A 55,492-nucleotide genomic window follows, 5' to 3' on the forward strand; every position below is an offset into this window, starting at 1 on the left:
TTTCGGAAGATTCGAGCAATTGTCGCCACAGGCGGGCTACTTCGGCCCGCTCGGCGCAAAACGCCTCTTGACCCACCCACGCCGGCTGTTCCTCCAGCGCCAGGCGATGCAGGCAGGACCTAAACTGCAAATAAGTCGCCTGCAGGAAACGCGCCTCCTTTTGCGTCAGCCAGCCAACTTCCGCCAGCGCCTCCAACAAGCGCAGGTTGTCGGTGTAACCGAACGCCTCCGGGCGCCTGTGGGCATAGGCTAAGCAGCCGAATTGTACTATAAACTCGATGTCCACCACACCGCCTAAACCGTGCTTGAGGTCGAAGCGGGCCGCGTCGGAGCGGTCGAGGTGCCGGCGCATCTTCTCCCGCATCGCCACCACGTCCCGGCGCAGCTTGGCAAGATCTCGCTTAAGGCACAAAATCTCCAAACGCACCCGTTCGAAGGCGCTTTTAAGCTCCGCATCCCCGGCCACCGGTCGCGCCCGGACCAAAGCCTGGTGCTCCCAGGTCCAGGCCGACTCGCGCTGGTAGCGCGCGAACGCAGCGAGGCTGGTGACTAAAAGACCGGCGTTGCCGCTGGGACGCAAACGCATGTCGATCGCATACAGCACCCCCGACAACATCGGCGTGGTCAGGATAAAACATAGCCGCTGGCCGAGGCGGATGAAAAATTGCGAAAGCGGAACCGGGCGCGGGCCTTGGGTTTGGGCTTCGGCTTCGCCCCGATACAGGAAGACCAAATCCAAGTCCGAACCGTAACCCAACTCGATTCCCCCCAGCTTGCCGTAGCCGACGACGATAAAATCCCGCACCGCGTCCGCCCCCGCCCCCGGCGGCGGGCCGTGCTTTTCGGCCACTTGCCGCCACGCCAGAGCAACCGCCTTCTCCAATACGACCTCGGCGATGGCGGTCAGATAATCGCTGACCACGCGGGTAGGAATCGCCCCGGCGAGGTCCGCCGCCGCCACGCGCAGCACGTGGGTTTGCTTAAAATGGCGCAAGGCATTGAGCAGCGCCTCGTCGTCGCGCCGATCCAGCCCGCTCAAGCGCCGCTCCAAATCCGCTTCGAGCTGTTTGCGGGTCAGGGGCGCATAGAGGACGCGCGGATCGATCAATTCGTCCAGCAAGAGCGGGAATCGGGTCAATTGGCCAGCAATCCAAGGGCTAGCCGCGACCAATCGGATCAGCTGGCTCAAGGCGCTTGGATTTTCCGCCAGCAAGGTAAGGTAGGCGCTGCGGCCGGCGATGGCCTCGAGCAGATCGAGCAGACGCCCAAGCACCTGGTCCGGCGCCCGGCAGCGGCCGGCGGCCTCGAGCAAGGCCGGCATCAGCCGGTCCAACTCCGCGGCGGCTTTGGCGGTCAGGCAGCGGACCGGGCGGGCACTTTTAAACGCCTGCAAGCGCTCTAAACTGGCCTTGGGCTCGCGGTAGCCGAGCTCGGCCAGCTGCGACCGCAGCCGATCTTCCTCCTCGACCCCACGCCAAACCTGCGCTCCCAAGCCCTCTGCAGTCGCCTCCGGCAAGGCGAACACCCGCTCAAACAGAGTTTGGACTCGGCGGCGCACCGCATCCAGACGCTGCTTCAACGCCTCCCAATCGGCCACTCCCATCCCTAAAGCCAACCGTTGCCTGCCTGCCTCGTCTTGCGGCAGGCGCTGGGTCTGCTCGTCGGCGTATTCTTGCAAGCGGTTTTCGACTTGGCGTAAGAACCGGTACGCCGCAATCAGGGCGTCGGCTTCCTCCGGGGGTAAAAAACCCAATTCCTGCAGGCGGGCCAAAGTCACCAGCAAGCGCGGATCCCTTAAGCTGGGCTCGCGGCCCCCGCGGATCAGCTGAAACACTTGGGCGATGAATTCGATCTCGCGGATCCCCCCCGGTCCCAGTTTGATGTCGTCGAGGCGGTCGCGGCGTTTCAATTCCTCCATGATCTTGCGCTTGAGCTCGCGCAGCGCTCCCAACGCCCCGTAGTCGAGATAGCGGCGATAAACGAAAGGCTTGAGGCTCTCGACCAGGCGCGCTCCGGCCTCCAAGTCGCCGGCCACCGGCCGGGCTTTGATCATGGCGTAGCGCTCCCAGTCCCGGCCCTGGGATTGGTAGTAGATGTCCATCGCCTCGAAGCTGAGCACCAAGGGGCCGCTGTCGCCGAACGGGCGCAGCCGAGTATCGATGCGGAACACAAACCCGTCTTCGGTCGGGGCGTGCAGCGCTTTGATCAGGTCCCGGCACAGGCGCAGGTAAAACTCCTGGTAACTGAGCCCAGAACGCTCCGCCAAGCGGCCGTCGTGCTCGAAAGCAAAGATCAGATCGACGTCGGAGGAAAAATTGAGCTCCCAACCCCCGAGCTTGCCCATCCCCAACACCACCGGATACTGCGGCCGCCCGTCCGGGCCGCAGGGCGTGCCAAAGCGCGAACACGCCCGCCGGAACAGCCACTTGAGCGCCGCCTGCAGGCAAGCCTCAGCCAGCAAGGAAAGCTCGCACAAGGTATCCTCGATAGGCGCCCAGCCGGCGATGTCGCGCCAGGCGATACGCACCATCTCGCGGTTACGGTACTGGCGCAAGCGCCTTTGCAGCTCGGTAAATTCCGTAACCTCCTCGAGCGTCGCGGTAAGCTCCCCAAGGTATTTCCCCGCCCGCCCAGGCGCCTTAAGATCGCCGCCGGCGACCAGTTCCGCAAACACCTTGGGGCGCCTCGCGCACTGCTCGGCGACAAAGCGGCTGACCGCAAACACCAAGGGGGCGCTCGCCAGTACCGGCGCGTCTTCCGGGACGTTTATCCCGGCCTGGGAAGCCGCCTCCAAAAATTGCCCCCAAGAGATCTCAGCCGACTGGCGAAGCGCAGAAGGCAAAGCGGAAAAATCCGGCGGCATCGGCGCAAAAATATTTAAAGGCTAGGCGAGCCAGGGCCTAAGTGGGTTCTTTCGTAATTTTCCTGGCACGCACGACAACGCTTGGCGGTCGGATACGCTTTCAGCCGCTCGATTTCGATCGGCCGCTCGCAGTCGCTGCAGATCCCGTAACTGCCTTCGGCGATGCGGATCAAGGCCGCGTCGATGTCGCGGATTTCTTGGATGTGGCGGTCGATGCTCGCCAGATTGAGGTCCACCAAAAGATCGGCCATCGCCTGCTCTTCCACGTCGTGGACTCGTCCAGCCAGCTCCAGGTATTGCTCCTCGTCGCTGCGCAAAAGCTCAGCTCTTATCTCCTCCCGCAAGGCGCGGTAGCGCTCTTTGAGCAATCGTCTGAATTCGTTCAGCTGTTGGTCGGTCAATACTTGTTCCATGCGTTTTAACCCAAAGTTCGACGAAATGAGTCCTCTTGTTGCAATATAATTGCACGATTTTTTCAATTAAAGAGGTTGGCGAAAATGAAAGCGGGTTTTGTTCTCCTAGCCCTACTGGCCGTGCTTTTCGTGCTTCCCGTCACCTGCTCTGGAAGTCGCGAAATCCACGCCTCTTCCTTAAAAAGCGCCTATCAATCCGCGCGCATCGTGAAGAATTATATCCGCGACGATTCCCAGCGCCTGGCGTTTCAGATCGCTTTTGGCACCCTCCAGCAAATCAAGACTGAGGAAGGAGGAGAAGCGGCGTTCTTAAAAACCGTAGACGGCAAAACCGCCGAGGAAATCATCGCCCTCGCCCGCGAAGAAGTCAACGCCCGCATCGCCAAAGGCGACAAACGCTTTGCTAAGTACTCGTCCTGGGACGCCATGGTCCAGCAATTGACCCAAAATACGCCCAAAGTCCTAGGCAGCGAGCGCGAACAGCGCGCTTACGAATAAAAATTTTTGGCCACCGCGTTCGTAAGCGGCGCGGTGACCGGACGGCCGCCTGCCAAAGCGACGACCTCATCGGCCAGGGCGAAAGAGCGATCGTGGCTGCTGATCACCAGGCTGATTCCTTGTTCGCGGACCAAGCGCAACAGCAACCCTTCGAGCCGCCTGCGCGCTTCCACGTCCAGATGGTTGAAAGGCTCGTCCAGGAGCAGCACCTCAGGCTTAAGCGCCAGACAACGGGCCAAGGCCACCAGCTGGCGCTGACCGCCTGAAAGCTGCGCCGCCGGTTGTTCGGGGTCGGTGCCAAACCCCACTTCCTCCAGCGCTGCCAGAGCCAACCTCCGGCGCAAGCGGCGCTCTACCCCGTGCAGCTTCAACCCCAACAGGACGTTGTCCAAGGCCGAGCCTTGCAGCAGATAAGGCTGCTGCATCACCCAACCGATACGCCGGCGAAGCGCGCGACCGACTTCCCGCGCGCGGACTCCGGCAAAGCGGATTTCTCCCTCGCTGGGCTGCTCCACCAGCGCCAAAAGACGCAGCAGGGTGCTCTTGCCGGCCCCGTTGGCTCCCACCAGCGCCGTCCACCTGCCGCGAGGGATAACAAGTTCGGGGATGGTCAACACCGCCTGCCCGCGGTAGCGCTGAACCACCCCTTGCAACTCGTACAAAGCGCTCAACTTTGCCTCCGCAGCCAGGTCAACAAACCGTTGACTAGAAACGCCACCGCCAACAGGATCAAGCCCAGCGCCAGCCCCAATTCGAATTCTCCTTTGCTGGTCTCGAGCGCGATGGCGGTGGTTAAGGTACGGGTCAAACCCTGGATGTTGCCGCCCAGCATCATCGCTATCCCCACCTCGCCGATCGCCCGACCAAAACCGGTCACCAGGGCCACGGCGACGCCGACGCGGGTTTCCCATAAAGTCCACTTAAGCCGTTGGCAACGACCGGCACCCAGGCTGGTCAGCGTGAGCCCAAGGCGCGGGTCGGCGCTTTGGACAGCCGTGCTGACCAGATGCACGATCAGCGGCAGCACCAAAACGGCTTGGCCGATCGCCACCGCCGCCGGGGTATACAGCAGCCCCCACTCGCCCAAGGGACCGCGGCGACTGAACAAGCCGTACAAGAACAACCCCACCACCACCGTAGGCAGCGCCGTCAGGCTGCCCAAAAATTGCTCCAGAAAGCGCTTGCCGGCAAATTCCCCCATCCCAAGCGCCCCGCCTAAGGGGACTGCAAATAACCCCGCCAGCCCCACGGCACTCAAAGAGATCGCAAGCGAAGTCAAAACGATTTGCCAGACTTGGGCGTCTCCGGAAAAGATCAGACCGAGCGCGGCGCGCAAAGAGGCTGCAAAGTAATCCATTCAGGTTAAAATATTTTTATTTAGCAAGAGGCAAACGGCGTAATGCGCACCAGTCAATTTCCTTTGCACACGCTCAAAGAAACCCCCACCGAGGCCGAGATCGTCAGCCACCGCTTGATGCTGCGCGCAGGCCTCATCCGCAAACTGGCTTCTGGCCTGTACACCTGGCTGCCGCTGGGCTTGAGGGTGCTGCGAAAGGTCGAACGCATCGTGCGCGAGGAAATGGACCGCGCCGGCGCTTTGGAACTTTTGATGCCGGCGCTGCAGCCAGCCGAATTGTGGCGCGAGTCGGGGCGCCTCGAGCAATACGGGCCGGAGTTGATCCGCCTCAAAGACCGCCACGAGCGAGAGTTTTGCCTAGGCCCCACCCACGAAGAGATCATCACCGATCTGGTGCGCACAGAGATTAAAAGCTACAAACAGCTGCCGGTCAATTTCTACCAGATTCAGACCAAATTCCGCGACGAAATTCGCCCGCGTTTTGGCGTGATGCGCGCGCGCGAGTTTATCATGAAGGACGCCTATTCTTTCCATCGCGACTTCGAGTCGCTGGCGCAGACTTACCAGGCTATGCACGCCGCCTACAGTCGGATTTTCACCCGCTTAGGGCTGGAGTTTCGCGCCGTGCTCGCCGATACGGGCGCCATCGGCGGCAACCTTTCCCACGAATTCCACGTCCTGGCCGACACTGGCGAGGACGCCATCGCCTTCTCCACGGCGAGCGACTACGCCGCCAACGTGGAGCTGGCGGAAGCCTTGCCTCCCGTCGACCGGCGCCCGCCTCCATCGGCTCCTCTGGCGCTGGTGGATACCCCCGGCCAGCACACCGTCGAGGAGGTCAGCCGCTTCCTCAAAGTAGAACCTGAGCGCGTGCTCAAGACCTTGATCGTCAAGGGTAAAGAAGGCGAGTTGGTCGCTTTGGTGCTGCGCGGCGACCACCAACTCAACCCGATCAAGGCCGCCAAACATCCAAAGCTCAAAGCCCCGCTGGAATTTGCCTCTGAGGCCGAGATCCGCGCGGCGATCGGCTGCGGCCCGGGGTCTTTGGGGCCGCTGGGTCTGGACATCCCGATATTGTGCGACCGCAGCGCGGCGGTGGTGGCCGATTTTGTCTGCGGCGCCAACCAAGACGGCAAGCACTATCAGGGAGTCAACTGGGAGCGCGATCTGCCGGTGCCGGAGACGGCGGACCTGCGCTACGTGGTCGAAGGCGACAAAAGCCCCGACGGCCAAGGCACGCTGAAAATCCGCCGCGGCATCGAGGTCGGCCACATCTTCCAGCTCGGCACCAAATACTCCGAGGCCTTGGGCGCCACCATCCTGGATGAAAACGGGCGCGAGGAGTTCTTGGTCATGGGCTGCTACGGCATCGGCATCACGCGCGTGGTCGCCGCCGCCATCGAGCAAAACCACGACGAACGCGGCATTATCTGGCCAGAGGCGATCGCCCCGTTCCAGGTCGCGCTGGTGCCGATCCAGATGCACCAGTCAGCGCGCCTTAGGGAAGCCGCCGAAGCCCTTTATCAGGAGCTCACCCAGGCCGGTTTTGAGGTCCTGTTCGACGACCGCCCGGTCCGCGCGGGGGTGAGCTTTGCCGACATGGAGCTGATCGGCATTCCCCACCGGGTGGTTTTGTCCGAACGCCTGCTCGCCGCCGGCCGGGTCGAATACCGGCACCGCCGCGAGGCGCACGCCGTGGAAATTCCCCGCGGGGAAATCTTGAACGTACTCAAGCGATGATCCAGGCCGAAGGCTTGACCAAGCGCCTTGGCGCCACGCCGATCGTCGAGGGCGTCTCGTTGTGCGTGCGTCCGGGAGAAATCCTGGGCTTTTTAGGCCCCAACGGCGCCGGCAAGACCACTACCTTGCGCATGATCACCGGGTTTTTGCGCCCAGACGGTGGGCAGGCGCAGATCTGCGGCTACAGCGTGCAACGCGCGCCGCGCCTTGCCAAACGTCACTTCGGGTATCTGCCCGAAGGCGCGCCTTTGTACGGCGAGATGCGCTGCTGTGAGTTTCTCGACTTCATCGCTAAAGTGCGTGGTCTGCGTGGCGAAGCAAAGCGTTCGGCGCTCTGCGAGGTCGTGGAGCAGCTTGAGCTCGGCGCCGTCCTCGACCTTCCCATCGAGCGCCTGTCCAAAGGTTTTAAGCGGCGCGTCGCTCTCGCCCAGGCGCTCCTTCACCGTCCTCCCGCCCTGATTTTAGACGAGCCCACCGACGGCCTTGACCCCATCCAGCGCGCTCAGGTCCTCAATCTGCTCAAATCCCAAGGACACTGCGCGATCTTGCTCTCCACGCACTTGCTGGAGGAGGTGGAAGCGATCTGCGACCGGGTGGTGATTTTGGCGCAAGGCCGGATCCGCAAACAAGCCTTGCTTGCCGAGATTCCTGCTGGGGGGCTTAAGCCGTTGTTTTTTCAAGTCCAGGGCACGGCCTGATGCGGACGCTCTGGATTCTCTGCCGGCGCGAATTGGCGGCGTATTTCGCCACCCCTTTGGCGTACGTGTTTCTGTTTGTGTTTCAGGTCCTGTGCGGGATCCTGACCTTCTTCGTCGGCGGCTTCTACGAGCGCGGCCAGGCCGATCTGGCTCCGTTCTTCGACTACCACCCCTGGCTGTATTTGTTCTTCGCGCCGGCCGTCGCCATGCGCCTGTGGGCCGAGGAGCGCCGTTTGGGGACGCAGGAACTGCTTATCACTTTACCGGTGAGCTTGGGAGAAACCGTGATCGCCAAATTCCTGGCGGCGTGGGGGTTCGTGGGCTTGGCGCTGGCGCTCACTTTCCCTTTATGGGTTACCGTCAATTGGCTGGGCGATCCCGACAACGGCGCCATCGCCGCGGCTTATCTTGGCAGCTGGCTGATGGCAGGGGCTTATCTTGCCGTGGGCGAGGCGATTTCGGCGGCCACGACGAGCCAAACCATTGCCTTTGTGGTCACCGCCGCGGTCGGCTTCATTTTAACCGCCGCCGGCACGCCGGCCGTATTGGCGATGTTCCTGCCCTGGGCGCCTGCAGGCCTAATCGATCAGGTGGCGGCTTTGAGCTTCCCCGCGCATTTTTATTCTCTGGCGCGAGGGACGGTGGCGCTGCGCGATTTGGGATTCTTCGCCTTGACGATCGCCGCGTGGCTTTTGGCCTGCGCCTACCTCATCGACCGCGCCCGCAGCTTTAGGCGCCCGCGCCTGCTTTGGGCTGCCCTGGCCAGCCTGCTAGGCGCACAGGCCACCGCTGCCCTGCCGAACTTCCACCTGGATTGGACCGAAGGCCAACTCTATACCCTCTCGCCCGCCACGCGGCAGCTGCTCGCCAAGCTCAACCCGCCGGTCCGCTTGGAATTTTATTTCTCTGCGCGCGCGGCTAAAGATCTCCCGGCAGTCCGCGCTTACGCGCGCCGGGTCTTCGACCTGCTCAAAGAGTACGCCGCAAGCGGCCGGATCCGCCTGCAGCGCATCGAGGTCGAGCCCTTTTCTGAAGCCGAAGACCGGGCGGCCGAACGCGGCCTTAAAGGCGTGCGTTTGCACCCGGAAGTTCCCGAAATCTACTTCGGGCTGGTGGCGGAAAGCTCAGGCAGGCGCGCCGCGATTCCGTTCTTTAATCAGGAACGCGAGCGCTATCTAGAATACGACATAAGCGAACTCATCGCCCAGGTGAGCCGCGACCATCCGCCGCGCATCGCCTTGTACGCCGAACCCAACCTGCTGCTGCGCGGTGGGATCAATCCTTGGAACCAAGCGCCGCAGCCGCCCTGGGCGGCCGTGGAGGCGCTGGCCCGCGGGGCCTCCCTCACCTGGCTGGACAAGGATTTCCAGACCATCCCTGAGGACACCGAGCTCTTGGTGCTGATCCACCCCAAAGCGCTGGCCGAGGCGAGTCTGTATGCCATCGATCAGTTCGTGCTGCGCGGCCGCCCGGCGTTGATCTTCGTCGACCCGTACGCGGAGCTGGACGGCCCGCCGCGCTTCGTCGCGCCGAACGTGAGTAAATCTTCGGACCTAAATCGCCTGTTTCGCGCCTGGGGCTTTGAACACCGCACCGATCGCTTTGTCGCCGATGCGCGCTATGCGACCCCGGTCACCGTCGCCGCCGGGCGCCCGCCGTCCCGCCACTTGGGTTTATTGAGCCTAGACCGGGAAGCACTGAGCGACGAGGCGATCTTGGCGAGCCTGGATAAGCTGGTGTTTTCTTCCGCCGGCGCGCTTTGGCCGTTAAACCCGGGCATTGCTTTCGTGCCCTTGGCGCGCTCCTCAGATCAGGCCATGGAGATGCCGACCGTGGCTTTGGATTACTTGTTCGATCCGGCCATCCTGAACGAGGCGTTTCAAGCCCAAGGCCGGCCGCTTACTTTGGCCGCGCGGATCGAAGGGCGCTTTGCTTCGGCGTTTGCCGAAGGCCCCCCGCCCGGGGCCGCCTCCGGCTCCCACCTGCGCCAATCCCAAGCTTTGAGCCGGCTGATCGTGGTCGGCGACAGCGACTTTCTGACCGATCGCTTGTGGGTCAAAGCGCAGACCGGGCCGGACGGCGAGCGCGAGCTTCAGGCCTTGAGCGACAACGGCGCGTTTTTGCTGAGCGCTGTCGATTACCTCACCGGCCACCCGGAACTCATAGCGATCCGCGGCCGCGGCCAATATCTTCGCCCCCTCACCCGCGTCGAGGCGCTGCGCCGGCAGGCCGAAACTCGCTTTCAGGCCAAACTCGAGGCCTTGCGCGCTCAGCTTGCCGACGCCGAACACAAACTGCACGATCGTCAAGACCCGGCCGCGCTCCAGGAGCGCCTGCGCCTGCGTGCCGAGTTGCGGCAGCTAATGTACCAGTACAATCAGGAAGTCGAGGCCCTAGGCAACCGCCTAAAGTTAATTCACCTCGCGCTCGCCCCGCTCGCTTCGACGCTGTTGGTTTGGGCGGCCGCTTTTGGCCTGCGCGCCTTGGCAAGACGCCGGTTATAAGTTACGCCCAATCCACGGCTTGGCCCACGCTCAGCCCAAGCTGACGCGCGGCGCTGCCTTGGTTAACAGCGATCTCGACCAGCCCCATCGAGTTGCCGTACCAAAATGCCTCGCCCTTGGCCGCCTCGCCAAAGGTCCGCGCGTAAGGCAAAGCGATCCCCCCGCAGCGCAACCTTCGCCCCTTAAGGGAGGGCTGGAACTTCAGGCCGGTGATGGCGTTGCCGTAAACGTCGAAATAGATGATTTCGGCGCGTTCCGCAGGCCACGCGCGAAGGTCCGGACCCGGCCAGGCTTCAAGGATCCCTACGCGCCGACCGGTCGCCAGCCAAGCCGCCACCGGCGCGAACAGATCGCGGCCGTGGAAGCTGGCCGACAATTCCTTAGGTTGCCAGACGATGCGGTACCACTCCCAGCCGCGGCTTTGCACCGCCACCGAATTGAGCAAACCGTTGTCCGGGCCGACAAACCATTTGCCATCGGCCTGCAGCGCCACCGGCAGACGCGCCGTTCCCACCCCCGGATCGACCACGCATACAAAGACCGTGCCCGAAGGCCAGGCCCGCGCCAGCGCCGCGAGCAGATAGCCGCTACGGACCGGATCCTGGCTTGGGGCGTCGTTGATGAGATCGATAACCTCCACCCCCGGCGCAGTCCGCTTGAGCACCGCGATCATCTCGCCGAGGTACGGCCCAAAGGGGCCAAAATCGGTAAAAGTGACTAGCACGGCGTTACTCTTTGCGCTTCAAGCCCCGCAAAATCAAACAGTTTAAGGTCGGCCAGCTGCGAAGGCGAGACGTTCTGCAAGGCGCGGAAAATAGTTTGAGTGCGGCCGGGATGGCGCTTTTCCCACTCGCGCAGCATGAGCTTGACTGCCTGGCGCTTTAGGTTCTGCGAGCCGCACAGCGTGCAGGGAACGATAGGAAACGCCCTTTGCCTGGCGTATTCGGCGATGTCGGCCTCGCGGCAATAGGCCAAAGGGCGAATAAGGATGTGCTTTTGGTCGTCGCTCAGGAGCTTAGGCGGCATGGCTTTTAAGCGCCCGCCGTAGAACAGGTTCAAAAAAAACGTCTCGACGATGTCGTCCAAGTGATGGCCTAGGGCGATCTTGGTAAAGCCGTGCGCCTCGGCAAAACCGTACAGGATCCCACGCCGCAATCGGGAGCACAGGCCGCAGGTGGTCTTGCCCTCCGGGATGAGCTCCTTGACCACGCGGTAGGTGTCGCGCTCGAGAATATGGTAAGGCACTTTAAGCTGGTCAAAATAGCGCGGCAGAACTTCCTTAGGGAACCCAGGTTGTCCTTGATCGAGGTTGACCGCCACCACCTCAAAGCGCACCGGAGCGATGGCTTGAAGCTGCAACAGCAAATCGAGCAGAGTCAAAGAATCTTTGCCGCCGGAGACGCACACCATGACCCGGTCGCCGTCTTCGATCATGCGGTAGTCGGCAATCGCCTGCCCCACCTGGCGGCGCAAGCGCTTTTTGAGTTTGTTGAATTCGTAACGCTCGGTCTTGAGCTTAATCGCGTGGCTCATCAGTTGGGGTAGCGCCTCAGCACCAGGCTGGCGTTGGTGCCGCCAAAGCCAAAGCTGTTGGACATCACGGTGTTTAACTCCACGTGATCGATCCGCTCGCGCACGATGGGAAAACCCTCGGCTTGCGGATCGAGCCGCTCGATGTTGGCCGAAGCGGCGATGAAACGGTGCTCCATCATCAACAGGCAATAGATCGCCTCCATCACCCCGGCTCCGCCTAAGGCATGCCCGGTCAAAGACTTGGTCGAGCTGATCGGCGGAATGTCCTCGCCAAACACCTCGCGGATCGCTTCCAATTCTTTGATGTCGCCGACCGGCGTGGAGGTGCCGTGGGCGTTGATGTAGTCTACTTGGCCTTCCACCGTCGCTAAAGCCTGGCGCATGCAGCGCACCGCGCCCTCGCCCGAAGGCTGGACCATGTCGTAGCCGTCGGAAGTGGCCCCATACCCGACCACCTCGGCGTAGATCTTTGCCCCCCGCGCCAAGGCCAGCTCCAGCGCTTCCAATACCACTACCCCCGCCCCGCCTGAGATCACAAATCCATCGCGATCTTCATCGAAAGGACGCGAGGCGACTTCGGGCCGGTCGTTGTACTTGCTCGACAAGGCCCCCATGGCGTCGAAATGCATGGTCAAGGTCCAATCGACCATCTCGCCGCCGCCGGCGAACACTCGGTCTTGTTTTCCCATTTGGATCAACTCAACCCCATGGCCGATGCAGTGAGCGCTGGTGGAGCACGCCGAGCTGATCGAATAATTGACCCCTTTGATCTTAAACGGAATCGCAAGACAGGCCGAATGGGTGCTGGACATCACCCGCGGCACCCGGTACGGCCCCACCTTCTTGATACCTTTGGCGCGCAGCAGATCGGCCGCTTCCACGATGTCTTTGGTGGACGGCCCGCCCGAGCCCATCACGATTCCCACCCGTTCGTTGGAAACCTCGGCTTCGCTCAAGCCCGCATCGGCGATCGCTTGTTGCATGGCCAAGTAGTTGTACGCCGCCCCTTCCCCCATGAAACGATAAATCCTGCGGTCGATGAGCTCGGCCGGATCGAGCCGGATCGGCCCATAGACCTGGCTGCGCAGGCCCAAATCCCGGTACTCTTCCGAATACCGGATGCCGCTTCGGCCCGCGCGCAGGGAAGCGAGGACTTCTTCTTTGTCGTTGCCGATGCTGGAAACGATCCCGATTCCGGTAATTACTACCCGCCTCATAGCCTTGCTCCCCTAGAAGGCATCGACCGAGGTGAACAAGCCGACGCGCAGATCGCTGGCTTCGTAAATCGTCTTGCCATCGCACTCCAGCGTCGCATCGGCAATACCCATCACCAGCTGGCGCAGGATAACGCGCTTCAAATCGACTCGATAAACCACCTGCTTGTGGCTAGGCAGCACCTGACCGCGGAATTTGACCTCGCCGCATCCAAGCGCCCGCCCGCGTCCCGGCGCCTGCATCCAGCCCAAGAAAAACCCTACAAGCTGCCACATCGCGTCCAACCCAAGGCACCCAGGCATGACCGGATCGCCCTCAAAGTGGCATTGAAAAAACCACAGGTCCGGTTTGAGGTCGAGCTCAGCGACGATCTCCCCTTTTCCGTAGCGCCCGCCGCGGTCGCTGATGTAGGTGATCCGGTCAAACATCAACATCGGCGGCAGCGGCAGTCTCGCGTTCCCCGGTCCGAACAATTTGCCGTGCGCGCACGCCAGCAAATCTTCCCGCGTGTAACTGTTCTTTTTTTCATGCATGAATCAACGCCAGCCTCCAAACATAAATTAATTATTATCTTACAATCGCATGAATAATGCAGCCGAGCGCGTTTGCCCCAAAGCGGAAGATTCCTATAATGGAGTGCCATTTGTTTCAAACGGCAAGGATAAAGCATGCCCTACGCTTTATTGGGTTTGATTTGCTTAGGTTTACCCACCGTAGCCGCGGCCCAGACGCTTCCCGCCGATTTGACCGGCCATCCTGTGGCCCTCGTGTGCTTGGGTCTGTTTGCAGCCGCCTACCTCGCGGTCATGCTGGAGGAGGTCATCGACCTGCACAAGTCCAAACCGATGTTGCTCGCCGCCGCCCTTATCTGGATCGGGATTTCTCTATTGGATCGTCAGTTGGGAATTCCGCCTGAGCAGTCCCGCCGGATCTTGCGCTCGGAGTTGGTGGAATACGCGGAATTGTTCCTCTTCCTTTTGGTATCGACCACCTTCATCAATGCCCTAGACGAACGCCGCCTGTTTAAAGCCTTATGCGCCTGGCTCATCCGGCACCGCTTAGGCTATCGCCAGCTGTTTTGGGTGATGGGGGGCGTGACTTTTTGCCTTTCCACAGTGGTAAATAACCTCACCACCGCCCTGATCGTGGGTACGGTGGTTCTGACCGTCGGTCGCGATAATCCGCGCTTTGTCGCCGCTTCTTGTCTGCTCGCCGTAATCGCTGCGAATGCCGGGGGGGCGTGCAGCCCGTTCGGCGACATCACCAGCCTGATGGTCTGGCAGGATCACCGACTCAGCGCCTTGCAATTTTTCCCGCTGTTTTTGCCCGCCGTGGTCAATTTCCTGGTCCCTGCGCTCGGGCTGCAGTTTGCCATCCCCAAAGGAACCTCGCGTCTGGCCGAGCAGGAGGCGATCACGCTCAAACCGGGCGCCTGGACGATTTTAGGCCTGTTTTTCCTGACCATCGCGATCGCTATCTTGTACGAACAGCTGTTTGACCTGCCCGCTTATCTGGGGATGATGACCGGTCTTGCGTGCCTGATGTTCTACGCCTATCTGCTCGAACGCCGCACCCGCGCGTCGAGCATGGACATCTTCCACCAGATTCGGGAGGTGGAGTGGGACACCTTGCTGTTTTTCTTCGGCGTGGTGTTTGCCGTGGGGGGGCTGCGCTATCTGGGCTATTTGACTTTGGCCTCCCACTGGTTTTACCAGGGCATGGGACCCACTGTGGCCAATATTTTGGTCGGCTTTCTGTCCGCCGTGGTCGACAACGTCCCGGTGATGCTCGCGGTGCTGCACATGGAACCGAAGATGGACGTTTACCAATGGCAGCTGGTCACGCTCACCGCCGGGGTCGGCGGCTCGATGCTCGCGGTAGGATCGGCCGCCGGGGTGGCCCTGCTCGGCCAGGCGCGGGAGTTCTACACCTCGCTGTTTCATTTGCGCTGGGCGCCGCTCATCGTCGCCGGCTACCTCGCCAGCATCGCGGTGCATTTTGGGCTCAACGCGCCCTGACCAAACCGGCGATCCCGAAGGCCAGCAAGCTGATCCCCGCGGCGGCGCCAAAGACCCAGCGCGCGCCGGCGCTCTCCCAGCAAGCGCCGGCCAAGTAACTTCCCACCATGCCGCCGAGACCAAAGCTTAGGCTGCTGTAGAGGGCTTGTCCCTTGCCCTGATGGCGGGCACCAAAATAATCCCGTACCAACTGCATCGCCACCGCGTGGTTGACCGCGAACGTGGCCGCATGCAACCCCTGGGCGGCAACCAGAAGCTCGAGCCGCCGTGCGCCAAACGCGATGATCGACCACCGCACCGCTCCCAAGAGCATCGCCCCAAGCCACAGCGCGCGTAAGGAAACCGCGCGCAGCAGGAACGGGAAGCCCATAAACAAAACGATCTCGGCGACCACGCCCAGGCTCCACAGCATCCCGGTGATCGCGCCGGAATAACCGTTGGCTTCCAGATAGATGGAATAAAACGCATAGTACGGGCCGTGCGCGACCTGGACCAAAAACACCGCCAGCAGAAAAGCGACGACCTGGCGCCGCCAAAGCGCGTGACGCCAAGAGGTAAAGCGGGAACGATCGCCCCCACGCTCCGCCGGCTCCGGCACAAGCTGCACGCAAAGCCAGATCAGCCCCAAAAGGGCCGCGAGCACCTTAGGCAAAGGCTCGATGCCAAACCGATCGATCCCTATCCCGAGCCCGACGACCGCCGCGATGAAGCCGAGCGACCCCCACAGCCGGATCCAGGGATAGCGCTCGCTCGCGCCGCCAAGGTGGGCCAAAGTGATCGCCTCAAACTGCGACAGGGCCGCGCTCCAGGGCATCCCAAAAGCCAAAGTCACCGCGAGCCACCCCAAATACCCAGACACCCTAAAGACGAGCAAGAACAACACGGCGGCTAACAAACAGGCGAGACGCACCCACGCCACCCGCCGCCCCGAGCGGTCGGCCACAAACCCAAGCAGAAGCGGTGAGACCACCTTGGTCGCCGCAAGCAGTCCCAACACCGCGCCGATCTCTTGGGCACTCAGCCCCTGGGCCTTAAGATACAAGCCCAAGTAAGGCAAAATCGCCCCTAGGCTAGCAAAATAGCAAAAGTAAAACGCTCCCAAACGCCAGTAGGGCAAAGGTCAACGCTCAAACAGAGGCGGGGATAGGGGCAAGCGGTGGAACGACGTCCCCGTTCTGGGCGCGGTGGCGCAAATAGTGATCCATCAGCACCAACGCCACCATCGCTTCGGCGATAGGCACGGCACGGATCCCCACGCACGGATCGTGGCGCCCTTTGGTGATCACCTCCACCGGTTGGCCGTGGATATCGATGCTGCGGGCCGGCAGGCGTAGGCTGGAAGTGGGCTTTAAGGCGATGTGGGCGATAATATCTTGACCTGAGGAAATGCCGCCTAAGATGCCGCCGGCGTGATTGCTCAAGAACCCGGCGGGGGTCATTTCGTCGCGAAACTCGCTCCCCTTGGCGGTCACGCAGCCAAAACCGTCGCCGATCTCCACGCCCTTGACCGCGTTGATGCTCATCAGCGCGTGGGCAAGCGCCGCGTCGAGGCGGTCGAAGACCGGCTCACCCAAACCCGGCGGGACGTTGCGCGCCACCACGGTCACTTTGGCTCCCGCCGAATCGCCCGACTTGCGCAGCGCGTCCATAAACTGCTCCAGCTGCGGTACCTTCTCCGGATCCGGGCAGAAAAACGGGTTTTCTTCCACCGCCTCCCACGAGACCAACTCGAGCGGAATGGGGCCGAGCTGAGCCAGATACCCGCGAATTTCCACCCCCAACCGCACGCGCAGGTATTTTTTGGCGATCGCCCCCGCCGCCACCCGCATGGCGGTTTCACGGGCGCTGGAGCGGCCGCCGCCGCGAAAGTCGCGCAGGCCATACTTTTGGGTGTAAACGTAATCGGCGTGTCCGGGGCGGAAGCGGTCGGCGATCTCGGCATAATCCTTAGAGCGCGCATCCACGTTCTCGATCAGCAGCCCGATGGGGGTTCCGGTGGTCTTGCCTTCAAACACCCCGGACAAAATTCTCACCTGATCCGGCTCCCGCCGCTGGGTGGTGTGGCGAGACTTCCCCGGGCGGCGCCGATCGAGTTCTTTCTGGATGTCCGCCTCGCTCAACTCCAAACCCGGCGGGCAGCCGTCCACGATCGCCCCCAAAGCCGGCCCGTGACTCTCGCCAAAGGTGGTGACGACGAACAGCTTGCCGAACGAGTTGCCTGCCATAAGCTTTCTTAAGTGGTAAAACCAAAATGGCGCTGAAGTTCTTCCGCGGTCAACAGGAACACCCCTTCGCCGCCGCGGGCGAACTCCAACCACACGAAGGGCACTTCAGGATAGCGCCGGCCTAAGGCTTCCGCGCTGGCGCCGACTTCCACGACCAGAACGCCGTCTGGGGTCAAATGTTTAGAAGCGCCGCGCAGAATGCGCTCCACGCAGTCTAAGCCTTCCGCACCGCCTGCCAGCCCGATGCGCGGTTCGGCCTTATACTCAGGCGGCAGGCGTTCCCACTCTTCCTCGCTCACGTAAGGAGGGTTGCTGACGATGAGCTGGTAGTCGTGGGTAACGTGCTGGTATAGGTCCGACTGAACGAGCCGTACCCGATCCTGGAGCCCATGGCGCAAAACGTTTTCCTCAGCCACCTCCAGCGCATCCGGGGAGATATCGACCGCGTCCACCTCCGCTTCGGGGAAAGCGTACGCGCAGGCGATCGCGATGCAGCCGGAGCCGGTGCAAAGATCTAAGATCCGCCGGACTTCTACGCCGTCCAGCCACGGGGAAAACCGCCTCTCGATCAGCTCGGCGATAGGCGAGCGCGGCACCAGCACCCGCTCGTCGACGTAAAACTCCAAACCGCAAAAGAACGCCTTGTGGGTCAAATAGGCGGCGGGTTGGCGGGTAGCAATGCGGCGCTCGAGGATTTCCCATACCTTTTGCTTTTCTTCTTCCAAAAGGCGCGCCTCCAGATAAAAATCCGGCAGATCGTTAGGCAAATCCAGCGCGTGCAGGACCAAAGCGGCGGCCTCGTCCAGGGCGTTGTCGGTGCCGTGGCCAAAGACCAGGCCGGCGGCGTTGAAGCGGCTGGCCCCGTAGCGGATAAAATCGCGCAAGGTCTGCAGTTGCTCCAAAACGGCCTTAGAATCAGACATCGCTCGGCTCCGCAAGCAAAATTGCATTATAGCCGAACCGCGGGCAAATCTCGTCGCCCGGTAAAAACCGATCTATGCTTTAGGTGAACCTTGGATTTAGGCAAGCTCATGAAACGCCTGCTGCTGCTTTGCCTCGTCGCTGCGACCGCGCAAGCCGACCCGGCCGCCGAGGAATTGTTCGCCGAAGAAAGCCCCCTCTTTCAGCCGGAGGAGGAAACCCCAACGCCCCCAGCGGAAGAGGCCCCGCTGTTTACGCCGGAGGAAACGCCCCGCGCGCCTAAAACCTCCTGGCTGGATCGGATCGGCGGCCAAAGCGGCCTCGAGTACCGTTTCTTCCACGATCGCGGCGAAGACCGCGGCATGGACTACCACCACAACTTCTCTTTCTATCTGCAACCGGAATTCAGCCACGCTTGGGACGAGGGACACAAAGAGCTAAGGCTACAACCGTTTTGGCGCTACGACCAAAACGATCCTAGGCGCACCCATTTTGACCTACGCGAGCTGGTCTTCCGCGTCCGCCATGGACCCCTAACCTTTCACGCCGGCATCGACAAGGTATTCTGGGGCGTGACCGAATCCCGCCATACGGTCGACATCATCAACCAGACCGACCTGGTCGAAAATTCCGACACCGAAGACAAGCTCGGCCAACCCATGCTGCGCCTGGACTACGCCGACCCTCTCTTGGGAAACTTAAGCCTGTTTTATCTGCCGGTATCGCGGCTGCGCACCTTTCCGGGCAAACACGGCCGGCTGCGCCCGCCGCTGCCGATCACCGCCTCGGCTGAGCACCCTGGCAATGCCCACTCCACCCATCCCGATTTCGCCCTGCGCTGGGCCAAGACCTTCGGCCCTTGGGACGTGGGGCTGGTGTATTTCCGCGGCGTCACCCGCGAGCCTAGGTTCCGGATCGGCTTTTACCCTCAATTTCGGCCGACCAAGCTCACTCCAGTGTACGAACTCATCGACCAAGCGGGATTGGACATCCAAGGCGTGACCGGCAACTGGCTGTGGAAGCTGGAAGCTTTCCACCGCGCCGGGCAAGGCAAAAGCTTCCAGCAACTGACTGCCGGCTTGGAATACACCTTCAGCGGGGTGTTCGAAACCGGCGCCGACTTGGGCTTGCTCGCCGAATTTCTCTACGATAACCGGGAAGACCGGCTGCCTTTGGTCAATTTCATCCCGTTTGAGAAAGACCTCTTCGTCGGTACGCGGCTGGCTTTGAACGACGTCTCTAGCACCGAACTTCTGGCCGGGGCGATCGTCGACTTCGACACCGCCACCACCGCTTACAACGTCGAGGCCAGCCGCCGCATCGGCGAGCACTGGAAGCTGTATCTGGAGATGCGCGGGTTTGTCAACACCGACCCCAAAGACGCCGGTTTCTTCTTCCGCAAAGAAAATTACATTCAAGTAGAGCTGCAATACTATTTCTGAACGAGGTCGGCGGCGCTGGCACAACGGCACTGTAAAACCCCACGGGCAAGGTGTCGGCGTTCGTCCAGCCGCACCGGATACAACCTCCCCCCCCGCCGCAGGCGCACCACCGTCCCCTCCGCCAGCGGCTGCTCGGCAAGCAGCAGCGCCAGCCGGTCTTTATCGGCCAGCAACAATCCCCGCTGGTAGGCGCACGGCTGCCGAAGCCGGTCCAAAGGTTGCAGAGCCACGGCAAATCCCTTCCCTGGAATCGCCTCAAGCCACACGCAAAGCCCCTGCTCCGTTTCTGACCATTCCAGCCGAGCCAGCCTCGCCAAGCTGAGCAAATCACCGCCGTTTAGCGCAAACACGCCCACCAGATCGCCCACTTGCAGGCCGCCTGCGGGGGCTTCTCCAATCTCCGCCCGATTGTCCCTAACCCTTACCCGAATCGCTTGGCTCCCTTCCCCTTTAAGGCGCGCAAAGATCTCGATAAATCCGACGACGAGCTCCGCGTCCGCCGCCAACCCTGCAGGCTCCACCGGAGGATGGAACCAAGAGCGTTCCAAGCGCTCGAGCAGGCCGGAGGGAATCGTCTCAAGCGGCTGCGGCCAGGGCGCAAACCGTTCAAGCGGCGCGGCAAATTCTCGGCACTCGGTAAACAAGGCCGCAAGTTCGGTCCAATCCAGGCGGCTCCGCCCAGCGCCCCCCCAGACCGCAGGCGCATCGACGTTTGCGTCAAGCCGCCATCCTTCTTCTGCATCGTCTGCGAGCTTCACCTTGGTGACCCATTTTTCCAGCAAGGAATCGAGCAGGATCGCCTCGTGCGGAAGCAGACCGCAAGGGTCAGCCAGGGCCAAAAGCTGGGCTCTTAAATATTCCGCTTGGGGATGGACGCGCTTTCGCCACGCCTGCCCAAGTCCACGATTTCTAAAAGGCGTGGCCTGCTGGGTCAGTTGAAACAGAGCGTGCAAGTCCAACCACAATCCTTTGGGCAGCCGACAATGGTAAACCGCATAAAGGCGCACGATCTGGCTCAGACAGGCAATCGCTTGGGCCAAAAAATTTATCTCGTGCGCTCGCGCAAAGCCCCAGCGGGCATAAGTTTGGCCCAAAGCCCACCACGCGTCCGCACACGCCTGCACGTGCTCTTTCGCCGCCGGCGTCAAAGGAAAACCAACCGGCGGTCGAGCGAGAAGAGCGCGCTGATGGGCCGCCAACGCTTGGGCTATCTTCTCGGCCACCGCGCAAGCTTTTGAAGATACGGGCTGCGCCGCCAACCCTCCGGCTATAGCCTGCAATTGAGGGATTGACAGAGCCTCTACAGTAAACTGCCGGTCCGGTTCATCCGAAGTACGATTGGCGTCGCCTGCGGCCAGATCCAGATAATGTAAGGGCGGCATGGAGAATCGAAAGCTTGGTTTTTCGCTTCCAAGCAAATATAATTTATTTTTGCAAACGGTGGGTGTAGCTCAGTTGGTAGAGCCCTGGATTGTGGTTCCAGTTGTCGCCGGTTCGAGTCCGGTCACCCACCCCTCCTCCCCGGGCCATTAGCTCAGCTGGTAGAGCAGCGGACTCTTAATCCGTAGGTCGTAGGTTCGAATCCTACATGGCCCATCTTAAACCAAAGGCTTAGCGGGTCGTTCTAGAACAGCTCCTTTCCACGTAGCTCCGTGTGGGCAAATGCGGCCGGTCATTGACCGCCACATGGCGGCGTGACGTTGAGCACTCGGCAGTTTGTTCGTCTACGGGTGCGTCAAACAGAAAAGCACTCAACGCGCACGATAAGCGGTGAGGGCGGCATACGCTATGCCCACGACCTAGGGGCATCAGGGTTACCACTGGAAGCGGTTGGAGGAACGCGGGTTCCTTGCCGCCGCGCATCCACCCTAGGCTCAGATTTTACTTGCTAAAGCCCGCTGTCGTTTTTGAAGCTGGAAGTTCTCGCCTTGCTAGCGAGCATGAAAAAGCCCGGCGAGTTTCCGGGCTTGGGGTATTTGGTGGAGGCGGGGGGAATCGAACCCCCGTCCGCGAATCCTCCGCCCTCGGTTCTACATGCTTAGCCGGTCTATCGCTTTAACCGTTTGCCGCCCGAACGGCAGGGATGCAAACGGCGAGTCCGGTTAAGTTTTAGCGGGTCGGCGCCGGACGCGCCTTGCCGCGAGCTTGTGAGCTATGACACCTGAAACCCGGACGCACAAGCACGGCTCCGGTCAGATGGCACCCGACTGGGTTTTAAGCAGCGAGTGCGTAGTAGTTGTCGTCGTTGGCAACTATTGAGTTTGCAGATGGTTTTACGAGGTACCTGCACCTCGGCATGCTCCTTGGGTTTTGCGATCCGCGTCGAAACCAGATCGCCCCCTTAACGCTCTTCTAAAAGACCCAAGGGCCTCAAGAAAAGTTCCAAATATCATAGCAAACCCGTTAACTCCCCCACCAGGTCCGAACCCGCCCTACGTCCACATGGACAAAATTGGAGACCGGATAGTAACCCACGCCTCCCGCTCTAAGGTTAAGCGCGGTTTTATACACATCTTTAAGCTCGCGACCTGGGACGCGAATGTCCACCGCCATCCCAAAGGTATGCAGGCTGGTTTTGGCGACTTGGTCGGAATGAGCGGCCAGCATCGCGTTGGTGGCCGGGGAACGGTAGCCGGAAATGATCTCGATGGGCCTTGCCGTCTCCAGCCGAGCGCTGAGCACGTAGAGCAAGTCGAACAGCCGGGCGTTGATCGGGAAAACCTCGTTGCGCCGATGATCGCGAAGCAGATGATTGAGCCGCTGCAGCGAGTCGGAGAGATAGCGCCCGTTAAACCAGTACACGGTGCGCAAAGATTCGCCGGTGTGCAGGTTGACGAGCGTCAAGCTGCGCGCAGGCGCCAGCGCCCACGCGGGAACAGCAGTCAAAGCAACTCCCGCGCCCAATCCAAGCTTGAAAAACTGACGTCGATTCATTTGCTTCCTCCTCCTTTTTATCGGGCTCGAACGAATCAATGCGTCTGGCGATCCCTTCGCTGTGCTTTAGTCCCAAGAGCACCCGATCCCAAATAAACTTGGGCAACGGCTCCAGGCGGTAGGCCGCTTGGAGAAACGCCTGCCACGGATCCACCCCGCGATTATAAACATCGCGGTGGGCTTCCAGCCATACCCTGCCTTCAGGATCGCGCTCGACGATCACCGGCCGGTAGATGATCTCCACGCTGTCGCCTACCTTGACCTGCTGGAAAAGCGCCTCGGCATCGTCGGGGTGCAGGCGGATGCAGCCGTGGCTGCGGAATTGATAGATACTCATGGGGTAAATGGTGCTGTGGATGCCGTAACCGGACGCCGTCAGCCCTATCCAGTACTTGCCCAAGGGGTTGTCTGGACCGGGCGGCACCCGTGTCCGAACCACCCGCCCCTCGCGGCGCATCTCTTCTTGGATCGACTTGGGAACGACCCAGTCCTTGTTGATCGCCTTGTTGGCGATGGCAAAGCGCCCGGTCGGCGTGGGCCACGAAGGCCGGCCTAAACCGACCGGATAGTGAGCCACCAGCTTCCCGTCGCGAAAGAGATACAGCATGCGCTGCGGGATGTTGATCAAGATGCCGTCCTGACGCCTAGCCGGCACCAGGTGCCGGTTGTCTATTTTGAGCTTCTGGCCAACGTAGATAAGCCCATCCTTGCCGATTCCGTTCTCCCGCGCCAGGAGCTTGGCATCAACGCCAAAGCGCGCGCCGATGCCAAGCAGAGTGTCGTCTTTTTTGACCGTATAAGTAAACACGCCGCCGACGATCTCCGCCGCGACAGGCAAGGCGCATCCTGAAAAAAGCGCCAAGAAAACCAAGATGCGCATCCGGGGGGTAAAAACCACACAAGTCTCCAAAAAGGGAAGGGAAATCGAACTGGCGCGCTCGGCAGGACTTGAACCTGCAGCCCTCGGCTTAGAAGGCCGATGCTCTATCCGGTTGAGCTACGAGCGCTTCTTGGTCGGGGCAGAGGGATTTGAACCCCCGACATCCTGCTCCCAAAGCAGGCGCGCTACCAGGCTGCGCTATGCCCCGAAGATCGCAATTATAACTTCTCTACCTAAGCTCAGACCAGCTCTCTGCCGTGGGCAATTTACTCCCTTTTCTGGTTAGGCGGGCGGCTTAAGTTCTGGGCTTTTGATAAGCAGGCAAATCCGTTTCAATGCGAAAGTATTTTGCTTCCTTGCCGGACGGTAAGCTGATCACTTGGACATAGGAACGCACCTCGCCCCGTTCCAACACATCCAAGGTCGGCACGCCTTTGTCGTCGACCCCAACCGCAGCACTGGCCACCTGGATCCCCAAATGGTCGAAGAACATCACCCGGACGATGGGATGCACCGCGGTCAAATCGCCGTTCCTCAAGGTAAGCTTGAATTCGTAGTTGCGGTCTTCTGCTTTGCCGATGCGGGTAAAGAGGATGTGTTGAACGTATTCTTTGTCGATCGGGATGACCTTGTCGAACTCCAGCGGATAAAGTCCCGGCAAGCGCTGTTTGACCAACTCCGCTAATTCTCTTTCCAGCTGCGCCAACCGCGGCCGCAGGCGTTCCAGCTCGCGCTCTTGCTTGGCTTGCAGTAGGGTCAAATCGTTTACTTCCTTGGCGTATAAGCTCAGCTTGATGGCGGTCACCAACAGCAGCAAAAACAGGATCGCGAGCGCCGCCCACAAGCCGTAAACCAGACGTCTGCGGCTATGATAGTGATGACGGCCCACGCCGTTGCTCTGCCGGCGCACCCGGCGGCGCCTCTCCTCCAACGGGAAATTTCCCGACACGGAAGTTTCAGGCTCAGGAATCAAGCGCTTTAGTTCATCCATAGCAAAAATTTAGGCAAACCTCGGGCCAAGAAAATAAAAGCCTCTAAAAACAGCAAGTTAACGAAATCCCAAGCGCCCGCTGCAAAACGCTTGTAAAAAAACGGACACTGGACTGGAAAGAAAATCGGCCTTATTATTCAATTGCATGATACGATTCTCACCCTATGGTGTCCACCGCCTTTCGGGCTGACTGCACCGATCGCTTTGAGTCCGGCACGCTCTCCGTAAGCGCAGCCATAAGCCAAATCCTCGCGGAGGTCCAGCCGATCGCCGGCAGCGAGAAACTGCCCTTAAGAGAAGCCTTGCACCGGATCTTGGCCGAGCCCATCGTTTCCCCGAGGGACGTTCCTGCTTTTGCCAACGCCGCCGTAGACGGTTTCGCGGTGCGCGCCGGCGACCTCCCCCAACCCGGTCAGACGGCGAGGCTTTCTGTCATCGGCGAGGCACGGGCAGGTCACCCTTTTTTAGGGAAGGTTCCAGCCGGCCAGGCGGTGCGCATCATGACCGGCGCTCCCCTGCCGGAAGGGGCCGACACCGTGCTCATGCAAGAGCACGTGGAAGAAGCTCCTGAAGGAGGTTGGATCGAAGTCAAAGGCGGCCACCTAAGCGGGGAAAACGTGCGTCAAGCCGGCGAAGACATTCGCCAGGGCGAGACGATCTTGCGTCCAGGCAGACTCCTCCTTCCCCCCGATCTTGGGTTGATCGCCTCGCTGGGAAGGAGCGAAGTTTCGGTCAAGCGCAAGCCCAAAGTGGCGCTGCTTTCCACCGGCGACGAACTCCTCCCTCAGGGCGCCCCGTATGTGGCCGGCAAACTCTACGACAGCAACCGTTTTTCCCTGATCGGCGCGCTGCAAAAGCTGCCGCTGGAGATCGTGGATTACGGCATCGTCCCAGACGACTTAAGCAGAATTGCGCAGGTTTTCCGCGCCGCGGCGGCCGCTTGCGAGGTGGTGATCAGCTCCGGTGGAGTGTCGGTGGGCGAGGCCGATTACACCAAGCGCGTCCTGGCCGAGCTCGGTAGCGTTCGCTTTTGGAAGGTGGCGATCAAACCGGGCCGGCCTTTGGCCTTCGGCCGGCTCGGCGACGCGCTGTTTTTCGGGCTCCCCGGCAACCCCGTAGCGGTCTTGGTGACTTTTTACCAATTCGTCCTCCCCGCCTTGTACCGCCAAGTGGGCGCCGACCAGCCTCCCCTGATTCCGACTCTGACCGCGACTACCTTGGAGCCGCTCAGCAAAAAGCCGGGCCGCACTGAGTTTCAACGCGGCGTTTTGGGCCTTGGCGCAGACGGCCGCTGGCAAGTGCGAACCACAGGCCGCCAAGGCTCTGGCATCCTGCGTTCGATGAGCCTTGGCAATTGCTTCATCGTCTTGGAGCACGAGCGGGGACCGGTGCAAGCCGGCGAAGCGGTGACCGTGTGGCCATTTTCTGCTTTCATGTAGGCGGGAATTTACGGGCAAGCACGGCGTCCGCGTTGAGCATGATCATTTCGATCTCCTCAATGATCTCCTCCTGGCGCAAGGCGTTGCGGCGAATCTTGAGATTCCGGCACCGCTCGTCGAGCCGGTCGATCGCCCCGCTCAGGTGCTGAATACGGCGCTGGTGCTCGGCCAACAGCGCCTCGAAAAACATCGCGTGCAAAAGCGCGAACAGATATTGATCCACCAACTTAGAAAACAGCGCAGCAGGCTCCAAATAGGTGAAAAGCGCCCCCGGTAAAGCTTGGCTCTGGAGGTGTTGGAACGGCGGCAGCAGCGAACTCAGCCGCAATCCGGCGCTGCTGTGGTGCACGCCAAACCAGGCGGCTTCCGGCAACTCCGCCTCCAGCTGTTCGATTACTTCCACCGCCTGCTGTAGGACCTCAGGCACTTCCTCTGCCACCGACGCCCCGGCCAGGGAGCGGATCACCCGCGCATCGCCTTCCAGCCGGCTCGCCAGCTTGTTTCCTACTGGAATCAAGCGCGCCTGACAGCTTAGCTCTTGGCAGCGCGCCTCGACGGCGGCTACCAGCCGGTCGTTGTAATCGCCGCAGAATCCCCGTTCCGAACCGATCACCAGGAAAATCGCCTGCCGGGGGCGAGACGCCGGCAGCCACTCCGGCCAAGCGCACAAAAAATCGGCCGCCGCCCGCTCGATGGTCGCCGTCGCCTGGCGCTGGCTGGCGATGAAACGCACAAGCTTGTGCGTTTCGGTCAAGGAAAGGTTCTTCATCGCCGCCAGGATCTCGCGGATCTCGCCCAATCCGGCCAGATGGCTTTCGATCTCGCGGCGCCTCATGCAAGCCAGACTTTAAGCTTATCCACCCACACCGTGCGCTCGGTTTCCAGTCCCAAACCCGAGGCAGCCACCTCCTTTTCAAGCCGCGCCAAATAGGCAGGCACCCGAGTGGGTTCGAGCCGATCGAACAGGCCCTCGTTGAAAGCGATCAGCCAGGCCAGCTCGAATTCGGCCGGCACAGGATGCAGGCGGTCTTGCTTCAAAATTTCGCGCAACAGCCGGCCGCGGCGGAGCTTGTTGGCGACGCTCTCCTCCAGTTTGGCGCCAAACCGGGTAAAAGCTTCCAGCTCCAAAAATTGCAGATAATCCAGCTTCATCCTTCCGGCTTCGGCCTGGATCTTGGGATGCTGAGCCTTGCCGCCGATTCGGGAGACCGACTTGCCGATGTCGATGGCGGGGCGAAAACCGGAGGCAAATAATTTTTGATCCAGGTAAATTTGGCCGTCGGTGATCGAGATCAGGTTGGTGGGAATGTAAGCGGCGATTTCGCCCTGTTTGGTCTCGACGATAGCAAGCGCGGTCATGCTACCGCCACCGCGGTCGGGGGAAAGTCGCGTAGAGCGCTCCAAGAGGCGAGCGTGGAGGGAAAAGATGTCCCCCGGGTAAGCCTCGCGCCCCGGCGGGCGGTTCAGCAGCAGGGACAATTCCCGATAAATATAGGCGTGGGTACTCAAATCGTCGTAGACCACCAAGGTGTCGCGGCCGCGCTCCATCCAATACTCGGCGATGGCGCAGCCGGCCATCGGGGCTAGATATTTCAACCCCGGCAAGGCGAACGCCTCGCCTACCACCACGGCGGTATACTCCATCGCGCCGTAGCGGCGCAGGGTCTCGATGGCGGCGACCACGCTCGAGCGTTTCTGGCCGATCAGTACGTATACGCACAGCACGCCTTGGCCGCGTTGGTGGATCACCGCATCCAGCGCCAAGGCGCTGCGCCCGGTCCCGCCATCGCCCACGATAAGCTGGCGTTGGCCGCGGCCAATGGGAACCATGCAGTCGATGATCTTGCAGCCAGTATACAAAGGCTGGCGAACGAAATCCCGCGCGATGATCGGTGGCGCAGGGGCATCCAGCGGCCGCCGCGAGGAGCAGAGGGGCGGTTCCCGGCCATCGAGCGGATAGCCTAAAGGATCGACCACCCTGCCCAACAGCGCATCCCCCACCGGGATGCTCAAGGTTCTGCCGGCGCGCCAGGCGGTGGCGCCGGCAGTCAAGCGGTCACTCTGCTCCAAAAGGATCGCCCCCACCATCTCGGTACGTAGATCGAAAACCATCCCCCGGCTGCCCTCCTCGAATTCGAGTAAATCGTCCAGCGCCGCCGATGGCAGCCCCCGGATCCAGGCGATCCCGTCCCCCACCGACACCACTTCCCCCTGTTCGGTCAGGCGCGGCCTAAAGCGGTAACCCTCAAGCTGCCTGGCAAGGGCATGGATCAGATCAGCCGTGGCTCGCATGGCTCCGGGCAAAGAATTCGAGTTCGTCTTGCAGGTTGGCACGCAATACGTAGGTGCCCAGGCTGACCCTCACGCCGGCGAGCAGTTTCGGGTCGACAACAAAGCGCAAAGAGCCAAGCTCGGTTACCAAAAGCTGGCGCAAAGCCGCACTCAGTCGATCGCGCTCGTCTTCGTCCAAGGCAAAAGCCGAGGTCACCGTCACCGGCGTGGGGTTGGCTTGGAAGGTCTGACGCAGCTTGATGACCTGCTCGGCCGGCCAGCGCGCCAGATCCTCCTGCAACAGCTCGAGCAAGCGCTGATGCAAATGGCGGTCGGCCAACCGCTCAAGAAGCCGGGCGATAAAGGCCGCCCCTAAGACCAAGGCCTGTTCTTCAAGGCGGCGCGCCCGGTCTTGCTGCTCTCGCGCCCACAATTCCTCTGCCTTTTGGCGCTCGGCAGCAAGCTCCTTAGCCAAGGACTCAAGGCGGTGTTTGCGCTCGGCTTCGAGTTCTTGTTGCAGGTTTTCTAAGGCGCGGCGTTTCTCCGCCTCCCATTCCGCCAGCCGCGCCTCGTAGCGCTGCTGCATCGCCTCGGCCTGCTGCCGAAGCCGCTGGGCCTCGTTCAGGCGCGTTTCGATCTCTTCGCGGCGCCGGTCCACGATCTGGCGCACCGGCCGATACAGGTAACGCTGGATCAACCAGACCAGGACCAGAAAATTGACGATTTCGAGGGCAAAGGTGGACCAGTTCAGCGCCACGTATCAGTGCCCCACCACGTAGGCAAGCAGAGGATTGCGGAACAGGATGATCAGCACGATCACTAGGCAGTAGATCGCCAGCGATTCGATCATCGCCAAGCCGATGAATAGCATCCGCAGCAAGGACTTCTCCGCTTCTGGCTGGCGCGCCAGCGCATCCAGGGCCTGACCGATCGCCCGCCCCATCGCCAGCCCAGGCCCCAGGACGCCGATCCCGATCCCCAAGGCCGAGGCCGCCGTCGAGGCGACGATGATCCAAGTCATATCGCCGGTCATGCTGCGCTCTCCTTGGGTTGCTCGCGCGCGTGCATCCCAGAGGCGATGTACACCAAGGCCAGCATGCCGAAGATATAGGCCTGCACCAAAGCTTCCACGATATGGAGCATCAGGATCGGCACCGGCACCAAGAAGCCGGCCAACAGCAATACGATCAAAGCCACCAGGTCCAGGCTCAACATGTTGCCGAACAGGCGCACTGCCAGCGCCACAGTACGGGTGATCTCGCTGACCAAATGGAACGGGAGCAGGAAAGGAAACGGTTTGAGATAATGGCCAAGATAGCCTTGGATCCCCTCGCTTTGGATGCCGAACCAATGCACCGACAAGAATACGAGCACCGCCAAGGCCGAGGTGATGGAAAGATCCCGGGTGGGCGAATGCAGGCCGGGAATCAAGCCGATCAAGTTGGCCGCCAGCAGAAACCACCACAACCCCATGATGAACGGCCCGACCCGCTGCGCGTGCGCCGGCAACACCTGGGAGATCGCCTCCTCCATCGCGAGCACGATGCCCTCGAGCGCCGCCTGCATCGGACCCGGCTTAAGGCGCAGGCGGCGGGAAAGACCGATCCCGCCCAGCCAAAACGCGAGCGTCAAGCCCAAGGATGTCAGCAAAGTATCGGTCAACTCGACCGGCCCTAAGCGCAGCACCACGGTGGGGAAAATACCTTCGCCTTCCACTTTTCACTCCTCTTTGAACAACAACCACAGGTTGACCCCCCCGAGCACCAGGCCGACGAAGATCAGGCTCAGCGTCCAGCGCATGGAATAACCGGAAAGCTGCCGGTCGAGCCAATTCCCCAAGTACGCTCCGGCCACGACCGGAAGCGCCAGCACCAACCCGGCGGTTCCAAGATAGGTAAGTTGCGCCAAAAGAGTGCGCTCTTCCTCCTCTGCCCGCTTGATTCTGCGTACCTGGCGCCGGATCGCTAAGAGCCAGTCGCGTGCTTTGGGAACAGTCACCGCCTGCCTCCGAGCCGCAGCAAACGTTTAAACATGGCTTCCTCCATGCGCTTGAGAGAAGTTTTAAGTTCCTTGAGCTCGCGTTCTTCTCGGGCCAGTTCGGCCCCGAGCGCGCGTTCGATGGCAGCAAGCTGCCGGTCGCGGAAGAATCTACGGCAACTCAAGAACAACTCGTCGGCGACAAAATACACCACCGCTCCAGGCAGCGCCAGGTATTCCCATTCCCCACCCAGACAGCGAAAACGCGCCAGACCAAACTCCAGCACCGTCAGCAAACGCACGTGCCCGGGCCAGATGCCAAAGCTGCCCGAGGCATCGCGTCCCACGAAGGAGACCACCCCCTCGATCCGCTCGGTTTGGGTGGCGCTTTGCAAGTGGAGTACAAAGGTATTCATCCTGCCATCGCCCCGCGCATATAACAAGCCTCTTCCGGCAGAGAATCGTACTTGCCGGTCAGAAAGCCGTCGCAATCGGCCAAAGTCTGCGCCAGCGGCACCGAAACTCCAGGGATTCCGGTAAACTGGGCGGTCACGTGGAACGGCTGGCTGAGGTAGCGCTCCAGCCGCCGAGCCCGCCGGACGATGCGCTGGTCTTCTGGGGACAGTTCCTCCAGCCCGAGCATCGCGATGATGTCCTGCAGTTCGGCATAGCGGGCCAGGTGTTCGCGCACCCCTTCGGCGATCGCGTAGTGGCGGTCGCCCAAAACATGCCGGTCCATCAGCTTGCTTCCGGAACGCAAAGGATCGACCGCAGGATACAGGCCAGCGGCGGCGATCGCGCGGGACAGAATGACGGTGGTGTCCAGGTGGCTAAGAATAGCGCTCACGGCCGGGTCAGTCATATCGTCGGCGGGCACGTACACCGCCTGCACCGAGGTAATTGCTCCGCTGCGGGTGGAGAGAATGCGTTCTTCGATTTCCGCCACTTCGCTGGCCAGGGTAGGCTGGTAGCCGACGGTGGCCGGCATCCTGCCCAAGAGGCTGGAGATCTCGCTGCCGGCCTGGGCGAAGCGGAAAATGTTATCGACCAAGAATAGGACTTCCGTGCGGAGCCGATCGCGCAAGTATTCGGCGTAAGTCAAAGCAGTCAGCCCGACCCGAAAGCGCACTCCCGGAGATTCGTCCATCTGCCCGAAGACCAAAAGCGACCGGTCCATGACTCCGGCCTGCTTGAGCTCCATCCACAACTCGTGGCCCTCGCGGATGCGCTCCCCCACTCCCGCAAACACCGACACTCCCCGGTGCAAAGAGATGACCGCGTGCATGAACTCCATGATCAGCACTGTCTTGCCCACTCCGGCACCGCCAAACAGACCGGTCTTGCCACCGCGCATGAACGGACAGAGAAGATCGACCACCTTGATCCCGGTCTCCAGGATGCCGGTCGCTCCTACCGCCTCGCTCAAAGGAGTGGGCCAGGCGTGGATGTTACGGTATTCATCACTCGCCAGCGGCTCTCCCCCGTCCAACGGCTCGCCGAAGACGTTCACCAAGCGCCCCAGGCAGCTCTCGGTGACGGGCACGTGCAGCGGGGCACCGGTGTCGTACACCGCCATTCCGCGGCTCAAGCCCGAAGTCCGATGCAGGGTAATGGCGCGCACGCGGCTCTCATCCAAATGTTGGTGGACCTCGAACACATAGGTCTCGTGGTCGAGGCAGGCGTACAGGGCCTGGCGCAGCGGCGGCAGCCGCTGGCACGCGATCACCACCACCGGGCCGTGGACCTCAGCAATGGTGCCGATGGGTGTTCTCTCAACCACAGATCGACTTCATGCCTGCGTCCCTAGCGCCAAGAAAACCTATTTACCATACTTGGAGTTTTCGCGGTCTGGTTTCTCCCCGTAATTTGATCCATCCTTGCCCTTTCTCCAGCAAGGACAAATTAGCTTCAGGCCCTAGGATTCGGCGAACCGATCGGGTATTGGCAAAGGTTGCAAAAGCCAAGACCACTCCCATCTCACTAAGAAAATCATCATCCTCTCCTTGGAAATCATCGGGAGACTGGGAGATCAGAAAAACCGCCCCGCCTTTGGATCGACTAAGCCGAATCAACCCGGAAAGGCCCGGCAGTCTAGCTCCCAATACCCGGTGTGCCTCATCAATGACACAAACTATCCGTAGTGCCCGGTTGCCGTTTTCATCAACGGAAGAATCCCGCAGGCTGTTGAGATAGCGGTCCAAGGCATCAGTCACCAGAGTCACGATACTGACCCGCACCAACTCGGGCAAATCCTGAGTTAGGCGAATAATCCAGGAACGGGAGAAAAAGCGTTCCGGAGGCATTTCCGGTTGAAACAATGGCAGACGGCATAGATCTTTCAACGTTGCAATAGCCCCATCTTCCCTACGCCCTCTCTCGGCATAGACTTCCTCCAGCCTGTCGAGAACATCTGCAAGCGCGCAAGGTACTTGCTGACGAAGAGCGCGTTCCGCAGCTACCGCCAACGCGTCTTTTTGTTGAGCCCCGAATCCTGCTCCCTTGAGGGTGGCCAGGCTGTCCCGTAACCTTTGGGCAGCGACCTTGATACCAGTTTCACTACGGTCGGTCAAATCCAACACATCAAGCGGTATTGGCTCATGAGGCGGAGACAGAACTTTAGTGGAAAAAAATCGATCTAAAGTATTTTTATCTCCAGTCAGATCCCCCTTAAAATCGAACGCCAACAAGGGAACTTCACATTGATTGCGCAAGGCTCTAAGAATTTCCACCACCGTTCTCGTTTTACCGCTATTGACGCCACCCATAACTGCTAAATGAGGACTGGCCCCTGGAGCATTAAGCTTCCAAATGACTTTCTCACCGGAAGCCATATCTTGGGCTTTTTGGCCTATGGGAATCTGAAGTAGACCAGGTGATGTTTCAAAAACATCAGCAGGGGTGCTGTCCTGAGAAATCCCGTGGGGAAGAACTGATTGGGCCAAAGTCCGCCAGAAGCCAGTGGGATTGTGGTCACAGTTTTCCCATAGTTCGAATAACAATCGAAGTCCCCGGTCCCAGTGGGCAGCAACGTCAGACTGGAGTTCTTCTATGTTCTGGAAATTTTGCCCCCGATGCTCGATCAAAAGCGACAACCAAGCCCCCAAGTCAGCACCGCTTCCAAACAAAGTTCCACCCTTGATCACCCGTCCTTCTTTTTTCACTCCGCCGGGAGGATCAGAGAGCGACAGCGACCTGCCTATCGCTAAACGAGCCAGAATGTTATAAGCACTTAATCCCAAGGCGTCTTTTAACTCTCCTGCTATCTGATCCGCCTCTGCAGAAGTCCGAAAATCGGCTTGGATAACCTCATCTATTCCAAACATCATGCAATTTCCTCTACTGGAAATAGCCCGGCTTTGGACGGCTGAAAGCCAAATCGCCTTCCTGGTGGCTTTCAAGCAAATAACACTTCAAAACCTTGGAACGTATAGCATCAAGATAAGAGCCAACCACTTCGGTATCGGTGGACAACAAAATCACCTGACTCTTGCGACGGATCAGATATTGCAGAACATTGAGGCGATGTTCTTCATCAAGACGACCTAACGGAGTATCGATCAACAAAGGGAATTGTTTCCCTGTAATTTCTGCCAGCGCAGCAAGTAAAGCTTGCGTGAATACCTGCTTTTCTCCAGCAGACAAATCAAATTCACGCAAATTACGCCCCTCACGGGTCAATAGCTTTATTTCTCCATCTTCAGCAATCTCAACCCGGTTGAGATAGTCATTGCGATGAGCCATATCCTGAATAGCAGCCGTCATTGCTTCCGCTAATGCCTTTCTTTGCAAAGGCCATGCATCCTTGATCAAATCATCGATCATAGCTGCAATCTCTTCAGCCCTCTGGGAACGCCGGACATGGGGCTCGGAATGATCCAATTGCGCTGTGAGACGAGCCAACTCCTTGCGCTTTTGTTCCAACTCCGGCCTACGTGATGCCAACAAATTACTATATTTCCCCTTTTCTTGAGCCAATTGCTGGACCTTCGCGTTAACTTCACGTAAGCGGCTTTTTTTCTCCTCAACGCCCTTGGGGCTGATTTCTATTCGTTCTATTTGCTGAGATAACCGACGAATGGCGTCACTTTGTTTCTCCAAAGCGACCAACAATTTCTCTACTGCCTCAATGGTAAGATTCGCAGCTCCGGATAAGCGGTCACGAATGCGCTGGTTCAGCGGACCATAGGCATGTGGATGACGGAAATCTTCAGCAACGTTTTCTGGAGGCGGGTACCATAGAGTATTCAACGCTTTTTTCACAACCCCCACAACCGCTCCCTTCTGGGACGGTACCAAGGGCGGTTGAATCTCGTGAAGCTGAGTCTCTACTGATCTCAACGCTGCTTCAACCCGGGGTTTACCTTGTTCACAAGCTGCCAACCATTTCTCCCGCTCCGCTTCTCGGTGTAGGCGGTCAATCACTCGACTTCGCAGCAAAGAACCACACAGCGCCAAAGGCAGATCTTTGCCCACCAAATCCAATAACCTGTCAAATGCTCTTTCATATTCCGTTTCGCAATTTTTGCGATCGTCATATAATTCTTTTAACTCTGCCTGGCTGCCGGTCCCATAAGCAGCCAGTTCGCGCGTCAACCGGTCCCGCTCATTTTCTGCCTGCACCAGGCTTTCTTCAATATCACCGAGCTTCTTTTCAGCCTGACTGATTTCGCTTTCAATGTCTTTGATCTGGGTTTCCAGTGTTTGGATATTTTTGTCAACCCCACTTGGAACTTGACTGCGACGATTGCTGGCATATTGGCGCAGAGATGCGGCCAGCTTGCGGAACCAGGTTAAACCCAGCAATCCTTCAATCCCATCCAACACCTGGCGTTTCATATCCCTTTCCGCATAGATGGCTGCAGCCTCGCCGTCAAACAGAAAAAAACCGGCCAGATGACTCGGCATAAAGTGAATGCTTATCCAATCCCGATACCAACCGAGCACATCAGGCTCGGTCTCCGGTGGGGCTATGGGCCTGCGCGCTAATCCTTGAGTAATTCTCACTTCCTCACCGTTCACACCCCCCAACCATTCCCCTGATTCGGAGAAATACCAGCGGCGCTGAATAATGATGGCCTCCCCGTATTCATCCTCAAATCCCAACTCTATCCGACACGAAGTTCTCCCGCTCCGCAACGCATTCCCGTTTAGGGATCGATTCAAGAAATCACGAAAAGACCGAGCCTTGGCCTCATCATCCAAAGCCGCTCCTGCTCTTAAAACAAGAGGAAGACCATCCCTTCCAAAAAGCCCCAAAACCACTGCTTCAAACAAACTCGTCTTGCCAAATCCATTGCGTCCGCCGATAAGAATCACGTTTTTATCTCCCTCAGGCACAGGGAATTCAAAACGCGCCGATTCATAAGCTTTCCAATTACGGAGGTCAATTGATCTGAGATACATCAGCCATCATCTCCTTTTGGCGGAACAGATACATCCAGAATTTCATCAAAGGCTTGCCATAAACCACGACGTCTTTGCATGTGATCTTTTTCAATTACCTCTTCAACCAATCTTTCAAGATCCCCAACGGCAAGTCCGACACGCCGGCAATGCTGTTCAATCAATCGACGTCCTTCTGGATGTTGGAACAGGATTACTAAATTCTGTGGCATAAGCTCTCTCTTTCTTTATAACTTTGCGGCGTCATCCGCCCAAATTTGCTTAATCTTGGCGATTTCTTCCTCCGAGATCAAACGGCGCTTAACCCGATCTTGCAAATCCATCAGTCGTTCCAATATTTCTCTGCGCGTCTCGAGTGTAAAAGGCCCTTGAATCAGGTTATCCCCGATGAAGGTGACTTTCCCATTTCGCCTTTGAGCAAGCCTACGCCCAGGTTCATCGCGAATTTCCATCAACCAATTACGGAAACGAACCAACGGTTCAACCTCTTTAAATCCTGACTCCACAAACCCTTCCAGACTTTTGTCTTTCTTGACGACAGTACAAGTCCAACAACCAAATCGGGAAGAAGCCGTCCCACAAAATGGCACATCCGATTTTTCCATAACGACAGGACATTCTCCACCTAGTGCATTCCGATACAATTGAATCAATGGCCGGTAAGACCCTCCCCAAGGAGGGTTTGTAGATCCCAAAAACTCCCATACTTGTTCAGTAGTCAACTCTTTAATCGGACGAAACACCCAACATCCTGGCAAATCACCATGAGGATGCAAACGCGACCCATCGTAACGCTTAATGGAGGCCGCTCGAGTGGCGCTTTCATCCCGTCGGACTCCGATCAATAAAATCACGCTTCCAAAAGCGGTGACATGTTCTCGTATATAGCGGCTCGTCGGACGAATTTTCAATTTATCTGTGCACCACCGGAAAGAGTGTGTTGGCGTAGGATACCCCCGACCAATCAAATTCACCCAAAAGGTGGAATCTGGATCCGGACGGGTAATATGAAAAGAGATAGGGAGCCTCCATGCAGATACGGCTTGCCGCATTTCATTCATTACGGCACGCAAATGGGTCACGATATGTGGGTTTTCCACCAGGGTATCATTGGCCACAATATGGACAGGGCGCTTTCGCTGATCCGGCGGCAAGTCAAGAAGTAGTTCAAACACGAGATGTACTAGCAAAGTACTATCTTTGCCGCCGGAAAAACCGATAATCCAGGGAAAATCATGAGATTTGAGATATTCATCCCGAATTTCCCTCCGAACACACTCCAAAACACCCTGGGTAGACTCAGACAATGGAGGCAGCGGAGAGAATAAACTGACACTCATCGCATCAATCCATTAGCAGATAAGCGGTTTCGCCGTCATCCAGCATCACCAATCTGTCTTCCTCGCGTACTTTCTTTGAGCGCGATCAATAGAAAACGATAAGTGACTATAGCGCTCATAATACATAAGTAACTTTCATAGCCAATAGCACACCAATACTTGCTCACCTTGCTGGTCCTAGGGCCATTAGTCCCACGGATTAACCAAAGTCAGTTCGTCTATGCCTACAAAATCCCGGAGGTTCAGGGTCGCCAGCGCCAACCGGCAGGATCTGGCGATAGCTGCGATCTGGGCATCTTCCACGGTGATAGGCCATCCTATCTCCGTTCCGTCAGACTTACTCGAACTTGCTCAAACAGGCTCAAAGCTGACTTCCTGCTTCATTGAAGCCGGTTTCACCGCGCTCTTGTAAGCACGGCCAGAGCCTTCCTCTCCACAGGCTTGACCTCCGGCGGAACTCGCCGTAGGACCGCTTAGGACGGCCAGTCCATACATGTATGAGTACACAACTGTGCGCAAGTCTTTAGCGAGCAGTTAAAAACCCTCACCTATGCACCAGCACCGGCCCCTCCGCCGTCTGGGTCTCGTACTTGCCGATGACCAGAAGATCCCAAGCCAGCAGCAAAAACCCAGCCAGCGTCACCCAGCCAAACACCATGCGCCAGATCATGGATTCCACGAACCAGGGATGGGTTTGGGCGGCAAAATACGCCTCCCAGGTCGAACCCCCTTGGGCGCGCTCGATAAAGGACTGTTCATAGCCGGCGATGAGCAAAGCGACAGCCATTCCCATCACCCCCACGCTCAACAGCCCCAAAGCCCACTTCCAGCGCCAGCCGCCGGTAAGACCCGCCCCCATCCAGACCTCGCCGCGCCAGCGCTGCACCGCCAGATAAAAGAAGGCGATGTTGATCGTGGCGTAAGCGCCGAAAAAGGCCAGATGGCCATGGGAGGCGGCCCACTGGGTACCGTGGGTGTAGAGGTTGATCTGCGGCAAAGTCTGCATGAAACCCCACACCCCCGCTCCCAGGAAGTTGCCGAAGGTGTGGGCGATCACCCAGGCCAGGGCCGGGTGATTGCGGTTTCTCAGGCGATGGACCCCAGCGTCGTAGAGGGAATGGACCACCATCGCCACCAGCGGGATGGGTTCTAAGGCGGAGAAGAAACTGCCGATCCCGAGCCAATATTCGGGCGCTCCGATCCAAAAATAATGGTGCCCGAGTCCGAGGATGCCGGAACCGAACATCAGCGCCACTTCGATGTAAAGCCAAGTCTCGACGATCTTGCGCTGCACTCCGAGAAGGTGCATTAAGGCCCAGGCCATGATGCAGCCGACCAGCACTTCCCAGGTGGCCTCCACCCAAAGGTGCACCACCCACCACCACCAATACTGGTCTATCGATAGATTGGTGACGTAGAACATCCCGGCCAGATACAAGCCCGCCAAAGCCACCAAATCCAAGACCAAAACCCCGGCGATGCCGGACCATTTCCCCTGCATGAAGGTGGCGGCGACGTTGTAAAAAAAGATGCCCATCCCCGCCACGATGCCAAGGTCGGCCCAGCGCGGCGCCTCGATGTATTCCCGCCCCTCGTTGATGAACCAGCGGGCAAAGTCGCCGCCGGGGCCGGTCTGCACCCCAAGATACACCGCCACCACGACCGCCACCGCCGCCGTCAGCAGCCAAAACCCCAAGTTCCCCCAGTGCAGTCCGACGACTTCGCGCCCGCTCTCCTCCTCGAGGAACCAATACACCGAACCGATGAAGCCGTACAACATCCACACGATCATGGCGTTGATGTGAACCATGCGGTTGACGTGGAAGTCGAGCACTCCGTGGAGAAAGTTAGGATGCAGGTATTGGGCCGCTGCCAGCAGGCCGAATACCAACTGGGCGAAGAACAGGATCACCGCGGCGCAGAAATACTTGACCGCCAGCTTTTGGCCCCCGTTGAGATAACGGCTATCGAACGGCCGGATCATTCACTCACCCCCCGTGGTTTTGAAGTTGTAAGGAAAACCGTTGGTGTCTATGGCCGCCATCCACTTGAGGAAAGCGACGATGCCCTCGGCCTCCTGCTCGGTGATTTTGAGCTTGGGCATCTTGCGCCCGGTGCCGTAGGTGCGGGCGTTGCTTTCCGGATCCATCAAAAACAGCTTCATCAACATCGGGCGCACGTTTTCCGGCCCCCAAGCCGGATCGAGCCAGGCCTTGGTGAGATCCGGGGCATAATAGGCGCCGTTGCCCAAAAGGGTATGGCAGTTCATGCAGTTCTTGGCCTGAATGGTTTTCTTGCCCAAGGCAACTAGGCGGGCGGCCTCCTCTTCGGCGAGCGGTTTGCCAAACAGCGGCGCGCTGCCTTCGATCACCGGCAGGTAGCGGCGCTTGCTCGCATCATAGCGATAATCGATGTGTTGGTCGATCACAGCGTAACTGGGAACCCGGCGGCTTCCCGCCTGGATCTTAGCCATGGTATCGAAAGTCAGGCCGATCAGCAGTAAAAATGAACCCGCCGTCACCCAGATGGCGGTCTTTTTCCAGAAATGGGTGGATGCCCACCACGGTGTCTTGTCCATTTTTCCCCCTCTTCGTGAGTCGCCACACACAAACGCCAGATTAGCACCGGCGCCAGCCCATAACCCAAAAGCAGCAAAATCACCAGCACCCGCCAATCGTCGGTCAAATTCGCCAGCCGCGCCAGGGTCAGCGCCGCCGCCGTCAACACGCCGTAAGCCACGCATGCCCCCCAAAACAGCGCCCGCCGCCGATACCGACGGGCCAACGCATAGAGCAGCGCGTAACCCAGCGCCGCCAGGATCATCCCCGCGGCGGTAAAGAAGAACAGGAAGAAATGCTCCCGGGCGACCGGTTCGATCATCTTGGCTCCCGGACGAAGACTTGCGTCAACCACAGCCAGGTCCTGGCTTCAAAGTCCTTTTTCCATCCCCACGCGTAAAAAAGCTCTTCCACCGCCGCCGGGTCGTGCAAGTAGGTACGAAAGTCGCTCCTCATCCAGATCAGGAGCCTATTGAGCCCACCGTGAAGCGCTCGGTTCAGGCGATGCCGGCGAGGGTAAGTCAGGGCCACGGCCCGGCGCGCCCGGGAGGCGGCCTGGCGCAGCAGGGCGGCGGCGTCGGGATAGCAGCAGATCACCTTATCGAGGAGGACGCAGTCGGCCGGTTCGATCTCCGCGGCCAGCTCGACGAAATCCCCGACCCGATACGAAGTCCGTTCCGCCAGCCCCTGCTCGGCAGCCAAGCGTTGGGCTTCGGCCACCATCCGCGGGGACAGGTCAACGCCCATGGCCCAGGCCGCACCCCGCTGCAGCAGCCACCGATGCAGCCAGCCGACCCCGCAGCCGATCTCCAGGAGCGTGCTGCCTTGATATCCGATCCGGGCCAAACCTTCGACCAGCTGGCGCTGGGATCGCTCCAGCCCAAACAGCCGATAACGCCAGGCGTAGGCTTTGGCAAAGCGCGAGAACAGCTTTTCGGTCGCTTGAGCGTGAGCGCAGCCGCAGCAAAACACGGTCGATACCTCCGCCCGTTTTAAAGGCCTTAAAATAACATGGGATTACCGCAACCGCCTATGCCCATCGCTCTCTATCACGGCCAAGCTTTGCCGCCCGTTCTGCTCCTCCACGGCGGAGCCGGTTCGCTGCCCGATCCCGACACACAAAAACGGCGCCAGGAGGCGCTGGCCGGCATCGGCGCGGCGGTTTTAGCTGAACTTGCTCAGGGTCTCTCCGCGGTCGCCGCGGTCGCATTGGCGGTGGAAAAGCTGGAGGATTGCCCCTTGTTCAACGCCGGCCGCGGCGCCGCGCTCCAGAGCGATGGGCTGGCGCGCCTGTCGGCCTCGCTGATGGATGGGGCGCGGCAGAAGTTCTCCGGAGTGATGCTGGCCACGCATCTTATTCATCCCTCGCGCCTGGCGGCCTATCTCCAAAGCCGCGAGGAGTCGGTGGTCGGCCCCTTGGGAGCGCAACTGATCGCGCGCGAGCTTGGGATTCCGCCCCAGTCGCCGCTGACCCAGGCCGCCATCGAGCGCTGGGCCAGAGCGCTGGCGGAAAAGGACCGCTCCGGCACCGTGGGGGCCGTGGCCTTGGACCGGAACGGGCGCCTAGCCGCAGCCACCTCGACCGGCGGCAGCGGCGCCAACTTCCCCGAGCGCGTTTCCGACTCGGCCACGGTGGCCGGCAACTACGCTTCCAGTTACGCCGCCATCAGCAGCACCGGGATCGGCGAGCAGATCGTCGACGACGGTCTGGCGGTGCGGCTGGAGACCCGGGTGCGCGACGGCCAAAGCCTGCTTGCGGCTACCCAAAAGACGCTCGAAGAAGCCCAATCCCTTCGCCGCCGTTACGGCTGGATCGGCGTTGCGCGCACAGGCGACTGGGTGGTCGCCTGCACTGCCGAAGCCATCGCCTGGTGGGGGAGCGACCGCGCGCTTTAAGCGCTCACTTGAGCGCCTTGGCCGGCTGGGCGACGCCTTTCATGCTCAGCCGCACCCGCCCCTGGCGGTCGATCTCGAGCACCTTGACCCGCACCACGTCCCCTTCCTTGAGCACCTCGCGCACGTCGTTCAAGCGGCGGTCGCTGATCTGGGAGATGTGCAGCAGGCCGTCGCGCCCCGGCAGGATGTTGACGAAGGCCCCAAACTCCATGATCCTGACCACCTTGCCCTCGTATTCCCGGCCCACCTCCACGTCGGCGACGATCTCCTCGATGCGGCGGCGGGCTTCCTCTCCAGCGCGCTTGTCCACCGAGGCGATCTTGACCACCCCGTCGTCGGAGATGTCGATGCTCACGCCGGTTTCGTCGGTGATGCTGCGGATGGTCACCCCGCCCTTGCCGATCACGTCGCGGATTTTGCTCGGGTCGATGCGGAAGGTGATGATCCGCGGGGCGTAATCGGACATTTCCTGGCGTGGCGCTGGCAGCACCTCGTTCATCTTGGCGAGGATCGCAAGGCGGCCTTCGCGCGCCTGTTCCAACGCCTGGCGCATGATCTCGGCGGTGATCCCGCAGGTCTTGATGTCCATCTGCAGCGCGGTCACGCCTTTGGCGGTTCCACCGACCTTAAAGTCCATATCGCCCAAATGGTCCTCATCGCCCATGATGTCGGACAGGACCACGTAGTTATCGCCTTCCTTGATCAACCCCATGGCGATTCCGGCCACCGGCGCCTTAATCGGCACCCCTGCGTCCATCAGCGCCAGGCTGGTGCCGCACACGGTGGCCATGGAACTGGAACCGTTCGACTCGGTGATCTCCGACACCACGCGGATAACGTAGGGGAATTCGTCCTCGCTCGGCATGACCGCCCGCACCGCCCGCTTCGCCAGGTTCCCATGGCCGATCTCGCGGCGCTTGGGCGCCCCTACCGGCCCTACCTCGCCGACGCAGAACGGGGGGAAGTTGTAATGCAACATGAACGACTCGAAATACTCCCCTTCGATGGCGTCGATCAACTGGGCGTCGCGCCCGCTCCCCAAAGTCGCGATCACCAGCGCCTGGGTCTCCCCACGGGTGAACAGGGCGCTGCCGTGGGTGCGGGGCAGCACGCCGGTGCGGATGGCGATCTCGCGGATGTCGGCCGGGCCGCGGCCGTCGATCCGCACCTTTTCCGCCAAGACTCGGCCTCGCACCAACTTCTTTTCTAGCTCGCTTAAGGCTTGCTTGATCTCGGCAAGGTTAAAGCGTTCGTCTTGCCCGAGAGCCTCGGCGACCGCTTTGCGGATTTCCTTGAGCTTCTGGGAACGCTCTTTTTTCTCCCGGATCCGGTAAGCCTCACGCAAAGCCTCCAAAGCCAGGCTCTCGACCTGCGCGCAAAGCTCAGGGTTCACAGGCTGGGGAGTCCACTCCCACGGGGTCTTTCCTACCTCGGCCGCCAGCTCTTTGATCGTCGCGATGGCGGTCTGCATCTGCTCGTGACCGAACAAGACCGCTCCTAACATCACCTCCTCCGGAAGCTCCTTGGCCTCCGATTCGACCATCAACACCGCTTCTTCGGTGCCGGCCACCACCAGGTCGAGCTGCGACTGGGCCAACTCGGCATCGGTCGGATTGAGCAGATACTCGCCGTCACGGAAGCCGACCCGGGCCGCGCCAATAGGGCCCAAAAACGGCAGACCGGAAATCGCCAGCGCTGCAGAGGCTCCGAGCAGCGCCGGAATGTCGCCGTCGACTTCCGGGTTGGAGGACAACAGCGTGGCGATGATCTGCACCTCGTGGTGGAAACCTTCCGGAAACAGGGGCCGAATGGGGCGGTCGATCAGGCGCGAGGTCAAAGTCTCCTTTTCCGAAGGCCGCCCCTCGCGCTTGAAGAACCCCCCCGGGATGCGCCCGGCAGCGTAGGCTTTTTCCTGATAATTGACGGTAAGAGGGAAGAAATCGGTCCCCGGCGCAGGTTCTTTAGCGCCGACCACCGTGACCAGCACCACCGTGCCCTCCATGTCCACGATTACGGCGCCGTCGGCTTGACGGGCGATTTCCCCGGTTTCCAAAACGACCCGCCGGCCGCCATAGTTAAATTCTTTACGGATGGGTTTCATTTTTTACTTGCGTAGTCCTAGCCGTTCGATCAGGGTGCGGTAGCGCTCGATGTCCCTGGCCCTCAGGTAATTCAAAAGCTTGCGGCGCTGGCTGACCAAGCGCAAAAGCCCGCGGCGAGAATGCAGGTCTTTTTTGTGCTGCTGGAAATGCGGGGTCAATTGATTAATCCGCGCCGTAAGCAAGGCGACTTGGACCTCAGGAGAACCGGTGTCGCCCGGCCCACGCTGGTATTCTTGGATAATGCGAGACTTTTCTTCAGCAGTCAAAGGCATGATGTTACTCCCGTTGATGGTTAAGTTAAGCTAGCTTAAACAAACGACGGGGCGCCACCCGACCATCATCGAGTACCTCGCCCACGCCCAAAAACACGCCTGCTCGATTATACAGGCGTACGTGCCCTTGCGCTTTGAGTTTGGGGATCATCACCGCTTGCCCTCGGAGCACGTAGAAACTCATCTCGTCGGCCAAGGCCACCTGCGGCAAGGCCATCACCGCCCGATCGATGGGAAGCAGCAAAGCCCGTCGCGCCGCAGGCTCGGTTTCCGCTAAACGCGCAAGGCTCACCGCGTCTTCAACCCGAAAATCCCCGACCCGAGTACGGCGCAGCTTGTCCACATGGGCTCCGGTGCCGAGCGCCTTGCCGATGTCTTCGGCTAAAGTGCGGATAAACGTCCCCTTAGAACAAAGCACGTCCAGATGCAAAAAATCCGCCCCGAAATCGAGCAGGCTTAAGCGGTGAATGCTCACCCGCCTTGGGGAACGCTCGATTTCGATCCCCGCTCTTGCCAAGTCATAAAGACGCCTCCCCTGGTGTTTCAGGGCCGAATACATGGGGGGGATTTGTTCGATCTCGCCGCGGAAACGGTCCAGCGCTTGCTCGATCATCGCTCGATGGAGCACGGGCACCGGCAGGCGCTCTAGGACTTCGCCTTCGGCATCGCCGGTGGCGGTCCTTGCCCCCAGCCGCACTGTCACCAGATACTGTTTGTCGCTGCCGAGCAAAAAAGACGAGATTTTGGTCGCTTCTCCAAAGCAGATCGCAAGCAGTCCCGAAGCGATGGGGTCGAGGCTTCCGGTATGCCCGGCCTTGGCGCTGCCCATCAAGCGCTTGGCTTGTTCCAAAGCCTGGTTGGAAGTCAGCCCTTCCGGCTTGTCCAAAAGCAAGATGCCGTGAATGTCGCCGCCCCGCCGGCGGCTCGATTTAGGACTCATCGGGATGTTCACGCTCGTGTTTGGCAATCTGATCTAAAAGTTTCGTTACCCTCAGGCCGGTCTCAATGGCGGTATCTTTGTAGAAGCGCAGTTCTGGAACGATGCGCAACCTCAGGCGCTTGCCCAATTCCCGGCGCATGAACGGAGCGGCGCTTTTGAGCGCCTCGAGGCTGGCCTCGAGCTCGTCCTCTTTAAGCGAGGACACATAAACTTTGGCCACCGCCAGGTCCCGGCTCACCTCGACGTCGTCGACGGTGACCCAACCCAAGCGCGGGTCTTTAAGCTCAAAGCGAATCAAATCGGAAAGCTCGCGTTTGAGCTGGGAGGCGACCCGTTGGGCGCGTTCGTACTGTCTTAAACTCATCTTTATCCCTCGGGCGCCACTTCCACCCGTTCGTATACTTCGATCAGGTCACCCTCGCGGACGTCGTTGTAATTTCGGATCTTGATGCCGCACTCCATGCCGGCCTTGACTTCGGCCACGTCCTCCTTAAAGCGGCGCAGGGATTCAAGCTGCCCGTCGCCAAGCACGACCACGTTGTCGCGCAACACCCGGATCGGCAGTCCGCGCCGCACCGCCCCTTCCTTCACCATGCAGCCGGCGATCTGGCCGAACTTGGGATGGCGGAACACTTGCCGTACCTCGGCGACCCCGACGATGCGCTCCTTCAGCTCGGGTTTGAGCAGGCCCCGGATCGACTTCTTGACGTCGTCGATCAGATCGTAGATCACGCTGTAGTAGCGGATCTCCAACCCTCTCTCCTCCGCCAATTTGCGGGCCTGGCTTTCGGCGCGGACGTTGAAACCGACGACGATGGCGTTGGAAGCCAGCGCCAAATTGACGTCGCCTTCGTTGATGCCGCCCACGCCCCCGGAGATTACCTGCACGCGGACCTTGTCGGTGGAAAGCTCGGTGAGCGCGGCGCGCAGCGCCTCAAGGCTCCCCTGAACATCGGCCTTGACCACCAGGTTGAGGTCCACCGCCTGACCTTCTTCCATGCGGGAGAACACGTCCTCCAGCTTGGTGGCGGCAGTGGCCAGTTTCTGGCTGCGCAGCCGTTCTGCGCGCAGCTGGGCCAACTCTTTGGCGACTTTCTCGTCCTTGACTACGATTAACTCGTCGCCAGCGTTGGGCACTTCGGAAAGCCCGAGGATCTCCACAGGCGTCGAAGGACCAGCCTCTTTGAGCTGGCGGCCGTTCTCGTCGAACATCGCGCGCACCCGGCCAAAGCTGCTGCCGCACAGGACCAGGTCGCCTTTTTTCAAGGTGCCGGCCTGCACCAGCACGTCGGCCACCGGACCCCGGCCTCGATCCAGCCGGGACTCCAAGACCACGCCCCGCGCGCTGCCCTCCACCGGCGCCCGCAACTCCAGCATTTCCGCCTGCAACAGAATCGCTTCTAAAAGATCGTCGATCCCTTGGCCGGTCTTGGCCGAAACCAAGGCGAACTGCGTATCTCCCCCCCACTCTTCCGGCACGATCTTAAGCGCCGCCAGCTCGTTCTTGACCCGATCCGGGTCGGCCTCCGGCTTGTCGATTTTGTTGATCGCCACCACCAGCGGCACTCCCGCCGCCCGGGCGTGTTCAATGGCTTCTTTGGTCTGCGGCATCACGCCGTCGTCGGCCGCCACCACCAGCACCACGATATCGGTCACCTTGGCCCCGCGCGCCCGCATCGCGGTAAAGGCGGCGTGCCCCGGGGTATCCAAGAAGGTGATCTTGCCGTGGTCGGTCTTGACCTGGTAGGCGCCGATGTGCTGGGTGATCCCGCCGGCTTCCCCCGCCGCCACCCGCGTGCGGCGGATGAAGTCCAAAAGCGAGGTCTTGCCGTGATCCACGTGGCCCATGATGGTAACCACCGGCGGCCGCGGCTTCTCTTCTCCGCCTGCTTCTTCGACTACCTGGGACAAAAGCGACTGTTCCAAATCGGCGGCTGAGAGCAACTTGACCTTATGGCCCATCTCCTCGGCCACGATGGCCGCCGTCTCCTGATCTAAGACCTGGTTGATGGTGGCCATGATCCCCAGCTTCATCAGCTGTTTGATCACTTCGCTGGCCTTGACCGCCATCTTCTGCGCCAGCTCGGACACGGTGATCGATTCTGGGATCGCCACCTCCCGTACCACCTGGGTGGGCGCGCGCGTTTCCTCCGCTTTGGCCTTTTTCTTCGCCCGCGCTTTGGCGGCCAGAAGCTGGTCTTCTGGAATCCCCAGCTTTTTACGCACCGGCGCTTCCGCTTCCGCTTTCTCTTCCTTTTTCTTCGCCTTCTTCGGCGCCGGCGCTTTGGCTTCCACCACCGGCTCAACTACCTCCACCGCCGGAGCAGCTGCCTGGGCCGCTTCTTCCCTAGCCGCTGCCTCTGCCTGTTGGCGCGCCCGCTCTTCCTCCTCGCGGCGCTTGGCTTCCTCAAGTCGGCGCGCTTCCTCTTCCTCGCGGCGCTTGGCTTCCTCCTGTTCCTTTAAACGCTGCTCCTCCAGCGCCTGACGGGCTTTTTCTGCCTCGATCTGCTCAGGAGTCAGCCCGACCACTTCGCTGCGCTTGATATAGGTGCGGCGCTTGCGCACCTCCACGCTGACGGTCTTGGCTCCGCGCCCGGGCACCCTGCCCTGCTTGAGTTCGGTCACTTCCTTGCGGGTTAAGGTCACGCGGCGCGGACCCAAGGCCTCGGCTTCATCGTTTTTACCGTGGCTTTGCCGCAAGAAGCTCAGCAGGCGGAGCTTTTCCTCGTCGTTGAGGAGGTCCGAAGGCGAGCTTTTGGCAAGACCTGCCTCGCTGAGCTGACTGAGCAAGCGCTCCGGTGAAATACCAATGGTATCGGCCAGCTGTCTTACGGTCACTTCACTCATCTGTACACCCTTTACTCACCTGCCCGATGCGGTCGCAAACCAAGGCTCGCGGGCCTTGAGAATCAGCTCCGCGGCTTTGTCTTTGCCTAAATTAGGCTCGATCTCTAAAAGCTCATCCACTGCCATCTCGGCCAGGTCTTCCACCGTCCGCACCCCGGCAGCGGCCAGTTTATAAGCCAACCCCCGATCCATCCCTGCAAGTTCTAAAAGCTCGGCCTCCGGCGCCTGCACCTCGGCCTGCTCCTCGCTGGCGATGGCCTTGAGCAGCAAGGCATCGCGCGCACGGCGGCGCAACTCTTCCACCAATTCTTCGTTGAAACCTTCGATCTCCAAGAGCTCTTTGGCCGGCACATAAGCCAGCTCCTCGACCGAAGAGAATCCCTCGGCTACCAGGGCGTCCGCCAATTCCTCGTCGATGTCCAACTGCGCCATGAAAGCCTGCTTGATCGCCTCGGCTTCAGAGCGGTGCTTGGCCTCCATTTCCGAGGCCGACATCACGTTCAACTCCCAGCCGGTCAGCTGGCTGGCCAGGCGCACGTTCTGTCCGCCGCGGCCGATCGCTTGGGACAGATTCTCATCGGCTACGGCCACATCCATGACGTGCGCGTCCTCGTCCACGACGATGGAGACGATGTCGGCGGGCGCCATGGCATTGATCACAAACTGGGCGTCGTTTTCGTCCCACAGCACGATGTCGATGCGTTCCCCGGCCAATTCGTTCGAAACCGCTTGCACCCTGGAGCCACGCATGCCGATGCAGGCTCCGATCGGATCCAGGCGCGGGTCGCGGCTTTTGACCGCGATTTTGGCCCGTACTCCCGGTTCTCTGGCCGCGCCCTTGACCTCGATCAGGCCCTCGCCGATTTCCGGCACTTCCAGGCGGAACAGTTCGATCAAAAGTTCTGGCGCCGTCCGGCTGACGATCAGTTGGGGGCCACGGCCCTCCTCGCGCACTTCCTTCAGGTAACCGCGTACCCGGTCGCCGATGCGGAAGGATTCGTGAGGGATGGTCTCCTCACGCGGGATCAAGGCTTCGGCGTTCTCGCCCAAATCCAAATACACGTTGCCGCGCTCAACGCGTTTGACCACACCGGTCACCAGCTGGCCGATCCGGTCCTTGTACGCCTCCACCACTTTGCGCCGCTCCGCTTCGCGCACTTTCTGCACGATCACCTGCTTGGCGGTCTGCGCCGCAATGCGGCCAAAAGCGATGGATTCGATCGGCTGCTCTATATAGTCTCCCGGTTTGACCTCGGGTTTGAGCTTTTTGGCCTCGTCCAAAGGCATTTCCCGATCGCGGTCGTGAAGCTTGCCGGGTTCGACCACTTTGAAGCGGCGAAACGTCTTGTAATCGCCGGTCTGGCGGTCGATCTCGACCCGCACCTCGACCCGACCTTCGTGCTTTTTGCTCGTGGCGGTGGCCAGCGCTGTCTCCAGCGCCTGGAAGATGGCCTCCTTATCGATGTCCTTTTCGTGGGAAACCACATCGACCACGCGTAAAATCTCTTTATTCGTCATTTTGTCCTTACCCTTTCAGAAGCGCTTGGTAATCGGGAACCAATCGGGCTTGCTCGATGTTTTCGAATGGAATCGCGGTCTTGCCGCCTGCGCTTTCCAAAATCACCCAACCGTTCTCTACCTCTGCAATTACCCCTGTGAAGCGGCGCCGGCCTGCAAGCGGCAGCTTGAGCTTAAGCTGCGCCTTATGGCCCAGGAAACGCCGGTACTGCTCTAGGGTAAACAGCGGGCGATCGACTCCCGGCGAGGAAACTTCAAGCAGGTAAGTCCCGGCGATGGGATCTTCCACATCCAAAAGCGCGCCGACCTGAGCGCTGACTCGCTCGCAATCGGCCAGGGTGATTCCGTCCTCGGCGTCGATATAAACGCGCAAAATCCGCCCCCGCGAGCTTTTGTCCCACTCTACGCCGACCAGCTCATACCCTAGCCCGGCGATGACCGGGGCCAGCAATTGAACCAGCTGCTCAGACGCTTTTCTAGCCACAACCATTCACCCACAAAAAATGGGCCCTTGGCCCATCTTGTTTTAACACGCCTCCTTGCGAAAAAAATGCCCCGATGGACGGGGCTTAGATTGGTTGCGGGGGCAGGATTTGAACCTGCGACCTTCGGGTTATGAGCCCGACGAGCTACCGGACTGCTCCACCCCGCGATTAATATTTAAATTATACCGAAGATGCATCCGACTTAGCAATGCCCTTCATAAAGCCCCTTCGATTTTTGGCTAATTAGTCGGTCAAAGCGGCAAAAAGTTCAAAATCACCGCCGCCAACGCGCCTGCCAGTACGTCGTCGAGCATTATCCCTAGGCCTCCCCCCGCCTTACGCTCGACCCAAGCGATCGGGCCGGGCTTTGCGATATCCAACAAGCGGAACAACACCAATCCCGCCAGCGTGTGTTGCCAAGTCAGCGGCGCCCCGATCATGGCAATCCAGTAACCGACCATTTCGTCCCAGACGATGGCGGGATGATCGTCCCGGCCTAAATCGCGGTTGACCCGGCTGCAGATGTACACGCCAACGACCAGCCCTAACACGATGACGGCCAGAAACAGGCTCGGATGAATGGATTTCATCCCCCAATACCAAGGAACCGCGACCAAAGCGCCCGCGGTCCCAGGCGCCCGCGGCGAGAGCCCTGCCCCAAACCCTAGCGCCAAGACGTAGTCCGGACGCGACCATTTGAGAACCGCCGGCCGAACTCTCATCGAAAATGGCGATACCCTAAAGGCGGAAAATCGAGCACTTGGTTTCCTTTGCGCAGGCGCAGCCCCGGTTGGGGTTCTATCGTGCCGACCCGATGCCATGCGAGCTTGCGTTCTTGCAAATCGCGCTCCAAATCCAAAGCCCGCTCGGGAGGCACGGTGAAACACAGCTCGTAGTCGTCCCCGGCGCACAGCGGCAAGCGCCAGTCGCCGGTCTCGTCGATGTAGCGGCGAACCGCCGCCGACAGCGGCAAATCGTCCCAGACCAGGGTCGCCCCGACCCCGCTGGCCGCCAGTATGTGCCCCAAATCCTGCGCCAGGCCGTCGGAGACATCGATGCACGCATGGGCCAATCCCCGCAACGCCAATCCCAGTTCCACTTGCGGCATAGGCCGCAGGAAGCGCGCGACGGCGCCCTCGTCGCTCCAGGCAAGCTCCCCTTTACACATCTTCAAGCCCAGCCCCGCGTCCCCCAACGGTCCGCTGACGCAGATCCAATCCCCAACGCGCGCCGCCGACCGCAGCAGCGCCCCCGCCTCGGGCACCCAGCCCAAGCCCTGGACGGTAACGCTCAAAGGTCCAAAGCTGGTGTCGCCGCCGACCAGATCCACAAGGTAGCGTTCGGCCAAGGCGAAAAACCCCTGAGCAAATCCCTCCAGCCAGGCCGCATCGGCCTCAGGCAAGGTCAAGGCGAGCAAGGCCCAAGCCGGTTCCGCCCCCATGGCCGCCAGATCGCTCAAAGTCACCGCCAAGGCCCGATGACCCAGGCTTACCGGATCGATTTCGGGCAAAAAATGCACCCCGCCGACCAGGGTATCGACGGTGACCGCAAGGCACCTATGGGGCCTAGAAACGAGCAAAGCGCAGTCGTCGCCCACCCCTAAGCGGGTCTGAAGCCCCGGAGGCCGGGTGAAAAACCGCCGAATGAGATCGAACTCGTCCAAGGATTCAAGCCGAGTGCGGTTGCAAGCCCGAAATTTCTTCCGCCCGGACCTGATGGGCGAGCTTGTCTAGGACCCCATTGACGTACTTGTAGCTTTTATGGGTGGCCCCAAACGCTTTGGCCAGGTTGATCGCCTCGTTTAACACCGCGCGGTAGGGAATTTCCTTGCGGTAGAGCAGTTCGTAAGCGCCTAGCCTCAAGATCGCCCGTTCGATCGGATCGATCTCTTCCACCGCGCGATCGGCAAAACGCCCCAACGCCTCGTCGATAGTCGCCCGATGCGCGACCACCCCGTACAGCAGCTCGGCAAAGTACTCCCGTTGCGCCTCGCCTAAGTCGTGCTCCTCCACAAACTGGCGCTCGATCTCGGCCGGCGGGAAACCCGTCACCTGCCACTGATACAGCGCCTGCAAAGCGCGCCGCCGCGCCCCGGTGCGAGTCGCTTTAGGCTTTTTGTTCATGGCGCTTGTAACCGACGCAACAGCGCCGCCATCTCGATCGCGGTCAAGGCCGCATCGAAGCCTTTGTTGCCGGCCTTGGTGCCCGCCCGCTCGATGGCCTGCTCGACGGTATCGCAAGTCAAAACGCCCAGCGCCACCGGCACGCGATACTGCAGCATGGTCGCGGCCACGCCTTTGACGCATTCGCCAGCGACATAATCGAAATGTTTGGTCGCCCCGCGAATCACCGCCGCCAGAGCGATGATCGCGTCCACGCCGCCGCGCTGCGCCACCGCCTGAATCGCAAGCGGCATTTCAAACGCTCCCGGCACCTTGACCACCTGGATTGCGGCCGGATCGGCGCCGTGGCGCAACAGACCATCGATCGCCCCTTGCTGCAGCTGTTCGACGATAAACCCGTTAAAGCGCGAGGCGACCAGGCAAAACCGCATCCCGGCGGCGTTCAGCTCCCCTTCTAGGGTTTGAATCGGCATGGCTTTCTCAAATCTCCACGTATTCGACCACTTCCAGGCCAAAGCCCGGCAGACCCTTGAACTTCTTCGGCGCTCCCAACACGCGCAGCTTGTGCACCCCAAGATCGGCCAGAATCTGCGCGCCGGTGCCGGTAGTGCGCCAATCTTCGGTCGGCAGGTCCTCAGGCAGCTCGACCCCGTGATCTTGCATCTGGTAACGGTGGATCTTCTCCAAAAGCGATCTGGTGTCCTCTTCGTTGCGAATGACCACCAAAACCCCCCGCTTTTCCTCCGCGATGCGCTGCATCGCCAGACGCAGCGGCATCCTCGGCTCGCGCTTGGAAGCCAAAAGATCGCTCAGGAGGTTTCTGGCGTGGACGCGCACCAGGACCGGCTCGTCGCCGGCCACCTCCCCCATTACCAGGGCCAGATGGAGTTTATTATCGACTTTGTCCTGAAACGCGATCAAGCGAAATTCCCCATACTCGGTCGGGAATCGGCATTCGCTGACGCGCTCGACGGTCTTTTCGTGCTCCAGCCGGTAGCGGATCAGGTCCGCGATGGTGCCGATCTTGAGCCCGTGCTCGCGGGCGAACCGTTCGAGCTCGGGCCGTCTGGCCATGGTGCCGTCTTCGTTTAAGATCTCCACGATCACCGCCGCCGGCGGCAGTCCGGCCAGCCGCGCCAGGTCGCAGCCGGCCTCGGTGTGCCCGGCGCGGCTTAAGACTCCGCCGGGATGGGCCATGAGCGGAAAGACGTGCCCGGGTTGGACCAGGTCCTCCGGCCGCGCGTTGGGCGCGACCGCCACCTGGATGGTGCGAGCCCGGTCGGCGGCGGAGATTCCGGTAGTGATCCCCGAGGCGGCGTCGATGGAGACGGTAAAGTTGGTCCGATGGGGAGCGCGATTCTCGGTCACCATCAGCGGCAAGCGCAAGCGCTCGCAGCGTTCCCGCGTCAAGGTCAGACAAATCAGGCCGCGCGCGTAGCGGGCCATGAAATTGATGTCCTCCGGTCTAGTAAAGCAAGCGGCCAAGACCAGATCGCCTTCGTTTTCCCGCGATTCGTCGTCCATGATCACAACCATGCGTCCTTGGCGCAGTTCCTCGATGATTTCCTCGATGGTGTTCATGCGCTGTCGACCCGAGATTCACTCGCCTTGAGCCGCCCGCTCCCCAAGCAGCAGGCGCTCCAAATAGCGGGCAATCCGATCCACTTCCAAATTTACCCGCGCGCCCACGCCGGTCGTCCCCAAAGTGGTCACAGCGAGCGTATGGGGAATGACGTTGACTTCGAACGCCGCGCCTTCCACCCGGTTCACGGTCAGGCTCACGCCGTCCACACAGATCGACCCTTTGGTCGCGATGTAGCGGGCGAGCTCTTTGGGCGCCTCGATCCGAAGCCGCACCGAGCGCCCGTCTTGCCAACGCGCGGTGACTTTGCCGACGCCGTCTACGTGACCAGAGACGAGGTGGCCGCCGAAGCGCGTGTTCGGCGTCATCGCCAGCTCCAGGTTGACCAAGGTGCCCACGCGCGCCTCGCCCAAGGTGGTAAGCGTTAAGGTCTCGCGCGAGACGTCGGTTGCAAAGCCGCTCCCGGTCAGCGCCACCACCGTCAGGCAGACGCCGCTCACCGCAACGCTGTCGCCGAGCCGGATTTCATCCCGCGGGAGCTGGCCGCAGGCCACCGTCAGACGGACGTCGCCGCCTTGGGGGACGAGCGCCTCGATCTTGCCTATAGCTTGTACGATCCCGGTAAACATTTACTTCCTCCGCAAGCGAAGCCGAAGGTCGGGGCCGACCCGGCGAAGCTCTTGAAACTCCAGCTCAATCCGCTCGGCCAGGGTTTGGATCTTGGGCAAATGGAACAGACCCCGCCCTTCATCGCCGAGCAGACTGGGCGCTAAATACACCACCCACTCGTCGACCAGATTCGCCTGCGCCAGCGCCCCGTTGAGAACGGGGCCGGCTTCCACGAGCACTTCATTGACCTCGCGCCGGCCTAAGATCTCAAGCAGCGCGACCAAATCCACCCGGCCGGCAGCGTCCGCAGGCAAAACCACGACCTCTGCCCCCGCGCGCTCCAGCTCCAAACGCCGGGCCGCGTCTTCGCACACGGTGGCCACCAAGGTCCGGCCAGGCAAGCCGAGCATGCGGGCCGTAGGCGGCATGTTCAGCTTTGAATCCACTACCACCCGCAGCGGCTGAAGCACGGCCTCCCCCGTCTCCAGGCGCGCGGTTAAAGCCGGATCGTCCTTGAGCACGGTGCCGATCCCGGTGAGGATCGCCGAGCTTGCCGCGCGCAAGGCGTGAACATCGCGCCTTGCCGCCTCCGAGCTAATCCAGCGGCTCTCGCCGCGCGCCGTGGCGGTGCGCCCGTCTAGGCTGGCGGCGAGCTTGGCCGTGACCCACGGCCGCCCACTCCGCATGCGTCGGCAAAACCCGCGGTTGAGCGCCTGCGCCGCTTCTTCCAACACCCCACAGAGGGTCTCGATCCCCGCCGCCTGCAAGCGCGCCAAGCCTTGGCCAGCGACTTTAGGATTGGGGTCGATCATGGCCACCACCGCCCGCCGGACGCCGGCCCGGATCAGCGCCTCGGTGCACGGCGGCGTGCGCCCATAGTGGCAACAAGGCTCCAAGGTGACGTAACAGTCCGCGCCGCGCGCTTTCTCTCCGGCGGCTTCGAGCGCCTGGATCTCGGCGTGGGGACCGCCGGCAAAGGCGTGCCAGCCTTCGCCGACGATTTTCCCCTCCCGCACCAAAACGCACCCGACCCGGGGATTGGGGTCGGTGGTATACAGGCCGCGCCTGGCCAAGGCCAACGCCCTGGCCATATAGGCAAAATCGGCGGGGCAATCGCTCATTTTACCCTCAACCACCGCGTTCTAAGCCTTCGATGACCTTACGGAATTCGCTGAGGTCTTCGAAACTCCGATACACCGAGGCAAACCGCACGTAGGCGACGCGATCTAGGCCCTTGAGCTCCTCCATCACCATCTCCCCGATCTGGCGCGAAGCCACCTCGCGCTCTCCGCGGCGCAACAGCGCCTGCTTGAGGCGTTGGACAACGGCTTCCACGCGCTCGCTCGCCACGGGGCGTTTCTCCAGGGCGCGCATGAGCCCGGCGCGGAGCTTGCCCTCGTCGAAAGGTTCGCGGCGGCCGTCGCGCTTGACCACCCAGGGCAAGGAGAGTTCCGCCGTCTCGTAAGTAGTGAAGCGTTCGTGGCAGTCGGGGCACTCGCGCCGCCGCCGCACCTTGCCGTCGGGGGTCAGGCGCGAGTCGACCACCCGCGTATCCGGGGCGCTGCAAAACGGACAATGCATCGATCTTTAAGAAACTTTGGGCTCAACCGCCATAGACCGGAAACCGCCGGCACAGTTGCACCACCTGCTCTCTGACCTGCTCGATCACCGGCTCGCTGTCGATGTCGTCGAGCACATCGCACATCCACCCGGCCAGCTCTCGGCACTCCTTAGCTCCAAACCCACGGGTGGTCACCGCCGGCGTGCCGACCCGGATGCCGCTGGTGACAAACGGCGGCTGAGGGTCGTTCGGCACCGCGTTTTTGTTGACGGTGATGTGGGCTTTTCCTAAGGTTTCTTCGGCCTGCTTGCCGGTCAGCCCTTGGGATGAAAGATCG

The 55,492-nt window shown here is 60.5% G+C and carries 55 protein-coding genes, 5 tRNA genes and 1 other RNA gene (2 of these 61 cut by a window edge); 10 read left to right on the plus strand and 51 right to left on the minus strand.

The genetic code is table 11. From position 1 onward, the window contains the following. Together glnE and ACYQ3M_RS01125 are read right to left on the minus strand one after the other, a co-directional pair. Positions 1–2,842 carry the 5' portion of a bifunctional [glutamate--ammonia ligase]-adenylyl-L-tyrosine phosphorylase/[glutamate--ammonia-ligase] adenylyltransferase gene (gene glnE / locus ACYQ3M_RS01120; protein ID WP_460034201.1) on the minus strand. Its footprint begins 11 nt before the window's first position, so the window shows 2,842 of its 2,853 coding nt (coding positions 1–2,842); the start codon lies at positions 2,840–2,842; the stop codon falls past the left edge of the window. A gap of 35 nt (positions 2,843–2,877) precedes the next feature. Next, positions 2,878–3,276, minus strand: coding sequence for a TraR/DksA family transcriptional regulator (locus ACYQ3M_RS01125; RefSeq protein ID WP_460034202.1), 399 nt, complete (start codon positions 3,274–3,276; stop codon positions 2,878–2,880). An 84-nt stretch (positions 3,277–3,360) separates the two neighbouring features. Here ACYQ3M_RS01125 and ACYQ3M_RS01130 point away from each other — a divergent pair, with 84 nt between their 5' ends. Next, positions 3,361–3,774 carry a hypothetical protein gene (locus ACYQ3M_RS01130; RefSeq protein WP_460034203.1) on the plus strand — a complete coding sequence of 138 codons (414 nt, stop codon included), beginning with the start codon at positions 3,361–3,363 and terminating at the stop codon, positions 3,772–3,774. On the opposite strand, the gene ACYQ3M_RS01135 is transcribed toward ACYQ3M_RS01130, so the two are convergent. After that, a complete protein-coding gene (locus ACYQ3M_RS01135) occupies positions 3,765–4,445 on the minus strand; it encodes an ATP-binding cassette domain-containing protein (protein ID WP_460034204.1) in 681 nt (226 codons plus the stop codon). The two genes, ACYQ3M_RS01130 and ACYQ3M_RS01135, sit on opposite strands and share 10 nt — an antisense overlap. Further along, positions 4,442–5,131 (minus strand): ABC transporter permease, encoded by a 690-nt coding sequence (locus tag ACYQ3M_RS01140; protein WP_460034205.1) that lies wholly within the window; start codon positions 5,129–5,131, stop codon positions 4,442–4,444. Before ACYQ3M_RS01140 ends, ACYQ3M_RS01135 begins: the two co-directional genes overlap by 4 nt. A 42-nt stretch (positions 5,132–5,173) precedes the next feature. Here ACYQ3M_RS01140 and ACYQ3M_RS01145 point away from each other — a divergent pair, with 42 nt between their 5' ends. The 3 genes from ACYQ3M_RS01145 to ACYQ3M_RS01155 are packed head-to-tail and all read left to right on the plus strand — an operon-like array spanning position 5,174 to position 10,073. Next, entirely contained in the window at positions 5,174–6,871 is a 1,698-nt protein-coding gene (locus tag ACYQ3M_RS01145; RefSeq protein WP_460034206.1) for a proline--tRNA ligase, read from the plus strand. Continuing rightward, positions 6,868–7,569: an ABC transporter ATP-binding protein gene (locus tag ACYQ3M_RS01150; RefSeq protein ID WP_460034207.1), complete on the plus strand. Its 702-nt coding sequence runs from the start codon at positions 6,868–6,870 to the stop codon at positions 7,567–7,569. Before ACYQ3M_RS01145 ends, ACYQ3M_RS01150 begins: the two co-directional genes overlap by 4 nt. Beyond that, positions 7,569–10,073, plus strand: coding sequence for a Gldg family protein (locus ACYQ3M_RS01155; protein ID WP_460034208.1), 2,505 nt, complete (start codon positions 7,569–7,571; stop codon positions 10,071–10,073). The genes ACYQ3M_RS01150 and ACYQ3M_RS01155 overlap by 1 nt, the downstream gene beginning before the upstream one ends. A 1-nt stretch (position 10,074) precedes the next feature. Here ACYQ3M_RS01155 and ACYQ3M_RS01160 read toward each other — a convergent pair whose 3' ends face one another. Genes ACYQ3M_RS01160 through fabA form a run of 4 tightly spaced genes read right to left on the minus strand, consistent with a single transcriptional unit; the run spans position 10,075 to position 13,354 of the window. Further along, positions 10,075–10,797, minus strand: coding sequence for an SAM hydrolase/SAM-dependent halogenase family protein (locus tag ACYQ3M_RS01160; RefSeq protein WP_460034209.1), 723 nt, complete (start codon positions 10,795–10,797; stop codon positions 10,075–10,077). Continuing rightward, positions 10,791–11,606 (minus strand): tRNA 2-thiocytidine(32) synthetase TtcA, encoded by an 816-nt coding sequence (gene ttcA / locus ACYQ3M_RS01165; RefSeq protein WP_460034210.1) that lies wholly within the window; start codon positions 11,604–11,606, stop codon positions 10,791–10,793. Before ttcA ends, ACYQ3M_RS01160 begins: the two co-directional genes overlap by 7 nt. Next, entirely contained in the window at positions 11,606–12,823 is a 1,218-nt protein-coding gene (gene fabB / locus ACYQ3M_RS01170; protein WP_460034211.1) for a beta-ketoacyl-ACP synthase I, read from the minus strand. Before fabB ends, ttcA begins: the two co-directional genes overlap by 1 nt. 12 nt (positions 12,824–12,835) lie before the next feature. Next, a complete protein-coding gene (gene fabA, locus ACYQ3M_RS01175; protein ID WP_460034212.1) occupies positions 12,836–13,354 on the minus strand; it encodes a 3-hydroxyacyl-[acyl-carrier-protein] dehydratase FabA in 519 nt (172 codons plus the stop codon). Between the two features lie 135 nt (positions 13,355–13,489). On the opposite strand from fabA, the gene nhaD reads away from it, so the two are divergent. After that, complete coding sequence (gene nhaD, locus ACYQ3M_RS01180) at positions 13,490–14,839, plus strand: sodium:proton antiporter NhaD (RefSeq protein WP_460034213.1); 1,350 nt, start codon at positions 13,490–13,492, stop codon at positions 14,837–14,839. Here the strand turns inward: nhaD and ACYQ3M_RS01185 are convergent. From ACYQ3M_RS01185 to prmB, 3 genes are read right to left on the minus strand one after another with little or no spacing between them, the layout of a single operon-like run. Continuing rightward, the gene (locus ACYQ3M_RS01185) at positions 14,826–15,956 is read right to left on the minus strand and encodes an MFS transporter (protein WP_460034214.1); all 1,131 of its coding nucleotides are present in this window, start codon (positions 15,954–15,956) and stop codon (positions 14,826–14,828) included. The two genes, nhaD and ACYQ3M_RS01185, sit on opposite strands and share 14 nt — an antisense overlap. Positions 15,957–15,966: 10 nt before the next feature. Then, a complete protein-coding gene (aroC, locus tag ACYQ3M_RS01190) occupies positions 15,967–17,064 on the minus strand; it encodes a chorismate synthase (protein ID WP_460034215.1) in 1,098 nt (365 codons plus the stop codon). 8 nt (positions 17,065–17,072) lie between these two features. After that, on the minus strand, positions 17,073–17,987 hold the full coding sequence (gene prmB / locus ACYQ3M_RS01195) for a 50S ribosomal protein L3 N(5)-glutamine methyltransferase (protein WP_460034216.1): 915 nt from the start codon (positions 17,985–17,987) through the stop codon (positions 17,073–17,075). A 108-nt stretch (positions 17,988–18,095) separates the two neighbouring features. On the opposite strand from prmB, the gene ACYQ3M_RS01200 reads away from it, so the two are divergent. After that, positions 18,096–19,427: a hypothetical protein gene (locus tag ACYQ3M_RS01200; protein ID WP_460034217.1), complete on the plus strand. Its 1,332-nt coding sequence runs from the start codon at positions 18,096–18,098 to the stop codon at positions 19,425–19,427. Here the strand turns inward: ACYQ3M_RS01200 and ACYQ3M_RS01205 are convergent. Beyond that, positions 19,418–20,809 (minus strand): hypothetical protein, encoded by a 1,392-nt coding sequence (locus ACYQ3M_RS01205; RefSeq protein ID WP_460034218.1) that lies wholly within the window; start codon positions 20,807–20,809, stop codon positions 19,418–19,420. The two genes, ACYQ3M_RS01200 and ACYQ3M_RS01205, sit on opposite strands and share 10 nt — an antisense overlap. 58 nt (positions 20,810–20,867) lie before the next feature. Between ACYQ3M_RS01205 and ACYQ3M_RS01210 the strand changes: the two genes are divergently transcribed. Beyond that, positions 20,868–20,940, plus strand: a tRNA-His gene (locus ACYQ3M_RS01210). 10 nt (positions 20,941–20,950) lie between these two features. Next, a tRNA-Lys gene (locus tag ACYQ3M_RS01215) sits at positions 20,951–21,023 on the plus strand. A gap of 381 nt (positions 21,024–21,404) precedes the next feature. Here the strand turns inward: ACYQ3M_RS01215 and ssrA are convergent. The 6 genes from ssrA to ACYQ3M_RS01245 form a co-directional block, all read right to left on the minus strand. Next, positions 21,405–21,768, minus strand: a transfer-messenger RNA (tmRNA) gene (gene ssrA / locus ACYQ3M_RS01220). A 62-nt stretch (positions 21,769–21,830) separates the two neighbouring features. Then, a complete protein-coding gene (mepK, locus tag ACYQ3M_RS01225) occupies positions 21,831–22,331 on the minus strand; it encodes a peptidoglycan L,D-endopeptidase MepK (protein WP_487247444.1) in 501 nt (166 codons plus the stop codon). After that, entirely contained in the window at positions 22,216–23,259 is a 1,044-nt protein-coding gene (locus ACYQ3M_RS01230; protein WP_460034220.1) for a L,D-transpeptidase family protein, read from the minus strand. The genes mepK and ACYQ3M_RS01230 overlap by 116 nt, the downstream gene beginning before the upstream one ends. Before the next feature lie 32 nt (positions 23,260–23,291). Next, positions 23,292–23,368: transfer RNA gene (locus tag ACYQ3M_RS01235), tRNA-Arg, on the minus strand. Between the two features lie 4 nt (positions 23,369–23,372). Continuing rightward, a tRNA-Pro gene (locus ACYQ3M_RS01240) sits at positions 23,373–23,449 on the minus strand. 87 nt (positions 23,450–23,536) lie between these two features. Beyond that, the gene (locus ACYQ3M_RS01245) at positions 23,537–24,232 is read right to left on the minus strand and encodes a hypothetical protein (protein ID WP_460034221.1); all 696 of its coding nucleotides are present in this window, start codon (positions 24,230–24,232) and stop codon (positions 23,537–23,539) included. Positions 24,233–24,396: 164 nt separating this feature from the next. Between ACYQ3M_RS01245 and moeA the strand changes: the two genes are divergently transcribed. Then, on the plus strand, positions 24,397–25,671 hold the full coding sequence (moeA, locus tag ACYQ3M_RS01250; RefSeq protein WP_460034222.1) for a molybdopterin molybdotransferase MoeA: 1,275 nt from the start codon (positions 24,397–24,399) through the stop codon (positions 25,669–25,671). On the opposite strand, the gene ACYQ3M_RS01255 is transcribed toward moeA, so the two are convergent. From ACYQ3M_RS01255 to ACYQ3M_RS01330, 16 genes are all read right to left on the minus strand, one after another. Beyond that, positions 25,664–26,506, minus strand: coding sequence for a F0F1 ATP synthase subunit gamma (locus tag ACYQ3M_RS01255; protein WP_460034223.1), 843 nt, complete (start codon positions 26,504–26,506; stop codon positions 25,664–25,666). The genes moeA and ACYQ3M_RS01255 overlap by 8 nt on opposite strands. Beyond that, on the minus strand, positions 26,503–27,963 hold the full coding sequence (locus tag ACYQ3M_RS01260; protein ID WP_460034224.1) for a F0F1 ATP synthase subunit alpha: 1,461 nt from the start codon (positions 27,961–27,963) through the stop codon (positions 26,503–26,505). The genes ACYQ3M_RS01255 and ACYQ3M_RS01260 overlap by 4 nt, the downstream gene beginning before the upstream one ends. Further along, a complete protein-coding gene (locus ACYQ3M_RS01265; RefSeq protein ID WP_460034225.1) occupies positions 27,947–28,699 on the minus strand; it encodes a F0F1 ATP synthase subunit delta in 753 nt (250 codons plus the stop codon). Before ACYQ3M_RS01265 ends, ACYQ3M_RS01260 begins: the two co-directional genes overlap by 17 nt. 3 nt (positions 28,700–28,702) lie before the next feature. Next, a complete protein-coding gene (atpE, locus tag ACYQ3M_RS01270) occupies positions 28,703–28,975 on the minus strand; it encodes an ATP synthase F0 subunit C (RefSeq protein WP_460034226.1) in 273 nt (90 codons plus the stop codon). Further along, the gene (locus ACYQ3M_RS01275; protein ID WP_460034227.1) at positions 28,972–29,658 is read right to left on the minus strand and encodes a F0F1 ATP synthase subunit A; all 687 of its coding nucleotides are present in this window, start codon (positions 29,656–29,658) and stop codon (positions 28,972–28,974) included. Before ACYQ3M_RS01275 ends, atpE begins: the two co-directional genes overlap by 4 nt. Positions 29,659–29,661: 3 nt before the next feature. Then, on the minus strand, positions 29,662–29,940 hold the full coding sequence (locus ACYQ3M_RS01280) for an AtpZ/AtpI family protein (RefSeq protein ID WP_460034228.1): 279 nt from the start codon (positions 29,938–29,940) through the stop codon (positions 29,662–29,664). Further along, a complete protein-coding gene (locus ACYQ3M_RS01285; RefSeq protein ID WP_460034229.1) occupies positions 29,937–30,335 on the minus strand; it encodes a F0F1 ATP synthase subunit delta/epsilon in 399 nt (132 codons plus the stop codon). Before ACYQ3M_RS01285 ends, ACYQ3M_RS01280 begins: the two co-directional genes overlap by 4 nt. After that, positions 30,332–31,699, minus strand: coding sequence for a F0F1 ATP synthase subunit beta (gene atpD / locus ACYQ3M_RS01290; protein WP_460034230.1), 1,368 nt, complete (start codon positions 31,697–31,699; stop codon positions 30,332–30,334). The genes ACYQ3M_RS01285 and atpD overlap by 4 nt, the downstream gene beginning before the upstream one ends. A 43-nt stretch (positions 31,700–31,742) precedes the next feature. Then, positions 31,743–33,245 carry a DndE family protein gene (locus tag ACYQ3M_RS01295; protein ID WP_460034231.1) on the minus strand — a complete coding sequence of 501 codons (1,503 nt, stop codon included), beginning with the start codon at positions 33,243–33,245 and terminating at the stop codon, positions 31,743–31,745. A gap of 10 nt (positions 33,246–33,255) precedes the next feature. Next, a complete protein-coding gene (dndD, locus tag ACYQ3M_RS01300) occupies positions 33,256–35,322 on the minus strand; it encodes a DNA sulfur modification protein DndD (protein ID WP_460034232.1) in 2,067 nt (688 codons plus the stop codon). Next, positions 35,322–35,534, minus strand: a complete 213-nt coding sequence (locus tag ACYQ3M_RS01305; RefSeq protein ID WP_460034233.1) for a hypothetical protein — start codon at positions 35,532–35,534, stop codon at positions 35,322–35,324. Before ACYQ3M_RS01305 ends, dndD begins: the two co-directional genes overlap by 1 nt. A gap of 15 nt (positions 35,535–35,549) precedes the next feature. After that, on the minus strand, positions 35,550–36,662 hold the full coding sequence (gene dndC, locus ACYQ3M_RS01310; protein ID WP_460034234.1) for a DNA phosphorothioation system sulfurtransferase DndC: 1,113 nt from the start codon (positions 36,660–36,662) through the stop codon (positions 35,550–35,552). Positions 36,663–37,206: 544 nt separating this feature from the next. Next, positions 37,207–38,646, minus strand: coding sequence for a cbb3-type cytochrome c oxidase subunit I (locus ACYQ3M_RS01315; RefSeq protein ID WP_460034235.1), 1,440 nt, complete (start codon positions 38,644–38,646; stop codon positions 37,207–37,209). Next, the gene (locus tag ACYQ3M_RS01320) at positions 38,647–39,240 is read right to left on the minus strand and encodes a cytochrome c (RefSeq protein ID WP_460034236.1); all 594 of its coding nucleotides are present in this window, start codon (positions 39,238–39,240) and stop codon (positions 38,647–38,649) included. Beyond that, positions 39,180–39,542: a hypothetical protein gene (locus tag ACYQ3M_RS01325; RefSeq protein ID WP_460034237.1), complete on the minus strand. Its 363-nt coding sequence runs from the start codon at positions 39,540–39,542 to the stop codon at positions 39,180–39,182. Before ACYQ3M_RS01325 ends, ACYQ3M_RS01320 begins: the two co-directional genes overlap by 61 nt. After that, positions 39,539–40,192, minus strand: a complete 654-nt coding sequence (locus ACYQ3M_RS01330) for a class I SAM-dependent methyltransferase (protein ID WP_460034238.1) — start codon at positions 40,190–40,192, stop codon at positions 39,539–39,541. The genes ACYQ3M_RS01325 and ACYQ3M_RS01330 overlap by 4 nt, the downstream gene beginning before the upstream one ends. A 39-nt stretch (positions 40,193–40,231) precedes the next feature. Between ACYQ3M_RS01330 and ACYQ3M_RS01335 the strand changes: the two genes are divergently transcribed. Then, positions 40,232–41,116 (plus strand): isoaspartyl peptidase/L-asparaginase, encoded by an 885-nt coding sequence (locus ACYQ3M_RS01335; protein WP_460034239.1) that lies wholly within the window; start codon positions 40,232–40,234, stop codon positions 41,114–41,116. A 4-nt stretch (positions 41,117–41,120) separates the two neighbouring features. On the opposite strand, the gene pnp is transcribed toward ACYQ3M_RS01335, so the two are convergent. The 17 genes from pnp to glyA form a co-directional block, all read right to left on the minus strand. Then, positions 41,121–43,217 (minus strand): polyribonucleotide nucleotidyltransferase, encoded by a 2,097-nt coding sequence (gene pnp, locus ACYQ3M_RS01340; protein WP_460034240.1) that lies wholly within the window; start codon positions 43,215–43,217, stop codon positions 41,121–41,123. 3 nt (positions 43,218–43,220) lie between these two features. Then, positions 43,221–43,490 carry a 30S ribosomal protein S15 gene (rpsO, locus tag ACYQ3M_RS01345; protein WP_460034241.1) on the minus strand — a complete coding sequence of 90 codons (270 nt, stop codon included), beginning with the start codon at positions 43,488–43,490 and terminating at the stop codon, positions 43,221–43,223. 25 nt (positions 43,491–43,515) lie between these two features. Continuing rightward, positions 43,516–44,430, minus strand: coding sequence for a tRNA pseudouridine(55) synthase TruB (gene truB / locus ACYQ3M_RS01350; RefSeq protein ID WP_460034242.1), 915 nt, complete (start codon positions 44,428–44,430; stop codon positions 43,516–43,518). Beyond that, entirely contained in the window at positions 44,420–44,794 is a 375-nt protein-coding gene (gene rbfA, locus ACYQ3M_RS01355) for a 30S ribosome-binding factor RbfA (RefSeq protein ID WP_460034243.1), read from the minus strand. The genes truB and rbfA overlap by 11 nt, the downstream gene beginning before the upstream one ends. A 2-nt stretch (positions 44,795–44,796) precedes the next feature. Continuing rightward, entirely contained in the window at positions 44,797–47,277 is a 2,481-nt protein-coding gene (gene infB, locus ACYQ3M_RS01360; protein ID WP_460034244.1) for a translation initiation factor IF-2, read from the minus strand. Between the two features lie 15 nt (positions 47,278–47,292). After that, on the minus strand, positions 47,293–48,795 hold the full coding sequence (gene nusA / locus ACYQ3M_RS01365) for a transcription termination factor NusA (RefSeq protein ID WP_460034245.1): 1,503 nt from the start codon (positions 48,793–48,795) through the stop codon (positions 47,293–47,295). A 7-nt stretch (positions 48,796–48,802) separates the two neighbouring features. Then, a complete protein-coding gene (gene rimP, locus ACYQ3M_RS01370; RefSeq protein WP_460034246.1) occupies positions 48,803–49,279 on the minus strand; it encodes a ribosome maturation factor RimP in 477 nt (158 codons plus the stop codon). A gap of 91 nt (positions 49,280–49,370) precedes the next feature. Continuing rightward, positions 49,371–49,447 (minus strand) — tRNA-Met (locus ACYQ3M_RS01375). Positions 49,448–49,531: 84 nt separating this feature from the next. Then, positions 49,532–50,002 (minus strand): phosphatidylglycerophosphatase A family protein, encoded by a 471-nt coding sequence (locus ACYQ3M_RS01380; protein WP_460034247.1) that lies wholly within the window; start codon positions 50,000–50,002, stop codon positions 49,532–49,534. Further along, entirely contained in the window at positions 49,999–50,943 is a 945-nt protein-coding gene (gene thiL, locus ACYQ3M_RS01385; protein WP_460034248.1) for a thiamine-phosphate kinase, read from the minus strand. The genes ACYQ3M_RS01380 and thiL overlap by 4 nt, the downstream gene beginning before the upstream one ends. A gap of 4 nt (positions 50,944–50,947) precedes the next feature. Beyond that, positions 50,948–51,403: a transcription antitermination factor NusB gene (nusB, locus tag ACYQ3M_RS01390; protein WP_460034249.1), complete on the minus strand. Its 456-nt coding sequence runs from the start codon at positions 51,401–51,403 to the stop codon at positions 50,948–50,950. Continuing rightward, entirely contained in the window at positions 51,400–51,876 is a 477-nt protein-coding gene (gene ribH, locus ACYQ3M_RS01395) for a 6,7-dimethyl-8-ribityllumazine synthase (RefSeq protein WP_460034250.1), read from the minus strand. Before ribH ends, nusB begins: the two co-directional genes overlap by 4 nt. A gap of 7 nt (positions 51,877–51,883) precedes the next feature. Beyond that, positions 51,884–52,984 carry a bifunctional 3,4-dihydroxy-2-butanone-4-phosphate synthase/GTP cyclohydrolase II gene (gene ribBA / locus ACYQ3M_RS01400; protein WP_460034251.1) on the minus strand — a complete coding sequence of 367 codons (1,101 nt, stop codon included), beginning with the start codon at positions 52,982–52,984 and terminating at the stop codon, positions 51,884–51,886. Positions 52,985–53,002: 18 nt separating this feature from the next. Continuing rightward, complete coding sequence (locus ACYQ3M_RS01405; RefSeq protein ID WP_460034252.1) at positions 53,003–53,614, minus strand: riboflavin synthase; 612 nt, start codon at positions 53,612–53,614, stop codon at positions 53,003–53,005. Next, the gene (ribD, locus tag ACYQ3M_RS01410) at positions 53,615–54,715 is read right to left on the minus strand and encodes a bifunctional diaminohydroxyphosphoribosylaminopyrimidine deaminase/5-amino-6-(5-phosphoribosylamino)uracil reductase RibD (RefSeq protein ID WP_460034253.1); all 1,101 of its coding nucleotides are present in this window, start codon (positions 54,713–54,715) and stop codon (positions 53,615–53,617) included. Between the two features lie 7 nt (positions 54,716–54,722). Next, complete coding sequence (gene nrdR, locus ACYQ3M_RS01415; protein ID WP_460034254.1) at positions 54,723–55,175, minus strand: transcriptional regulator NrdR; 453 nt, start codon at positions 55,173–55,175, stop codon at positions 54,723–54,725. A 22-nt stretch (positions 55,176–55,197) separates the two neighbouring features. Continuing rightward, positions 55,198–55,492, minus strand: the 3' portion of a protein-coding gene (gene glyA / locus ACYQ3M_RS01420; RefSeq protein ID WP_460034255.1) for a serine hydroxymethyltransferase. 962 nt of this gene lie beyond the right edge of the window; only the last 295 of its 1,257 coding nucleotides appear in the window; its start codon lies beyond the right edge, outside the window — the gene reads right to left on this strand; the stop codon is at positions 55,198–55,200.

The organism is Methylothermus subterraneus (genome assembly GCF_054656915.1).

What these genes read in the sequence shown, in the direction of transcription:
- ACYQ3M_RS01295 (WP_460034231.1), bottom strand. Translation starts at nt 33,245, where the DNA reads ATGATGTTTGGAATAGATGAGGTTATCCAAGCCGATTTTCGGACTTCT.
- ACYQ3M_RS01380 (WP_460034247.1), bottom strand. Translation starts at nt 50,002, where the DNA reads ATGAGAGTTCGGCCGGCGGTTCTCAAATGGTCGCGTCCGGACTACGTC.
- moeA (WP_460034222.1), top strand. Translation starts at nt 24,397, where the DNA reads ATGGTGTCCACCGCCTTTCGGGCTGACTGCACCGATCGCTTTGAGTCC.
- ACYQ3M_RS01405 (WP_460034252.1), bottom strand. Translation starts at nt 53,614, where the DNA reads ATGTTTACCGGGATCGTACAAGCTATAGGCAAGATCGAGGCGCTCGTC.
- ACYQ3M_RS01245 (WP_460034221.1), bottom strand. Translation starts at nt 24,232, where the DNA reads ATGGATGAACTAAAGCGCTTGATTCCTGAGCCTGAAACTTCCGTGTCG.
- fabB (WP_460034211.1), bottom strand. Translation starts at nt 12,823, where the DNA reads ATGAGGCGGGTAGTAATTACCGGAATCGGGATCGTTTCCAGCATCGGC.
- ttcA (WP_460034210.1), bottom strand. Translation starts at nt 11,606, where the DNA reads ATGAGCCACGCGATTAAGCTCAAGACCGAGCGTTACGAATTCAACAAA.
- ACYQ3M_RS01205 (WP_460034218.1), bottom strand. Translation starts at nt 20,809, where the DNA reads ATGCCGCCCTTACATTATCTGGATCTGGCCGCAGGCGACGCCAATCGT.
- ACYQ3M_RS01260 (WP_460034224.1), bottom strand. Translation starts at nt 27,963, where the DNA reads ATGCGAGCCACGGCTGATCTGATCCATGCCCTTGCCAGGCAGCTTGAG.
- ACYQ3M_RS01150 (WP_460034207.1), top strand. Translation starts at nt 6,868, where the DNA reads ATGATCCAGGCCGAAGGCTTGACCAAGCGCCTTGGCGCCACGCCGATC.
- ACYQ3M_RS01200 (WP_460034217.1), top strand. Translation starts at nt 18,096, where the DNA reads ATGAAACGCCTGCTGCTGCTTTGCCTCGTCGCTGCGACCGCGCAAGCC.
- ACYQ3M_RS01335 (WP_460034239.1), top strand. Translation starts at nt 40,232, where the DNA reads ATGGGATTACCGCAACCGCCTATGCCCATCGCTCTCTATCACGGCCAA.
- ACYQ3M_RS01255 (WP_460034223.1), bottom strand. Translation starts at nt 26,506, where the DNA reads ATGAGGCGCCGCGAGATCGAAAGCCATCTGGCCGGATTGGGCGAGATC.
- rbfA (WP_460034243.1), bottom strand. Translation starts at nt 44,794, where the DNA reads ATGAGTTTAAGACAGTACGAACGCGCCCAACGGGTCGCCTCCCAGCTC.
- fabA (WP_460034212.1), bottom strand. Translation starts at nt 13,354, where the DNA reads ATGCATGAAAAAAAGAACAGTTACACGCGGGAAGATTTGCTGGCGTGC.
- ACYQ3M_RS01140 (WP_460034205.1), bottom strand. Translation starts at nt 5,131, where the DNA reads ATGGATTACTTTGCAGCCTCTTTGCGCGCCGCGCTCGGTCTGATCTTT.
- ACYQ3M_RS01125 (WP_460034202.1), bottom strand. Translation starts at nt 3,276, where the DNA reads ATGGAACAAGTATTGACCGACCAACAGCTGAACGAATTCAGACGATTG.
- aroC (WP_460034215.1), bottom strand. Translation starts at nt 17,064, where the DNA reads ATGGCAGGCAACTCGTTCGGCAAGCTGTTCGTCGTCACCACCTTTGGC.
- ribD (WP_460034253.1), bottom strand. Translation starts at nt 54,715, where the DNA reads ATGAGCGATTGCCCCGCCGATTTTGCCTATATGGCCAGGGCGTTGGCC.
- ACYQ3M_RS01155 (WP_460034208.1), top strand. Translation starts at nt 7,569, where the DNA reads ATGCGGACGCTCTGGATTCTCTGCCGGCGCGAATTGGCGGCGTATTTC.
- pnp (WP_460034240.1), bottom strand. Translation starts at nt 43,217, where the DNA reads ATGAAACCCATCCGTAAAGAATTTAACTATGGCGGCCGGCGGGTCGTT.
- atpE (WP_460034226.1), bottom strand. Translation starts at nt 28,975, where the DNA reads ATGACCGGCGATATGACTTGGATCATCGTCGCCTCGACGGCGGCCTCG.
- ACYQ3M_RS01315 (WP_460034235.1), bottom strand. Translation starts at nt 38,646, where the DNA reads ATGATCCGGCCGTTCGATAGCCGTTATCTCAACGGGGGCCAAAAGCTG.
- nhaD (WP_460034213.1), top strand. Translation starts at nt 13,490, where the DNA reads ATGCCCTACGCTTTATTGGGTTTGATTTGCTTAGGTTTACCCACCGTA.
- nusB (WP_460034249.1), bottom strand. Translation starts at nt 51,403, where the DNA reads ATGAACAAAAAGCCTAAAGCGACTCGCACCGGGGCGCGGCGGCGCGCT.
- nusA (WP_460034245.1), bottom strand. Translation starts at nt 48,795, where the DNA reads ATGACGAATAAAGAGATTTTACGCGTGGTCGATGTGGTTTCCCACGAA.
- nrdR (WP_460034254.1), bottom strand. Translation starts at nt 55,175, where the DNA reads ATGCATTGTCCGTTTTGCAGCGCCCCGGATACGCGGGTGGTCGACTCG.
- truB (WP_460034242.1), bottom strand. Translation starts at nt 44,430, where the DNA reads ATGAGTCCTAAATCGAGCCGCCGGCGGGGCGGCGACATTCACGGCATC.
- ribH (WP_460034250.1), bottom strand. Translation starts at nt 51,876, where the DNA reads ATGCCGATTCAAACCCTAGAAGGGGAGCTGAACGCCGCCGGGATGCGG.
- infB (WP_460034244.1), bottom strand. Translation starts at nt 47,277, where the DNA reads ATGAGTGAAGTGACCGTAAGACAGCTGGCCGATACCATTGGTATTTCA.
- ACYQ3M_RS01130 (WP_460034203.1), top strand. Translation starts at nt 3,361, where the DNA reads ATGAAAGCGGGTTTTGTTCTCCTAGCCCTACTGGCCGTGCTTTTCGTG.
- ACYQ3M_RS01320 (WP_460034236.1), bottom strand. Translation starts at nt 39,240, where the DNA reads ATGGACAAGACACCGTGGTGGGCATCCACCCATTTCTGGAAAAAGACC.
- ACYQ3M_RS01285 (WP_460034229.1), bottom strand. Translation starts at nt 30,335, where the DNA reads ATGAATACCTTTGTACTCCACTTGCAAAGCGCCACCCAAACCGAGCGG.
- ACYQ3M_RS01325 (WP_460034237.1), bottom strand. Translation starts at nt 39,542, where the DNA reads ATGATCGAACCGGTCGCCCGGGAGCATTTCTTCCTGTTCTTCTTTACC.
- prmB (WP_460034216.1), bottom strand. Translation starts at nt 17,987, where the DNA reads ATGTCTGATTCTAAGGCCGTTTTGGAGCAACTGCAGACCTTGCGCGAT.
- ACYQ3M_RS01305 (WP_460034233.1), bottom strand. Translation starts at nt 35,534, where the DNA reads ATGCCACAGAATTTAGTAATCCTGTTCCAACATCCAGAAGGACGTCGA.
- ribBA (WP_460034251.1), bottom strand. Translation starts at nt 52,984, where the DNA reads ATGAACACCATCGAGGAAATCATCGAGGAACTGCGCCAAGGACGCATG.
- dndD (WP_460034232.1), bottom strand. Translation starts at nt 35,322, where the DNA reads ATGTATCTCAGATCAATTGACCTCCGTAATTGGAAAGCTTATGAATCG.
- ACYQ3M_RS01145 (WP_460034206.1), top strand. Translation starts at nt 5,174, where the DNA reads ATGCGCACCAGTCAATTTCCTTTGCACACGCTCAAAGAAACCCCCACC.
- dndC (WP_460034234.1), bottom strand. Translation starts at nt 36,662, where the DNA reads ATGAGTGTCAGTTTATTCTCTCCGCTGCCTCCATTGTCTGAGTCTACC.
- rpsO (WP_460034241.1), bottom strand. Translation starts at nt 43,490, where the DNA reads ATGCCTTTGACTGCTGAAGAAAAGTCTCGCATTATCCAAGAATACCAG.